Here is a 43,245-nt window from a genome sequence, read left to right as displayed (position 1 = left end):
ACGTTGGTGAAGGTGTCGCCTTCAGCGTCGCCCCCCTTGCCGGTGCCAGCGGTCAGATCGAGCGTCACTGCCGATGCCGAGCCCGAATAGTCGAGCGTATCGGTGCCCGCGTTGCCGTTGAAAGCGCTCGCATCGCTGCCGCTGATGAACGTGTCATCGCTGCGCGAGCCGAGGAAGCCCTCGATGCTGGAGAAGGTGTCGCCGGCCGCCTCGCCGGTGTGAACGCCGGTCTTGAGGTTGAGCGTCACCGCCGCCCCGCCGTCGTAGCTGGCGGTGTCCGTGCCAGCACCGCCGATCAGCGTATCGGCGCCAACGCCACCGAACAGGGTGTCGTTGTAGGCCCCGCCGGTGATGGTGTTGTTGCTGGCATTGCCGGTGGCGTTGAAGCCCGCGGTCGAGGTGCCGACAAAGGTCAGGTTCTCGACGTTCGCATAGCCGGCGATGCTCATGGTGGTGTAGGTGGTCCGCACTTCATCGATGCCGCCGTTGGCCGCCTCGACGATGGTCCGGGTGTTATAGTCGTTGATGACGTACACGTCGTTGAACGAGGTGCCGACGAAGCGCTCGACGTTGGTGAAGGTGTCGCCTTCAGCGTCGCCCCCCTTGCCGGTGCCAGCGGTCAGATCGAGCGTCACTGCCGATGCCGAGCCCGAATAGTCGAGCGTGTCGGTGCCAGCATCACCGTTGAAGGCGCTGGCGTCGCTGCCGCTGATGAACGTGTCGTCACCGCGCGAGCCGAGAAAAGCCTCGATGCTCGAGAAGGTGTCGCCGGCTGCATCGCCGGTGTGGACGCCGGTCTTGAGGTTAATCGTCACAGCCGCGCTGCCCGCGTAGCTTGCCGTGTCCACTCCAGCACCGCCAAGGAGCGTGTCTGCGCCCGCGCCGCCGATCAGCGTGTCGTCGCCCGCCCCACCATCAAGGGTGTCGCTACCAGCGAGCCCCGAGATCACATCACTCTGGTCGGTACCGGTCAGGGTGTCGTTCCCGGACGTGCCGCTGATCGTAGCCATAATTCACCCCTCCTAAAGGTCGTGCAGCTACTTACCGATAACCCTTAATAACTGGTTAATTCGCCTGTCAGCGCAGATTGTCTGCATCATTAGTTTCGCCCTCTTCAGGCTGGCGAGCGCGCCTCGACACGCATTTGAAGTTCGCCATGGCTCGTGAACTGGGATCACGCACAGCCTGCGCAGCGTCGCATGCGACGTGATTCCGCAACTCGCCGGGTTGCCGCCGTGCCTTTACCCAGTATGATGTGCTAGCAACGGTATGAGGGGTCCGCGAAGTGCGTAATCAGGGTATCGGTTATTACACCATCCGCGTACCTAGCAGTGACCTAGACAAGATTGCCGATTTCTACATCGGCATCGTGGGCCTTGAGAATGGCTCACGACCAGACTCGAACGTTGAGGGGAGATGGTTGTATGCGGGTGGTAAGGATGTGTTGCACATCGAGGCCGATAATGATCTAGTTTCCGCCGAAACCTCGATTGCGCACTCAATCAGTCACGTTTCTTTCCAGTGCACCGGGTTGGATGAGGCGGTCGAACACCTAAATAGTAGCCATGTAAGCTTTGACTTGGTTGGCACCAATGCTGTTGGTGTGGCGCAGGTATTCTTACGCGATCCAGAGGGTCGCGGAGTTGAGCTAAATTTCAATCCATAGGGGATGCAAACTGCCGCCTCCGATGAACTGGTTGTCTTTTTGAGGCGGTTCACTTCTGAGACGTGGCTCATCAACCGCTTAGAAGGATTGTGGTGGAGCGGCTATGGCTGTGAGCTTCTCCATCCGCATTACATGTAACAGCGAGAGATCGGGGCAAACGAAACGGTCGGATTCGAGCAAGGCACCCCTATGCTCTTCCAACTACGCTACGCGCGCTACGGCCGATGCACTTTAGGCATACCCTTAGCGAACCGAATGCCGCCCGCTGGCCGACCGCGAAGATGGCGCTCGTGTCCGAGTTTGGCAGGAAAGCGGACGCTAGAAGCCGAACCAGCTGACCGCTGCGACGCCGAGCGCGACCGTGCCGGCCGTAAGCGCAAGCAAGGCTAACATACCAGCAAGCCAGGCGGCGACACGCCCGAAGCGGTCGTCCACCCATTCGATGAAGTGCTCCGCCAATCCTGGAATAAGGGGGTCCATGCGCCGACGCTAGAATAGCCATGATGTCTGAGAATGGTCGTGCAGCAGACGGTCAGAAGCCGAGCTCGGATCGCTCCTCCACCTTTTTACCACTCCGCTGGTCGTAGCAAACGAGATAGCTTCCCGCTCCACTCGTCGCCCAAGCGCGAAGCTCCACGCAAGTCCGATCAGCCAGCCTCATGACGATCGGGAAGGTAGATCGCCGATGCCACTCCGCATCGTGGAAGATGTTGCGGGCATCTGACCTTGCCCTCTCCACGAGGGTAGCGTCCTCGGGATGCGTGAGGGGGCGGGTAGCAAGCGGGTAGAGCCACACGAGCAATGCCGTAGTCACCAGTGTGGTGAGCGTGAGCATGATCTCAATGGCTCGACGGGGAAGCCGCATCACCGCATCATGCCGCGCTGAATGAACGTCGGCTAGTGGGCGATAGCCGACGGCGCGCCGAACGACCGCGGCTGAGGCAAGCTCGGCCGCGACGAGCCGTAATCCGCTTTTCTCGTGCGTTCACTCATTGCGCCATCGAACCGGCTCGTCCGCCGCTGCCGGCAGCCGTCATCTGGACGACTGACCTCAGAGGAGGCCACCGCCGCCGCGATGGTTGGCTCATAGGGGTAAAACAGCGATCGGGCGGCTCCCTTTTGCCCGCCGAGGTGCAGCTGCCCTCTCGAACGGTCATCCATGGCGGCCTATCGACGCGCTGGAGCACCGAGTGCCATCGCAATGCCTTGCCCTTTTCCACCGATCTCACTCCAACTGCCTTCTTGTCGTGGTGAGGATTGACCTGCCCTAGCGCTCAACGTTGAACGATCTGCGATCACTTCGCCCTCGCCGACTTAAAGCATAAATCCGAGCGTTGTGGCGTAGAGCGCAGCATCTGGCGGTCGCTCAGGCCCGGCGGCGCTCGACGCATCGTGCCGTCCGGCCCCTGGCGCTCCGCCGCTCGTTACTTCGGCTCAGCAGGGTCTGCAGATTGGCGGCTCATCACCGCCTTCCTCAGCTCTTCGCGGTCCTGGCCTCCTCGAACGCGCGAACCGTCGGACGAAGCGTGTCCGGAAGGACATCCTGCGAAAGGGAGAGGCAGTAGCTGATCCGGTTGCAGAGCTTCGGATCATGCGTTACCAAGCGCCGGACGAGGTTCCCCTGCAGGAGGTCTGTGGCGTCCAGCAGGAGCTCGAAGACCGGCTTGGACGGCAACGCGGCCGTCACGCGCCACAAGAAGCGCGGCAGCGATGCGGTCAGCAGATCGAGCTTGGCGGCCGACGGCAGGCCTCCCGCCGACACGGCGTCGCGGAACGCCTCCAGGCCGATGAGCTGGATGTCCCACTCGAGCGGGTCTTTCAGGCCGACGACGCGGGCGATCGCCGCAAGCGCCCCGTCGAGCGCAACAGTCAGCCCCACCACTTGTCGCAGCGGGATGCGGATCTTGTGGTAGAGCGGTACGACGAGGTTAACCGGTTCGGCCAGACGGCGATCGACGTCCGGTGCGGAGAAGTCCTCCGCCGCCAGCATGTTGCCGTCCTCGAACATGAAGCGGGTGAACGGCCCCGTCTGGTCGTCGTGGACATAGAGACGATCCAGCCTTGCAGCCGCGAAACGCGTGCCGGAGGTACCGTAGCCCTGCGCCGGGTGATCTGCGAGCGAGAAGCCGGTTATGGCGACGGCGTGGTTGCCGCGCGTCATCAGCTCGCCGCCGACCTGGTCGGTGGTGCGTGCGAGCAGAGCGCAGGCGATGCCGGAGCGCATATAGGCGAGGACCGCGATCTTCAGCTCGAGCTGCATCTGCGCGGCCCGCTCCGCCTGGCTCTCCTGCCGATCCCGGTGCTCCCCGTCCCTATCGACCGGCGCCTCGGCTCCGGCGGGCCCGGCAGCGCCTTCGGGGGAAGGATCGACGGCTTCCGCGTAGTCGTCCTGCTGGATGGCGAGCCGCCGTATCGAAGTGACCCCGATCCCGAATGGCTCGAGCCCGACGCTCCGGATGGCATCGGCGATCTGCAGAGCGTTCAAGCCGCCGCCGTTCGGGAACGTCCGCCCGTCGACCCGGGCATGAGCCGTCGCCGCCTTCGTGATCTCGACGGGCGAGGGCATCGCGTGCTGGAAGAGCCGCGACGTGCTGTGGAGCATGGTCCACAGCGCGCTCGACGCGCAGGCCGCGACCTCCCGGTCCTGTTCCTGGAACGGCAGCGTCTCCACCTGGAGCTTCAGACCGTAGAGGTCGACCGCCTGCGGCTGCACCGTCGGGAAGACCCGTGGTCGGCTCTCCGTCGCTGGATAGGGCAGCAGGCAGGTTCGACCGATCACGGTCAAGGGAAGCGGCTTGATGACCAGAAAGCCGAGATAGTGCTCCTGCAGGGCCGCAGCGTCGTCGGCGACGATCGCCGCGCTGACCGCCTTCTCGTCAATCTCGCGCGCAACGAAATGCAGGCGCGTGCATACTCGGCTGTATTGCTCGAAGCAGCGCACGTAGTAGGCCGCGTAGTCCTCGAGGAAGTTGCGGTCGGTGTAGCCGCGCTCCACGATCATCGTGCGGCATCCGAGCTCCTTGAGGTAGCCGAAGAGGAAGCGCACCTGCGGCTTCTTCGCCACGGCCGCGTTCTGCCCGTGGCTGTGCGCCACAAGCGCCTTGTGCAGCGCCTTCTCCGAAAACGCCTCTACGTCAAATGGAAGTGCCACGCTTCCGCATTTCCCCTGGAGGGGCGTTCCGTCAGAAGGCGACTGGCTCGTACAGGGTTTCGGTGCGGACGCGCGTGGATCGCGCGAACTCGTCGCTGGTCCTCTGGGCGCGCGCCATCCTCGACTGGATCTCGACGACCCCGCCGTCTTCGAGCCAGAGCCGAAACTCGGTCTCGATGTCTTCCTGGCTGCGCTTCTTGCCCAATGTCAGCTCCTGCCGCCCCGTCCGTCGTCCCCGCGTTCGGCGTTGCGCGGGGGGATGATGCCTTTATGACGAGTCCCGGTCCACCGGTACTTTGTCGCGAACGTCCTAAAAAACCGTGGGCACCGCCGGTTCCACCGCTCGAGCCCGAAAACGCCGACCCGGGCGTGGCTCGTGACCATCCCTTGGATGGCCGACGGTCCGTCCCGCCTCCACCGGGTGCGGGATGGCCATCCCTAGCGACCCCGCCCTCGCGCCGTCAATGTCCGCTCTCGTGGACGAGGCCGCCGACCTGAACCGAAATGGCGCGAGCTGCTCTTGGTGCCAAAACAAAAACTGAATAACGTTCGCCATGCGTCCGCCACAGAGATGGGTCGGCGGGCCTTGGATGGCAATGGTTGCGTAGCGGGGAGCGGAATTGTCGATCGTGTTCGAGGACAAGTCCGTCGCGGGTCCAGCCACGCACGTCCTCATCGTCGGGGTCGGCGACTACCCTCACCTCCCCGGGGGCGCGTCCGAGGTGAAGGCCCGCTTCGACGACGGCATGAAGCAGCTGTCTTCGCCGCCCGCGTCCGCGCGCGCGTTCGCGGATTGGGTCATCAGCCATCTGTCGAGTCCGGTCCGGCCGCTCGCCACCGTGGAGCTGCTCCTGTCCGAGCCGAACCTCGCATACAGTCCACCCGCGCGGGGCGGACGAAAGGCTCCGGACGCCGTGGCCGGGCCCGCCGCGGTCCAGGCCATTTCGGACGCCGCCCTTAGATGGAAGGCGCGGGGCGACGCGGAACCCGGCAGCCTGCTCATCTTCTACTTCTGCGGACACGGGTTCTCCAAGGGAACAGACTTCGCGCTCGTCGCGTCCGACTTCGGCGGAAACGCTGGCCTGCCGATGCTAGGATTGATCGACCTGCCGCGCTTCCTCGCCGGCATGATCGACTGCGGATCGACCGATCAATGCTACTTCATCGACGCATGCCGCACTGCCACCGGCTCACTAATCGAGATGAACAACTATCAAGGCAACACGCTCGTGCAGAAGCTGGGAGCCGTGACACCGGGAGTGGCGCAGTGCGTCTACTACTCGACGCTCGGCGGCACGAGGGCCCACGGCAGGAAGGGGCGACCGAGCTTCTTCACGCAGGCGCTACTAAAGGCCCTCGCCGGCGTGGCGGCCTCCAACGACGACGGCGACTGGCGGGTGAAGACCGCACGCCTGTTCGAGGCTCTGGCGCACCTCATGCTCAACTTTCCCGCTCCGGGCCGTAAGGTGCAGTCGCCACAGAGCGGCTCCCAGGTTCAATTCGAGCTGCACCGCATCCAAGGCGATCCCGAACTGCCGTTCCTTGTCGGGTTCGCCGAGCATGCGGGACCACGGCCGCCGTCCGCCATTAGCTCCATCCTCTTCCGTCAGGCCGGAGCCGACGTCTCGGCCTATCCCGCGACCGTGCCGCCGCTTCCACGGCCGTGCGACTGGCGGCCCGACGTGTTCGAGACATGGCTCTCGGCCGGCGAGACCGAGATGGTGCTGAGCCGAGCGGACGGCGACGTGGCGATCGAGCGCCACAGCCTGCAGCCGCCCGGCAAGACGCTGAAGGGCAAGTGAGCGAAATGGCCACGCTCACGATCGAGATCCAGCAGCAGCCCCTGGGCGCGACGCGGGAAGGCGACAGCACGATGGCGGCGGCATACGTCGCCCGAGTGACGCGGATCGCGGAAGGAGGCTCCTCTCCGCCGCGCGGGAGCGATCATCGCGAGTTCGTCGTCGGCCTAGGCCGCAAGACGGCGACGGAGGTCGAGGCCGGCCTGTGGAGCGTCGAGCTCGCGCTGCCGTCCGGCGAGCTGCTCAACGAGCAGGTGCGTATCGCGGATGAGGACGAAATCCCCGTCAGCTTCCGGCTCGGGGATGCTCCGCACGAACGGCTCGCCTGGCAAGTCGCCGAGGGTTCGCTGCCGGAGCGCGACGTCTACGAAGCCCGTCGCGTGCCGATTGCGACCGCCGGCGTCCCGTCGCGGGCGGGAAGCCGGGCCGTACCCGCCAGAACCACCGAGAGGATGCGCAAAGCGCTCCCGTCACCGATCATCGTGACGGAGAGCTACGCCCGCGGCAGCGTCTACGACGCGATCCGCACCCGGACGCAGGTCACCGTCTTCCGCCGCGTTTCCAAGCCGGACCTTGAGGGTGCGAGCGCCGCCGAGAGGTTCGAGAGGTCGATGGAGACTTGGCGGGAGCTGGTCGCCGGCCTTCGCCTTGAGACGCCGATCCCGGAACTCGCCGGATTGGAGATCGACGAAGGCGCCGCGTTCGATCCTCGACCCGCCGATGACCGTCATGACGTATGGCGGCTCGGCGAGGTCTCGGACGGCGAACGCCGGTTCGCCGTGGTGGTGACGAACCGCTCGGTTGAGCTCGTCAGCCTGCCCCTTCCCTGGGTACCCAGAGGTGGCCTCGTCGACGGCGCTCTGCTGGAGCTCGTAATCGACAAGGACGAGGTCGCCGAACGATCGCGATCCAGCCTCACGCTTCGCGATCCGGACTTCTTCGGCGTGCTGTCATACCTGAAGAGCGGCTCGCTTGCGCTTGCGGGGAAGGTGGCCGGCATCGGGGGCGAAGGAGGCAACATGCTGGTCGGCGTGCTTGCCGCGAAGCGCCGCAATCCCCTCGCCGCGGCCGCCGCCGCCTATGCGCTTCTCGGATCGGTCGACCTCGCCGTGCCGCATCCCTGGCACCCATGGCTGGAGAATCTCAGCAGGTGGTATCCCTGGCTGCCGGATGGCGCCGTCCTGCACGGCCGCTGGCTCATGTTCAGCGGTTCCGACATCGACGGAAGGGCACGCGCCGCCTTCCTGCGGGCGTTCCGTCGCGGGCTTCCGTTCTATTCGCTGGGCCTCGCCTGGCTCCTCGAGGGACTGCGTCAGTTCGACGACGACGAGTGCGCCGAGGCGGCCCGTGTGGTGCGACAGGTCTCCCTTCGCTACGACGTTGGCCAGGTCTTCACCGTGCTCCGCCTGCACGCGCCCCCGGACCCGACGGAAACGTGAGAGGAATGATGTTTGAGGTCACGATGCTGCCTGCGAGCGAGGGCGACAGCCTGCTCATCCGGTACGGCGACCCCACAGCGCCGCGCCGCGTCCTAATCGACGCGGGACGCAAGGCCACCTTCAAGCAGCTGCTCGAGTTTCTGCCCGAGGAGGAGCGGCACCTGGAGCTGTTCGTGATAAGCCACGTAGACCGCGATCACATCGAGGGCGCGCTCGAAGCGCTCGATCCGGGGCGGTCCGACCTCACGTTCGACGACATCTGGTTCAACGCCTATCGGCATCTCCTCTGGCAACCGGACAGCGAGGAGTTCGGAGCCGTTCAGGGCGAGAAGCTGACGAAGCTGATCGTGGACCGCAAGCTGCCCTGGAACGAGGCCTTCGAGGGCGGCCCCGTGCGGCTCGAAGGAGACCTGCCCGTCGTCAGGACGCTCGCCGGCGGACTGAAGATCACTCTGCTGTCCCCCGATGCCGCGAAGCTGGCGCGGTTGGAGCCGCAGTGGGCCGAGGAGTGTCGGCGAGCGGGCCTCGATCCCGCCGCTTCGGCGACAGCCGAGCAGCCGCAGCCCGAGGACTACGGACCGAACGATGACATCGAGGACTTCGGCGGCTCGCTGGAGGACCTCGCCGCCGAGACGACGGTCGAGGATACGGCGCCGCCGAACGGTTCCAGCATCGCGTTCCTCGCCGAGTACGACGGGAGGACCGTCTTCTTCGGAGCCGACGCGCATCCGTCCATGCTCGTCGCCAGCCTGGATCAGCTAGGCCGCGAGCTCCCGCTGCGATGCGACCTGATCAAGATCCCGCACCATGGCAGCCAGGCCAACACGACCCGCGAGCTGCTGGAACGCCTGGACGGCGAGAGGTTCATGATCTCGACCAACGGAAGTTACTTCGGGCATCCCGACGAGATCGCGATCGCGCGGATCCTGACCCGGCCGTCCGATGGTCGCAAGACGCTCTACTTCAACTACGACCAGGACAGGACGCGGCCGTGGCGCGAGTCCGAGGCGCAGCGGAACCGCTACAGGTTCGACTGCGTCTACCCGAGCGCCGAGGGCGAGCCGGTCACCGTCACCCTCTAAAGACCGCGCGCAATCCCTGCCGGTCACGAATGGCGCGCTGCGGCTCGGACCGCCTACGGCGCGGCCTCTTTCGTCAAGGCGCGGCCTCCACACCCGCGCCGATGCGCCGGCATATCGCCCGCGCGGCACCGATCGAATGCCCGGGGACGGGCGGCCGTCGGCACCCGACGCCATCGGCAGTGCGAGGAGGCTAGCCGAGCGCCGTCAGGATCGCAGCGGACATCAGGCTGCCGAGTATGAACATGGGTGCGTTCACGGCCGCGTACAGGAAGGGACGCGGGAAGAGCGGGTTGATAGCGATGTTCACGGTCATCGCCCCCAAGTACCCGACCCCCACGAGCCCGCCGAGAGCAAGGGCCCCGCCGAGCGTGTCCAGCGCCAGCATGCGCATCAGGATGGCAGTGGTGCCGACGATGACCAGGCCGCAAACGAGCGGTCCCGCGAGGAAGATCGCGGACGGCTTGACCGCAGGTCGATCATCGATGCCCAGCGATCGAGCATACGCCTTGGCGAAGACGGCGCCGAACCAGACGCCGCCTAGGACGAAGTGCGCGATCGCAGCCACCAGCACGGCGAGCCAGTTCACCTGCGAGATCATCGAAGTCATTCGCTCATTTCCCTTTCGCATGGCCCTCAAAGGCCGGAGCAGCACTTCTATGCGCACCCTGCTGCCACCGTGCTGTCAGTAGCGGCTGCAGTTCGGACCGAGGCGGTCGACCAAATCGAGATTCGGCGGATCGACAGGACGATCCGTCCACGCCGCAGACGCATCTGCACCGATGAGCCCGCCGCGCGGGGACGATGCGTCTCCGCTCAGCCCATCTCACGAAGGCCGAGCGCATCGGCCAGCCTGTTCGCTATCCAGACCAATGCGATCGCCATCGCGGCGCCCCAGGCGACCTCGCCAGCGCGCGAGACAACCACCTGCTCGGGAGATCCAAGCCCCGGAACGAGCAGGATGATCGTGGCGGTGATCCCTGCGAGGCGCGCCGCTGTGGCGACGTCGATGATCCAGCATGCGACGATCGCGAAAGCGACGGCGAAGGCATAGCTCCAGATCGCGTTCCCGAAGACGAACGAGACCGCCACGGCCACGAGACCACCGATGAGGGCGCCTGCGAACTGGTCTCGGCCCGTGCTGCTGGCCGAGTTGAACTCGGACTGCGCGACGGCGATCGCGGTGATCGCGGCCCAGAACCCTTCGTGAAGCCCCAAGACGCGTGTCGGATAGAACGCCAGGACGGCGGCGGCGCCCGAAAGCAGAGCCTGCTCCAACCCCGACGCCAACCTACGACCAACGCTGCCTCGACGTGCGGACGCGCCTGCCGAAGACGTCCCGCGTGATCCGCTACGCGGCCCGAAGGGTTCAACATCCACCATGCGAGGGCAGGCTCACCAGGTCACTTGCCTGAGCTCGCGGCTTCGGAAATGAACGACAGCACCGCCCCGGCGAACTCCTCCGGCGCCTCCTCAGGCAGATAGTGCCCTACGCCGGCGAACACCCGACCCTCCAGGTGCTGCGTCCCCTTGCGTTCGAGGGCGTCGTGCACCGCTCCCCCCAGACTACCGGTCCCGCCGATCGCCAGCACGGGCATCGAAGGGGCGGAGCTCTGCTCGTTCTGCTCGGCGGTGACGTGCGCGGCGCGATAGTATGCGAAGCCCGCGCTCATGCGTCCCGGTGCGCTGTACGCCTCGACGTAGTGCTCGAGATCGGCCTGGCTGATCGCGTCGCGCACGGTGGTCTTCGTGTCGAACAGGTAGCGGAAGAACGCCTCCTCGCGCTCCTCCACCAGAAGCTCGGGCAGGTCCGGCGTGGCGCCTAAGAAGAACTGGAACACGCGCGGCGCGTTTCGAATGCCGAACGCCTCGGCAGGCGCGATCCCCGGAATGGCCGCCTCCGTTAGGCAGACGCGCTCGACCAGATCGGAATGGCGGGTCGCGATCGAGTAGCTTAGCCAGGTCCCGACGTCGTGACCGACGAGGAAGAAGCGGTCGACGCCGATCGATTTCAGTCCCTCGACGATCAAGTCGGCCATCGCGCCGCAGTCCGCCGGCGTTCCGGGAGGCAGAAGGTCCGAACGGCCGATGCCGGGCGGATCGAGCGCGATGACCCTGTAGCCTTCCGCCGCGAGGAGGGGCTGCACGAGCCGCCATGCGTACAGCGTCTCCGGCCAGCCTGCGATAAGGACGATGATCCCGCCCGAGCCCGGTCCAGCCTCGACCGCGCCGAGCCTTATCGAGCCGGCATCCAGGCTGATCGGGCGGCCAGCGTCCTGATGTGCCATGATATCGATCCTATCGTGAGCAAGGCCGCGGAGGATAGCAGCGGCGGAGCACCGCCCTCCTGCCGGAAACCTGAAGCCCCCCTTTCGTAGCTGGGCCTCGCCTCTAACACGCCCACCCCGTCGGGAGAGCAATGGCGCCTTCCGGAATCAGAGGGTTCAGCCCCTCAGGGAAAGGATGCAGGCTTCTCGTGGAGGAGAAGCGCGATGAAGGCGTATCTGATCTCGTTCGTCGTGGGAGGCGTGGTCGGCGTGCTCTACGCGGCCCTACACGTCCGCTCCCCGGCTCCCCCGCTCGTGGCTCTCGCGGGACTCCTGGGCATGGTTCTCGCGGAGAACGCCTGGCCCCACCTGATCACGTTCCTGCGCACGATGTCGCACTGAGCGGCGGCTGGCACCATGTTCTTCGCGCTCAACACCTTCATCTGGTCGCCCCGCCTGGAACTCGCTGACCTGCCGCTGCTGGAGCGCGCCAAGACGCTCGGCGCCGACCTCGTCGAGATTCAGCGCTCGGGCTTCGACGACTTTCCGGTCGACGCGGTCCGCAGGGAGCTCGAGCGCCTCGGCCTCGAATGCACGCTGAGCGCGTCCCCGACCAGTCCGGAGGCCTGCGTCGTAGCCGATCGGCCGGAGCATCGCCGGGCAGGAGTGACCTACCTCCGCGACGCCATAGCCGCCGCGCGCGATCTTGGCGCGCGTCTTCTCGTCGGTCCGCTCTACGCCCCCCCGTGGTGGTTCACCGGGATGCGGAGCACCGACGCGCAGTGGGAGTGGGCGGCGGAAGGCTTCGCGGCCGTGGCGACGGACCTCCATGCCTCCGGCGTCGAGATGGCCATAGAGCCGCTCAACCGCTTCGAGACGTTCTTCCTGAACACCGCCGAGCAGGGCGTGCGCCTATGCGAAGCCGTAGACGATCCGAACGTCGGCCTGCTGCTCGACACCGCGCACATGGTCGTCGAGGAGAAGGACATCGCTTCTGCGATCTGGCTCGCCGCTCCCTGGCTAAAGCACCTCCATCTGCCGGAGAACGATAGGGGGACGCCGGGTACCGGACTGATCGACTGGAACAGCCTCTTCGATGCCGTCGTGCGATCGGGCTACGCCGGCGGCTGCGCGATAGAGACCTTCCCCTTCCCGGCGCCGGAACTGGCGATGCGGACGCGAACCTGGCGCGACCTGGCGGACACCAGCGACGATCTGGCGCGATCGGGCCTGACCTTCCTGCGCCGCAGCTACGCCGAAGCCGTTGCGAGGAACCACGGATGAGGTTCGAAAGCGCCGTGCGCGCGACCCTCGCCACGACGACCATCGTCGCGGCCCAGGCGGCGTCCGCCCAGGTCGTCGTGCCGCTGCCGCCGGCCGACCTCGGCCAGACCAACATCCTTGACGGCGACGGAGGACCGGGCGCCCTCTTCGAGCTGATCGGGGCGGGCTACTTAGCAGACGAGATCGTGGACTCCGGAGGGCACTCGACACCCGGTCGCCAGCGCCAGCGCATAGCCGCCGTGGTGCTGCACCCCGTCTATACGGCGAAGGCATCGATCCTGGCCGCGCACCCAGGACTGGAGGTGCTCGTGCCCGTGTCCCGCGTGAGAAACGAGTTCGGCTCGCCGGGGTCGGGCACGGCCTCGGGCTTCGGCGACGTGACGATCGCTCCGTTCCTGCAATGGTCGTCCCGACCCGATCAAGCCGGTTCCATATCTGTCCGAGCCGCAGTGCAGGTGGTCGCGCCCACCGGTCGGCGCCGCGCCGACCGTCCCGTCAATCTCGGCTCCGGCGCCTGGCAGGTTTCGCCCTACGTCGCCACGACGATCCACCTGTCGAAGGCCTGGGATCTCAGCGGCCGCGCCATCTTCGACAGGAGCGGCACGTCCGATGGCGTCGACGGCGACGGCGTCGCTCTGCGCGCGCGGGCAGGAGACTTCCTCGTGATCAACGGATCGCTCGCAGCGCTGGCCGCTCCGGACTGGCGCGTGGGCGTCGGCGGCTACCTCCTGCAGCAGACCGGAAGGTCTCGGATCGACGGCGCGAAGGTCGGAGATCGTCAGCGCGCCATGGCGCTCGGACCGGTCTCGCGTTGGCAGATCGCCGGAATGAACCTGCTCGTGGCAGGCTACGCGGAGTTCGGCGTCCGCGACCGGCCCAGAGGCTTCATCTTCAACATGCGCATCCAACGCCCCATCCCATAAGCGCGGAGCAACGGTCATGGACAGAAGGCTTCTCATCAAGACGGGTCTGGCGACGATCGGCGCCGGAATGGTGCCGTCGGCGCTTCGAGCGCAGGGGCCGTTGCCGGGAGCTCCCACGCCCGGCCTCCAGCAGGCCACCATCGCGGATCCGGCTCCCGCGCCCGACGTTACCGGAAGAATCAGCCCGCAGGCGCACGGCAAGTCGCTGATGGTGGTGAACAAGCAGGCGCTGACGATCGGGTTCTACGATGCGGCGACCGGCCAGACGCAGAAGACGTTCTCGCTGCCGCCACGGCCGCACGAACTCCTGATCGCGCGGAACGGACGGACGGCGTACGTGTCCATCTACGGCGACGGCATCTACAGCGCGAACCCGCACCCGGGCAATCAGGTCGCGATCGTCGACCTCGCCGAACGCAGGTGCACCGGATTCCTTTCCACCGGCTCCGTCTGGGCGCCTCACGGCCTGGCCGAGGCGCCGGATGGAACGATCTGGGCCTCGTGCGACATCGGCAAGACGGTCGTGGGGTTCGATCCCGCATCCCAGCGTCAGGTCGGCGCGATCCCCGTGAACCATGCCGGCGGCCACTGGATCGTAGCCCACCCCACGAACGGGACTGCGTTCCTCAGCAACCGCGCCGGGTCGGGAATCGTCGTCGTCGACCTCGCCCAGCGACGCGTCGCCGGCACCATCGACACGCCCCACGCGATCACCGGCCTCGCGCTCTCACCGGACGGGGCGCGCCTCTTCGCGGCCGACGACCAGCGACCCGCGCTGCTCACCATCGACACCGCAGCGCGAACGATACTCGCCTCGACCGACCTGGAAGGACTGCCCTTCAGCACGGCCGCGCACGGCGACAGGGAAAGGCGTGTGAGGGTGTCGCCCGACGGCAGGTACGTCCTGGTCGCCGACTTTCCCTCGGCCGGTCTGGTCAGGGTCGACGCAGCGCGTCCTCAGCGCCAGAAGCTTCTGCTCATACAGCACGGACCCATGGGCATGGCCTTCTCGCCCGACGGAGCCACGCTGTGGGCCTGCAACCATGACGCCGGCACGATCACGATCGTCGACGTGGCGACGATGACTGCGCTTCGCGACTTTGCCGTCGAGCCGGGCGCCGAGACGGCGGCGCTTCTGGGATGAAAGCGCTCCTTCTAGACCGGCCGGACGCGCCCGCGAAGGTCGCGGACAGCCCCAAGCCGGCGGGCCGCGACGGCCTGCCTTCGTTCAGGGTGCGCGCCGCCGCTCTGACGAACCTCGACGTCATGATCGCCAGGGGAGCCCACTATCTCAGCCCCTCGCAATGGCCACGCGGCGTAGGCAGGGAGGCCGTCGCGGAGGATGCCGCAGGCCGGCGCTTCTATCTGACGGCTCCGGCAATCCCGACTCCGCTCGGTTCGATGGCGGAATGGACGCTTGCCGATCCGTCGCGCGCGCTTCCCGTACCGGAAGGCATCTCGGACGAGGTCGCCGCAGCCATCGGCAACCCAGGGCTTGCGGCATGGCTCGCGCTCTCGTGGCGCGGCCGGCTTCGAGTCGGCGAGTCGGTCCTGATCCTGGGCGCGACCGGCGCCTCAGGAAGGATCGCGGTGGCCGCGGCGTCCATTCTCGGAGCGGGCAGGATCGTGGCCGTCGGCCGCAATCAGGCCATGCTCGACCGCCTCGAAGGAGCCGACCTCACCTTCGCCCTCCAGCCGGACGAGACCGCGTTGACCAACTTCCTTCTCGGCGGCTTCGCGCAGGGGTTCGACGTCGTCATCGACTACCTGAACGGAAGCATCGCGGAGGCGGCACTGCCGTCGCTCGCTCTCGGCGGGCGCATGGTGCAGGTAGGCTCGGCGGCCGGCCCCTCGATGATCCTGCCAGCGCAGCCGATGCGGCGCCACTCGCTCGACGTGCTCGGATTCGCCTACTACCACGCGCCGATCGAGCTGCAGGCCGAAGCCTATACAGGACTGTGCGTCGCAGCCATGGGCGGCCTCATAGACCTGGACTACCGCAAGACCAGCCTCGGTCAGGCGCCACAGGCATGGGACTCTCAGACCCGCGGCGGCGGTCCCCGCTGGGTGGTGTGCCCGGGCCTGTGCCGCGAGTCAGCAGAGTGAGGGCAGCCGCTCGGCGAGAAGGTCGATGAACGCGCGGATCCTCGGAGGAACGTGCCGCCGGCTCATGTGGGTGGCGTAGAGACAGATCTCGTCGCACGCATGCGACGGCAGCAGCTCGACAAGCCTGCCCGTCTCCAGATCCTCCCGTACGTCCCAAAGCGCCTTCACCCCTATGCCGCTGCCGGCGAGGATCCACTGGTGGATCGTATCTGAGCTGTCGGCCACGAGAGATCCGCCGATCTGGTACTCGCGAGGCCCCTCCGGCCCCAGCAGCGTCCAGCTGTCGTAGATCTTGTCGCCGCGGCGCATCCGGATGCAGTCGTGGGCGACGAGGTCCTCGGGGGACTGCGGGGCTCCGTGCGCCTCGACGTACGCGGGAGAGGCGCACACCACGCGCCGGCTGTGCAGGAGGCGGCGATGTATGACCGAGCCGTCCGTCGGCCTCTTGGTGACGATCGCCACGTCGAGATCGCCCTCGAGAACGTCCGGACGCGCGTCGGTGAAGGAGAGATCGACCGTCACGTCGCGGTACGCGGCCGAGTACTCGCGACAGAGCGGCGCCACGAGCCGTCGACCAATCTGATGCGGAGCGCTCACGCGAAGCCGGCCCCTCGTGGTCTTGGACACGCTGTCGAGCTCGGCTAGCGTGGTCTCGAGATCGCTGACGATCACGCACGCGCGCTGGTAGAGGAAGCGGCCTTCTTCGGTGACGACGAACTTGCGCGAGGCGCGGTCGATGAGCCGTACCCGAAGCCGGTCCTCCATGAGCGAAAGCCGGCGGCTCACCGCGGTTAGCGACATGTTCTGCCTCCGGGCGGCCTCAGAGAGGCTTCCCGCCGCCACGATCCGAGTGAAGAGACGAAGATCCCCGAGGTCGTACATCGCCGTCAGCTCCGCTCCAGCGAACCCGCCGGATGGCGAATCCTCATCAAGCAGCAACATACGCGAAACCAACGTGGCGATCGGGGCCGAAACGTCACCTGAGTGACGAGGACGCGTCGCACTGATCAGAACTTCATTGGAAATTTACGTCGCGTATACTGACATTCGATCGTGCCGTCCAATGCTCAAGGCCGAGAGAACGACGCTTCCTGTGTTGCGGTAAGCGCAAGCATGCATTGCCGTCGCAGGTAGGTAGCAAGACGAACGATTGAGGCATTGTCGCGTGATCACGGATCAAGCGCTCCACTAGCCTTCAGTGCCGGGATCGCCAACTCGCGAGGCCACGATGACAACATCGAAGGAACTCGACGAACGACGTCGGACGCGGCGGCGCGGGCTGAGCGGCGCACCGACCCGACTCGCACGGCTGGCCGTCATGATCGCGAGCTCGGCCTTGACCGGCTGCACCGGCGTCATCGATCCGCAGGGCCCCGTGGGCCGCACGAACCTGGCGGTGCTGCTCATCGCGCTCGCCGTCATGCTTGTGGTCGTGCTCCCGACCATCTGCGCAGCCGTCTGGTTCGCCTGGTGGTACCGAGGCTCGAACCCCCGCGCGCGCCGCCGCCCCGACTTCGTCTACTCCGGTCGGATCGAGCTGGTGGTCTGGTCGATCCCGCTCCTGATCGTGCTCTTCCTCGGCGGCATCGCCTGGATCGGCAGCCACATCCTGGATCCGTATCGACCGCTCCGCAGTCCCAGGCGGCCGATCGAAGTGCAGGCCGTCGCACTCGATTGGAAGTGGCTCTTCATCTACCCCGAGGCCGGCGTGGCCAGCGTCAACGCGCTCGCCATCCCGGCGGGAACTCCGGTGAGATTCCGGATCACCTCCGCTTCGGTGATGAACACCTTCTTCGTCCCCCAGCTGGGATCGATGATCTACGCCATGAACGGCATGGCCACGCAGCTGAACCTGCAGGCCGATCGACCGGGCACATACAGGGGCATGTCGGCGCACTTCAGCGGAGACGGCTTCCCAGGGATGCACTTCCCGACGGTCGCCATGACCGACGCCGACTTCAGGGTATGGCTCGGCAAAGCCAAGAGCGGTGGCGGGACGCTGGACGCCGGGGGATACAAGGCGCTCTCGCTCCCGAGCAGCGACGTCGCCTCGCACACCTACGGCACCGTGGCGCCCGGCCTCTTCGACGCCATCGTGGACCTGCGGCTCGCTCCTGCGCCCGGCCCTCTGGCTCCCGCCGCCGCTCAGGCGACCTCATCACGAAAGGCGAGCTGACCGCATGCTTGGAAAGCTCTCCCTCAGCGCCATCCCGCTCAACGAGCCGCTTCCGATCGTGGCCTCCCTCGTCGTGATGCTGGTCATCGCCGGAACCCTCGTCCTCACGTTCGTCAAGGGCTGGTGGCCGTACCTGTGGTGCGAGTGGATCACATCCGTCGATCACAAGCGAATCGGCGTCATGTACTGCCTCCTCGCTCTCATCATGCTCCTCCGCGGCTTCTCCGACGCCATCATGATGCGGTCGCAGCAGGCGCTCGCGTACAAGGCGCCCGGCTTTCTTCCGCCCGAGCACTACGACCAGGTCTTCTCGGCCCACGGCACGATCATGATCTTCTTCGTGGCCATGACGTTCGTCGTCGGGCTCATGAACTACGTCGTGCCACTTCAGATCGGCGCGCGCGACGTCGCCTTCCCCACCTTGAACTCCGCCAGCTTCTGGCTGACCGCCACGGCGGTCCTGCTGGTGAACATCTCGCTCTTCGTCGGCGAGTTCTCCCGTACCGGTTGGCTGCCCTACCCGCCGCTGTCCGAAACCAGCTACTCGCCGGGCGTCGGCGTGGACTACTATCTGTGGTCGCTGCAGATATCAGGCATCGGCACCCTGATGTCGGGCATCAATCTCGTCACGACCATCCTCAAGCTTCGCGCGCCTGGAATGACGCTGATGCGCATGCCCGTGTTCTGCTGGACTTCGCTGGCGTCGAACCTGCTGATCGTCGCGGCCTTTCCCATCCTGACCGCGACCTTGGCGATGCTGATCCTGGACCGCTACCTCGGATTCCACTACTTCACCAACGACGGCGGCGGCAACATGATGATGTTCATGAACCTCATCTGGGCGTGGGGCCACCCCGAAGTCTACATCCTCATCCTTCCAGCGTTCGGCGTGTTCTCGGAGATCTTTTCGACGTTCTCCGGCAAGCCGCTATTCGGCTATCGATCCATGGTCCTTGCGACCATGTGCATCTGCGTCCTCTCCTTCATGGTCTGGCTGCACCACTTCTTCACGATGGGAGCGGGCGCCGACGTGAACTCCTTCTTCGGCATCATGACGATGATCATCGCCGTGCCGACGGGCGTGAAGGTCTTCAACTGGCTCTTCACCATGTACGGCGGCACTCTGCGGTACGCGACGCCGATGCTGTGGGCCATCGCCTTCGTCGTCACCTTCGTGATCGGCGGCATGACGGGCGTGCTAATGGCGGTACCGCCGGCAGACTTCGTGCTGCACAACTCCCTTTTCCTGGTCGCCCACTTCCACAACGTGGTGATCGGCGGCGTGCTCTTCGGCGCCTTCGCAGGCTACTCGTACTGGTTTCCGAAGGCCTTCGGCTTCCTGCTCGACGAGCGCTGGGGCAGGCGGGCGTGCTTCTGCTGGGTGGCGGGCTTCTATCTCGCGTTCATGCCCCTCTACGTCCTCGGGCTGCTCGGAATGACGCGCCGAATGCAGAGCTACGACGTCTCGGAATGGCACCCGTGGCTTCTGCTCGCGCTCTCCGGCGCGCTCCTGATCGCCTGCGGCATCGCGTGCCAGGTGGTCCAGCTCGTCGTCTCGATCAGGACGCGGGACGAGCGCAGGGACACGACCGGTGATCCCTGGGACGGGCGCACCCTCGAGTGGTCCACCTCGTCGCCGCCTCCCGCGTTCAACTTCGCCAAGGTGCCGCAGGTTGCCGGCCTCGAAGCTTACTGGACCGCCAAGGAGCGGGCCCTGAGCGAGCATCGCCTGCCGGAAGCCCCCTCCTACGAGGCCATCCCGATGCCGCTGCGGTCGCCTACCGGAGTCGTCGCTGCGTTCTTCGCGACCTGCGTAGGCTTCGCGCTGATCTGGCACATCTGGTGGCTGGCCGCCCTAGGGTTCGTCGGAGCCATCGCCACCGCGGTCGTCTTCGCCTGGCGGGAGCAGTCGGAGTTCTCGATCGCGGCCGGCGAGGTGGCGCGCATCGACGCGATCGACCGCGCCGCGCGGAGCAGCGCTCTGCGGAGCATGGAGCGTACGGCATGAGCGCGATCACCGCACCAACGGCAGCACGCGGCGGCGGATCGGAGGGCGGCCAGGACGGACCGCCTCCGCACGACAGCGGCGAGGGCGGAGCGCCCGACCGCACCGTCGTGGTGGGCTACGGCTTCTGGATCTTCATCCTGTCCGACATCATCATGTTCGCCGCCCTCTTTGCGGCGTTCAGCGTGCTCTCCGGCAGCACCGCGGGCGGTCCCGCGGCCAGGCAGCTGCTCAGCCTGACGTCGGCGAAGTACGAGACAGCGGTCCTCCTCACGTCATCCTTCACGTGCGGCCTCGCGGCGCTCGCGCTCGGCAGAGGGGCGACGGGTCAGATGCAGGTCTGGCTGGTGGCGACGCTGGTTCTGGGCGCGACCTTCCTCGTGCTCGAGCTGAGCGAATTCGGCGACCTGATCGCGGAGGGGACCGGCCCCGACCGCAACGCCTCGCTCTCCTCCTTCTTCGGCCTGGTCGGCTGCCACGGAGCCCACGTCGCCTTCGGGCTGCTCTGGCTCATTCTACTGATGGCCCACTTCGCGGCGAAGGGCTGCCGCCCGGAGCTCGTCCGGCGCCTCCTCTGCTTCAGCATCTTCTGGCACGCGCTCGACATCGTCTGGGTCGCAATACTCACGAACGTCTATCTGATGGGAGCAGGACGATGAGCGAAGCCAGACCCGGCGCGCGCAACGGTCGCGCGACGCTTTCCTCCTACGTCTGCGGCTACCTGCTGGCCATCGGCCTATCGGCGGCCTCGTTCGCGGTGGCCGAGAGCACATTGTGGGCGCCCGCCGTGCCGGTGGCGCTCGCGGTGCTCGCCGTGGCCCAGATGGGCGTGCACCTCGTCTTCTTCCTCCACATCACCACGGCCCCCGACAGCACCAACAACGTGCTGGCCCTGGCGTTCGGCGTCCTCATCGTCATCCTGGTGGTGGGCGGATCCCTCTGGATCATGAGCCACCTCGACTCGAACATGATGCCCGCCATGCGCATGAACGCGCAGGGCTTCTGACGCATGACCGCGCAGCCCCTCCGCCACCCGAAGCACCGTCGGCTCGGGCCCGTCGGAGCGGTTGCCCCGCTCGCAACCGGAGAGACGCGATGATCAGATGTGTACGCATTTGGACCGACGAGGCGGGAGACTCGACCTTCGAGGAGGGACGCATCGACCTGCCCAAGGGGGAACGCGGAGACGTCCTGGGAGACCGCATACCCTCAACCTCCGTCTCCTTCCGCGAGACGCAGCCGGGCGGCTCCTTCGAGTGGCACGACGCGCCGATCCGACAGCTGGTCATCACGCTCTCCGGCACGCTGGAGTTCCAGACCAGGACGAGAGGCAGCTTCGTCATCAGGCCCGGCGACGTGCTGCTGGCGGAGGACACCACGGGCAGCGGTCACAGCTGGCGGCTCACGGACGATGCGCCCTGGCGGCGCGCGTACGTCATCCTGTCGGAGGGCGCCGATCCGGGCTTCCTTGCCGACGCTCGTAGCTCGGGAGAGTGAACATGGCAGCGGTCGACCGCCACGTGGACGTGGCAATTGTGGGCGCCGGCATCATGGGCGCGACCGTAGGCACGCTCCTCAAGGAGCTCGATCCGTCGCTCTCCATCGCCGTGTTCGAGCGACTCGAGGACTGCGGGCTCGAGGACTCGCACGGGTGGAACAACGCGGGCACGGGCCACGCCGCGAACTGCGAGCTGAACTACACGCCCGAGAAGGCGGACGGCTCGATCGACATCGCCAAGGCGCTGGAGGTTAACGTCGAGTTCGACCTCTCGCGCCAGCTGTGGACCCACCTGGTCCGCAAGGGCGCGATCGCCGATCCGTCGGACTTCATCCGGTCATGCCCCCACATGAGCTTCGTCGTAGGAGACGAGGACCTGATCTTCCTGCGCAAGCGCCATGCCGCGATGTCCGCGCACCACTGCTTCGAAGGGATGGAGCACACCGAGCACGGCGACGAGATCGCAACTTGGGCTCCGCTCGTGATGGTGGGCCGATCGACCCACGAGCCGGTCGCGGCGACACGCATGATGAGCGGGGCCGATGTGGACTACGGCGCGCTGACGCACCTGCTGATTGCGCATCTCCAGCGCAACGACGACGTCTCGGTACGGTACTGCTGCGAGGTTTCGCACGTCGAGCGGCAGCCGGACGGCCTCTGGCGGCTGCGCGCGACGGACCGGAAGGGCGGCCCCGACGTCTCGGCGACGGCCGGCTTCGTGTTCATCGGCGCAGGCGGCAACGCCCTGTCGCTTCTGCAGAAGGCCGACGTTCCGGAGGCACACGGCTACGGGGGATTCCCGGTGAGCGGCGTCTGGCTACGCTGCGACAACCCGGAGATCGCGAGGCAGCACCACGTCAAGGTCTACGGCAAGGCGGCTCACGGCTCCCCTCCCATGTCGGTGCCGCACCTCGACATGCGGGTCGTCGGCGGACAGCACTCCATCCTCTTCGGCCCCTATGCCGGCTTCTCGAGCAAGTTCTCGAAGGAGGGCTCCTATGTCGATCTCTTCAAGTCGATCCGCATCGGCAACCTTGGGCCGCTGATCGACGTGGGCCTGCACAGCTTCAAGCTCGAGGAGTACCTGGTGGGCCAGGTCGTGCAGACCCCTCACGCGCGCTTCGACACCCTGAAGGCGTTCTTTCCAATGGCCGATCCGGACGACTGGAAGGAGGCGGTAGCCGGCCAGCGCGTCCAGATCATCCGGCCGGACGGTCACGGAGGCGGCACGCTGCAGTTCGGAACCGAGCTCGTCGGCTCCCGCGACAATTCCATCGTCGCGCTTCTCGGGGCGTCCCCCGGCGCCTCGACCGCTGCCTTCATCGCCATCTCGCTCGTGGAGAAGTGCTTCGCGGACAAGCTTACGGAAGACGGCTGGCTGCCGAAGATGAGGGAGGTGATCCCGACCTACGGCATCGACCTGAAGCGAGATGCCGAGGCGTGCCGCGCCACTCGCGCCGACACCGCCCCAGTGCTCGGGCTCCGCTACGTCCACGCCAACTGAGAAGGAGCCGACATGGCCCGCAAGGTCGCCGACCTCATCACCGAGACGCTGCATCGCGCTGGAGTCCGACGGATCTACGGCGTCGTCGGCGACAGCCTCAACGGCATAACCGAGTCGCTGCGGACGCGCGGCGACATCGACTGGGTGCACGTGCGGCACGAGGAGGTCGCCGCCTTCGCCGCGGGGGCCGAGGCGGCTCTCACCGGTGAGCTCGCCGTTTGCGCCGGATCGTGCGGGCCGGGCAACACCCACCTGATCAACGGCCTCTTCGACTGCCAGCGGACCCGCGTTCCCGTGCTGGCGATAGCCGCGCAGATCCCGTCCGCCGAGCTCGGACGGAACTACTTCCAGGAGACCAAGCCGGACAAGCTGTTCCGCGCGTGCAGCGACTATTGCGAGCTCGTAACCCATCCCGAACAGCTGCCAGGCGTCCTCGAGACCGCCATCCGCAGCGCCATCGGCCGTCGAAGCGTCTCCGTCGTCGTCATCCCCGGAGACGTGGCGCTCAAGACCTACAAGGCGACGATGTCCGAGCCGGCCGGGCTTCGCATCTCCGCACCCGTCCAGGTTCCGGATTCGGCCACACTCCACGACCTGGCTCATCGCCTCAACAACGGCCACCGGGTGACGCTGTTCTGCGGCCGCGGCTGCCAAGGCGCGCACGACCAGCTGATGCGGCTGGCCGAGGCGCTGCAGTCACCGATCGTGCATGCGCTGGGCGGCAAGGAGCACGTCGAGTGGGACAACCCCTTCGACGTGGGCATGACCGGCCTGATCGGGTTCAAGTCGGGCTACCAGGCGATGATGGACTGCGACACCCTGCTGATGCTGGGCACGGACTTCCCGTATCGCCAGTTCTTCCCCGAAAAGGCCCAGGTGCTCCAGGTCGACGTCCGACCCGAGAACCTCGGTCGGCGGGCGCCCTTGTCGCTCGGGGTGGTCGGAGACGTCGGCGCGACGATCGAAGCGCTTTTGCCGCTCCTCGATCTCAAGCTCGATCCGACCCACCTCAACCGCTCGAAGGAGAATTACCGGAAAGCGCGGGAGGGCCTCGACGATCTCGCGCAGCCCACACGCGGCGAGCCGATCCATCCGCAGTACCTCACGAAGGTTTTAAGCGACGCGGCATCCGACGACGCCGTCTTCACCTTCGACGTCGGGACGGTGACCGTGTGGGCCGCCCGCTATCTCGCCATGAACGGGCGGCGGCGCATGCTGGGCTCGCTTGCGCACGGCTCCATGGCGAACGCGCTTCCCCAAGCAATCGGCGCACAGGCCGCGTTCCCCGGACGGCAGGTCATCAGCCTGTCGGGAGACGGCGGGTTCTCGATGCTGATGGGGGACTTCCTGACGCTCGCGCAGCAGAGCCTGCCGGTCAAGGTGGTCGTCTACAACAACGGAGCCCTCGGCTTCGTCTCGCTCGAAATGAAGGGCGGCGGCTTCCTCGACTTCGGCACCGACCTGCACAACCCGGACTTCGCGCAGATGGCCGCATCGATGGGCATCCACGCCGCACGCGTGGACGATCCCGCCAAGCTGGAGGACGCCGTCCACGACTTCCTCTTCCATCCCGGCCCCGCGCTTCTCGACGTGGTGACGAACCGGCAGGAGCTCTCCATGCCTCCGGTCGTCACGACGGACGAGGTCGCCGGCTTCGGTCTGTGGGGGCTCCGCGCCGTCATGAACGGTCGGGGAGACGAGATCATCGACCTGCTCAAGGGTGGGAACGTGATCAAGGCGCTGCTCCGCTAGCCGCATGGCGTCGCTTCGCTTCACCCGGCCGAACTCGGCCAGCCGCCTAGCCGGCTCCTCAACAAACGGAGGCTTCCATGCCGCTGGTGCGAATAGACCTTCTTCGGGACCATCACTCCGGGCACTCGATCTCGGCCATGAGCGACGTCGTCTACGAGGCGCTGCTCGAGGCGGGAGCGCTCGCGAACGACCGCTTCCACGTCATAGCCGAACATGCGGACAACCGGCTAGTGTTCGACAGGAGCTACCTCGGCATCCAGCGCTCGGACTGCTTCGTCCTCGTCCAGATCACCATGAACGCGGGCCGCGAACTGCCGCAGAAGAAGGCGCTCTTCGAAGCCATCGCGCATGGCTTCGAGCTGCGGGCCGGCGTGCCTCGAGAGGACGTCCTCATCAACCTCGTCGAGGTGCCGAAGGAGAACTGGTCCTTCGGCAACGGCGTGGCCCAGTACGCGCCCTAGGCCCCTCCGACTCGCTCCCCTGCCTGCGGAAGCGCGTCGGGACGATCCGATGAGCCTGCCGCACACGATCCTGGCGTCGCTGGCGCCCATCTTCTTCGTCACCGCGCTCGGCTGGCTGGCGGGAAGGCGGAAGTGGGTGCCGGAGGACGCAAGCGCGACGCTCGCGGGTTTCGTCATCCGGTTCGCGCTGCCGCTGTCGCTCTTCCTGGCCGCCGCGTCCGCAGACAGGAGCGCCATCCTGAACGCGCCGTTCGTGCTGACGATCGCAATCGGCCTCATGGGTTCGCTCGGGGCGGGATACCTGTTCGGAAGACTGGCCTATCGGCGCCGGATCGGCGAGGCCGCCGTCCAGGGCGTCTCCACCGCGTTCGCCAACATGGCGTACTGCGGGCCACCGGTCATGCTCGCCGTAGTGGGACCGCAGGGCATGCTGAGCATCGTCATCGGCAACCTCGTCCTGTCGATGCTGATGCTGCCCACGGCGCTGTTCGCGCTCAGCCACGACGGCAGGGGCGAGAACGGCGGCGGCGTGGGAGCGACCCTGCTCGAGGCCGTGGCGCAGCCGCTGGTCGTGCTGCCGGCCGCCGGTCTGGCGCTCGCGGTCCTGGCCGTCCCGGTTCCCGCGATCGTCACGTCGAGCGTCGATCAGATCGGCAAGGCGGCGGGCGGCGTGGCGCTGTTCACGCTTGGTCTGATCCTGTCGAAGATCAAACCGGAGATCGATCTCGAGGTCGCCGGCAACGTCCTGATCAAGAACGTCCTCCAGCCCGCCATCCTGCTCGGCGCCGGACTGGCGCTCGGCCTCCAGGACGGCTGGCTGAAGCAGGCGTTCCTCCTCGGCGTGCTGCCTACGGCGACCGCCGTTCCGACCTTCGCGCTGGCGCACCATGCATACGAGCACGACTCCGCCGAGACGGTGCTCTGGAGCACGCTGGCCGCGATCCTTTCCATCAGCGGCGGCATCGCGATCGCACGCAACCTGTGACCGGTGGGGGCACCAAGCATCCCAGAAGGAGATAGCACATGCACGACACCACGAAGCCCGGGGGCATCAGCCTGCTCACCGACCCCATCCGAAACCGCGGCACCGGTTTCACGCAGGACGAGCGAGCGAGGTTCGGCCTCGAGGGGCTGCTGCCTACCGCCGTCGAGGATCTCCCGACCCAGGTGGAGCGAGTGATGGGCCATCTGGCGGCGAAGCCGACCGACCTCGAGCAGTACATCTACCTGCAGGACCTCTGCGATCGGAACGAGACCCTCTTCTATGCGGTCTTGATGAGCGACCCGGCAAGGTTCGTGCCCATCGTGTACGACCCGACGATCGCCGACGCCTGCCTCACCTACGGACAGATATACCGCCGCCCGCAGGGCATGTACCTAAACAAGGAGATGAAGGGGCGCCTGGCGGAGGTCCTGCGCCACTGGCCGACCCGTGACATACGCTTCATCTGCGTCTCCTCGGGCGGCCGCATCCTAGGCCTGGGGGACATCGGCCAGAACGGCGCTCCGATCCCCATCGGTAAGCTGCAGCTCTACACCGCCTGCGCGGCCGTTCCGCCGGACGGGCTGCTGCCGATCCACTTCGACATCGGCACCACCAACGCCACGCTTCGAGCGGACCCGCTCTACACCGGCCTGCGCGACGAGCCGCCGTCGGACGACGATCTCGACGCCCTCGTCGACGAGTTCATGGAGGCCGCCAACGAGGTCTTCCCGGGCGTGTGCGTCCACTTCGAGGACTGGAAGGGGACCGACGCCATCCGGCTGCTGGCGCGCTACAAGGACAAGTACCTCGTCCTCAACGACGACATCCAGGGCACCGCGAGCGTCACCATCGCGGGCCTGATTACCGCGCTGCAGATCAAGAACGAGAAGCTGGCGGACCAGAAGATCATGTTCGCGGGCGCCGGCTCGGCAGGCATCGGCATCGCGAACATGATCGTCGAGGCCATGCAGGACGAGGGGCTGAGCGAGGACGACGCGCGCTCGCGGATCGCCATGTTCGACGTCAAGGGGCTGCTGGACTCCAAGCGCGGAGATCTCAGTCCGTCCCAGAAGGTCTACGCCAAGGACCTCCCCGCCACGAAGGATCTCGCGGAGGCCGTCAAGTCGTTCAAGCCGACCACGCTCATCGGCGTGAGCACGACGCAGGGCCTGTTCACCGAGGACGTCGTGAAGGGCGTGGCGGCGAACACCGACCGGCCGATCATCTTCCCTTTGTCCAATCCGACGAACAAGGCCGAGTGCACACCGGACCAGGCGTACTCATGGACGGGCGGCAAGGCGCTGTTCGCCGCCGGCGTGCAGTTCCCCGACGTCACGTACGACGGCAAGACCTACCACCCCGGACAGGCGAACAACTTCTACATCTTTCCCGCGTTCGGCCTCGCGATCTTCGCGACTCGGCCCGAGCGCATCGACGACAAGATGTGGATCGCCGCCGCGCGCGGCTCCGCGGATCAGGTCGACCAGGCCGCCCGGGACAAGGGAATGCTCTTCCCGCCGCAGAGCAACATCCTCGAGACGGAGGTCACGACGGCGGTCCGCACGGCCGAGCACATCTTCGACCGGGGGCTCGCAACCGTGGACCGGCCGGACGACATCCGCGCCTGGCTCAAGGGCATGACCTACACGCCCTCCTACTGAGAGGTGCTGGCCGCCGGCCCGGCGCCGGCGGCCGTCGACGAAGATCAAGGAGCCGAAGATGAGCGACGGAGACAAGAAGGACCACCCCACCATCAAGGACGTGCCGATCAGCCTGGACGCAAAGGGCGAGCGGGAGGAATTCGACTCCATGGGGAAGGTCAAGGTGCCCGCCGACCGCTACTGGGGTGCGCAGACGCAGCGTTCGCTGCATCACTTCTCGATCGGCGACGACCACATGCCGAAGGCGGTCTACCACGCCTACGGCTACGTCAAGAAGGCGGCGGCGATGGTCAACGCCAAGGCGGGCCGCCTCGAGCAGTGGCGGGCCGACGCCATCGTGAAGGCGGCGGACGAGGTGATCGCGGGCGAGCTCGACGAGAACTTCCCGCTGTTCGTCTGGCAGACGGGATCCGGAACCCAGTCGAACATGAACGTGAACGAGGTCATCTCTAATCGAGCAATCCAGCTGCTCGGCGGAACCCTCGGCACACAGAAGCCCGTCCACCCGAACGATCACGTCAACATGGGCCAGTCGTCCAACGACAGCTTCCCGACCGCCATGCACATCGCGACGGTGCTGGCTCTGTCGGGCCATCTCCTGCCGGCCTTGGATCGCTTCGCCACCGCGATCGAGGCCAAGGCGAACGAGTGGATGGACGTAGTGAAGACCGGGCGCACCCACCTGCAGGACGCGGTGCCGCTCACGGTGGGCCAGGAATGGTCGGGCTATGCCGCGCAGGTGCGGGACGCGATGGAGAACGTCCGCGGCGCCTTGAGCGGGCTGTACCGTCTCGCGTGCGGCGGGACCGCCGTGGGCACCGGGCTCAATGCTCCCAAGGGCTTCTCCCGCGACATAGCGGAGACGATCGCCGACCTGACCGGACACCCTTTCGTGACCGCTCCCAACAAGTTCGCGGCACAGGGGTCGCTGGATCCGATGGTCGCGGCCATGTCGACGGTGCGAGGCGCGGCGGTCGCGCTGATGAAGATAGCCAACGACATGCGCTGGCTCGCCTCCGGACCGCGGTGCGGCCTGGGCGAGCTGCTCCTCCCGCAGAACGAACCCGGCAGTTCGATCATGCCGGGGAAGGTCAACCCGACGCAGTGCGAAGCCATGGTCATGGTCTGCATCCAGATCATCGGCGAGGACAACGCGGTCGCCTTCGCGGGAAGCCAAGGCAACTTCGAGCTGAACGCCATGCGGCCCATCATCATCAACAACGCGCTGCACTCGATCCGCATCCTGGGAGACATGTGCGACAAGATGCGCACCTTCTCCGTGGAAGGCACCGAGCTCAACCGCCAGAGGATCGACGCCACCGTGGGCCAGTCGCTGATGCTGGTGACCGCGCTCTCGCCGGTGATCGGCTACAACAACGCGGCCAGCATCGCCGAAGCCGCCAATGCCGACGGTTCGACGCTCAAGGAGGCCGCGCTCAAGTCGGGAAAGGTCGACGAGAAGACGTTCGACGACGTGGTCGATCCGCAGAAGCTGGTCGGGAGCGGCGTAGCCGGAGCCTGAACCAAGGTAACGCAGTCTGCGACGTCGTCGGAGGAAGCATCGACGCTCCGTGTTCCCATGGACCCGGAGCGTCGAGGTGCCCGACACTTAGCTCGAGCCGACCTTGCCCGTTCATGCGGGCCTAACGCCGAACCGCGCGAAGAACGTTCGACACGACCTGAATGGAGCCTACTCGACATGCAGTGGCGGATCAGATCTCGAGGATCACGGAAGGAGTGGCCTCATCAGCCGCTGCGATCCGATGATCCTCACAACACCAAGGCGAATGACGTCAAGAACGCCGTCGCCGTGCTGATGGCGCTCATCGTGCTCGCGTTCGTGGTGTTCGCATGGTTCTCCACGGCAAGCGAGGGCTGACCAGCCAGACCTCTCCCCGCTTTTCGAGGCAGAGGACAGCTTCGAGCGGGACTCTCGCAATCCGCTCTTTTCGCTGGCTGCGTGGTCCTCGATACGGGTGCAGGAAGCGGAACGGGCGAGACGAAGATCTCCTTTGCCCGGCCTTCCGCGACCATCGGAACTGACCGATAGATCAGCATCGTACTTCTTTTCGAACCAACACCGGAGGTGCACGCATGAACGTCGATCTCACCGGCAAGCTGGCCATCGTCACGGGCTCAACCGCGGGCATCGGCTTCGCCATCGCGGAAGGGCTGGCCGGCGCCGGCGCCACCGTCGTAATCAACGGTCGCACGCAGGCGAAGGTGGATGCCGCCGTCGCCCGCATCGGCGGCAGCGCTCGGGGAGTGGCGGCCGATCTCGGCGACCTCGACGGTCACGACCGGCTCGTCGCCGCCGAGCCTCGGGCTGACATCGTGGTCAGCAATCTTGGCGTGTTCGAGCCCGTCGACTTCTTCGCCGCCGACGATGCGATCTGGGATCGCCACTGGCAGGTCAACGTGATGGCCGGCGTACGACTCGCGAGAGCCTACCTGCCGGGGATGGAGGCGAACGGCTGGGGCCGCTTCCTGCTGCTCGGGTCGGAGTCGGCCTTCAACATACCAGCGGATATGATCCACTACGGAGTCAGCAAGACCGCCGACGTGGCTCTCGCGCGCGGCCTGGCCAAGCGCATGGCGGGAACAGGCGTCACGGTGAACTCGGTTCTGCCCGGTCCGACACTGTCCGAGGGAGTCGAGGTCATGCTGGAGGCCGAGCGCACCTCGACCGGCAAGCCCATCGAGGAGGTCGCCGCCGCCTTCGTGCGGGAGCACCGCTCGAGCTCGCTCATCCGCCGCGCCGCAACCGTGCAGGAGGTCGCGAACATGGTCGTCTATCTCGCCTCCCCACTCGCCTCGGCGACGACGGGCGCCGCGCTGCGGGTGGACGGGGGGGTCATCGACACCTTGATGTGAGCCCGCCTGGCGCAGCGCAGCGACCATGCGTCGCCTCGGAGGCAGTAATCTCCTCCACGCTATGCGACCGCCGCAGTTGAGCGAGCGATCGACCGTGCCCGTTGACGCCGAACGGGTTCGGGTCCGCGCCGAAGGGGGAGCCGGTTCGTGACAGGCCGCCGTCGCCACGGCGCCTGGTCGGCGACTCGCCGCCGCCGCATGCTTCCTGAACGCCGCTAAGCGTACACGGCCGCCGATCTCAGCTCCAACTGTCGCGGAGTTAACCATACGCCAACGAATGTCGGCACAAGGCCGCAGCGATCCCGTCCGGGGGACGAGGAGACCTGAGCGACTAGCGGAGAAGCAGCGTGTTGGAGCCGCAGGAAAGCGAACTGACGCGCCAATCGCATGTGCTGCGGGCGCTCGGGTCGCCGTTCGTCGCCGACGTGCTGGCCGCGGGTGCTCGGCAGCTCCATCATGCGCCTGCCACCGCCGGGATGCTGGCCGACTGGCCCGACGATCCATCGAGCGCAGCGGTGGCGATGCGCTTCAATGCCGCGCTCCACGCCCTCGCCCGCCGCGATACGCCGCCCGTCCTCGGCTCGCTCTATCGCGGCGACCATGGCGACGTCGATCAGGCATTGCGGGAGGCTCTTGCCGGTCACGACGAATTCATCGCGGGCTGGATGCGCGACCCCCCGCAGACCAACGAAGTGGGCCGCGCGGCCGCAATCATGGCCGCGCTCCTGGCAGTGCGCCGCCGATTTCCGCTGCCGGTGGAACTGCTCGAGCTGGGCTCAAGTGCGGGATTGAACCTGAACATGGCGCACTACGCCTATGACCTCGGAGGCGTGACGGCGGGCAAGCTGGACTCGGCGGTACGCATCGTGCCCGAATGGCGGGGAGCCGCTCCTCCGGCCGGTCCGGTCGACGTGCTTGCGGCGCGCGGCGCCGACCTGCAGCCGCTCGACCCGCGCGATCTGGAAACCTGCGAGAGGCTGATGGCCTACGTCTTCGTCGATCAGCCCGCGCGCGCGGCGCGCCTCTCGCAGGCGCTGGCACTCGCGCGGCGCCACCCGCCGGCGATCGCACGCGAGGACGCCGCGACATGGCTGGCCGGGGAACTGGCGGAGCCCGCGGCCGATGGACGCGTGCGCGTCGTCTTCCACTCGATGGTGATGCAGTATGTCGGTTCGGCGGATCGACGCCGCCTGGCGGAGTCCATCGCCGCCGCCGGCGCGATGGCGGACCGGAAGCGACCGCTGGCCTGGATCGGGTTCGAGTGGAACGCGGCGCGCACGAGGGTTGAGCTGCGGCTGACCTGCTGGCCGACCGGCGACGCTCGGCTGCTCGCCATCTGCCATCCCTATGGCGCGTGGGTCCACTGGCTGGCCGAAGACAACGAAGGGTCCAGCCGAACGGCTTAACCTGGGATTGACCCTTCGCAACTAGGTCCGCCCTGATCATCCCCTCGAACCCCCGCTATGCGGCTCCCGACCGAGCGAACGAAAGGCCTTCGATGTTCAAGACCCTGAGCATACCTAGGAAGCTGGGCCTCTCGTTCCTCGTCATCAACGCCTCGGCGGCGATCATGATGGTCGTCTTCTTCGCCAACCTCTGGATGATCCGCTCGGCGACAGCGCACAACAACCAGAGTCAGGAGATCCACGCCAAGGCATTGACGCTGGAGACCTCCGTCCTGCGCGAGAACAGCCAGCTGCGGGGCTACCTCGTCACCGCGGACGCGTCCTATCTGAAGTCGTACGACGAGGCGCGCAAGGAATACGATCGGACATCGGCCGAGCTGGAGGATCTGCTCTCCGAGCCGGCGAAGCGGGCGCTGGTGCTCACCTCGCGCGAGCAGACCGCGACATGGCGCGCGGCGTGGAGCGATCGTCTGGTCGCGATGGTCAAGGCGGGCCAGCGAGAGGCCGCCGAACAGGCCGTGCGCGATGCCGGCAAGAAGGTGCTGACGAGCGCGATCGTCCTGCCGCTGCGCGAGCTGCGCGACCAGGAAAACGCCGCCATGGAGGCGAATGCCGCCAATCAGTCACAAGCCCTGGCCACCGCGACGATCGCGCTGGTGCTGGGCGGCGTCGCCCTCATCGGCATCGCGGTTCTGCTGCAGGTGGCGCTGAGCCGCAGCATCGCACGCCCGATAAGCGCACTCACCAAACGCATGGCCGAACTGGCCGCCGGCAACAACGGCATCGACGTGCCCGATGCCACGCGCATCGACGAGCTGGGCGACATGGCTCGCGCAGTGCTGGTCTTCCGCGACGCCGCTCAGGCGAAGCTCGCCGCGGATCAGGAGCGTGAGCACGCCATGCGCGCGATCGGCGACGGCCTTCGTCGGCTTTCCGAGGCCGATCTTACGGTGCGGCTGACGGCGCTGCCGGGATCCTTTGCGGCGCTGTCGGAGGACTTCAACGGCGCGGTCGCCAAGCTGTCCGACCTGACCTGCAACGTGCGCCGCAGCGTGGACACGATCAAGCGGAACGCCGACGAGATCAGCCGCTCCGCGCGCGACCTGTCGGCACGCAGCGAACAGCACGCGTCGGCGCTGCGCGAGACGGCCGCCACCATGGACGAGATCACGGGCACGGTGCGCGACGGCGCCGCGAACATCGCCCACGCGAGCAAAGCCATGGTGGAGGCGCGCGACGTCGCGCAGCATGGCGGCGAGGTCGTCCGACAGTCGGTCGAAGCGATGGACGGCATCGACAAGGCCAGTCGCGAGATCGCCGACATCATCGGCGTGATCGACGGCATCGCCTTCCAGACCAATCTTCTCGCGCTCAACGCAGGGGTCGAGGCGGCTCGCGCGGGAGAGGCCGGCAAGGGCTTCGCCGTGGTCGCAAGCGAGGTGCGGGCGCTTGCGCTCCGGTCCGCGGAGGCAGCCTCGAACGTCAAGACGCGAATCCTGTCGGCGATCAGCCATGTGCAGTGTGGCGTCGACCTGGTGGACAGGACCGGGCAGGCGCTCGAGCAGATCATCGAGCGCGTCTCCAGCGTCACCGTCATCATGACGACGATCGCGCGCGCGTCGGACCATGAGGCGGAGAGCCTCCGCCAGGTGAACATCGCGGTCAACGAGATGGACGGAGTGACGCAGCATAACGCCGCGATGGTTGAGGAGACGACCGCTGCCGCCAACCTGCTGGCGCGCGAATCCGAGCAGCTGGCCGAAGCGGTGGCCATCTACGCGGTCGACGAGCCGGCCGGCGGCCTGGCGTCGACGCAAACGCCCGCCAGACGCGACAGAGCTCCGATGCGGCACACGTCGGTCCGCAGCGGGCACCGCGTTCCTCGGTCGGCCGGCAACGCCGCGTTGGCTACCAAGGAGGAAGACTGGTCGACGTTCTGACTGGCTGTGGGGTGGGCGACTCGCATGGCGTCGTCGCTCGAGAGACTCGTGGTCGCTGCCGAGACGGATCGGCCGGACGGCGTCAGCTCCGGTAGGAACGTGGCGCCCTCTCTGCCCGAGCCGGCCTAGTCGAAGGACGACGAAACTCGCGGCCTGATGAGGCTTGCGGCGAAATCGGCACCTGCTCTGCAGGCAAATGCCTGCGTTGCCAAAAGCAGGTTATCTCAGCGTGATGATTGAAGCTCTCACTTAAGACCTCTTTCGAGCAAATTCCATCTCTTCCGGCATCACTCCCGCGCTACGCGCCAGTTTGATAATTTTCCCAGAGGCAAGGTCAAAGTAACTTGTATTATCTTATCTGCGTCGCGTGCATAATAGCTTTAATCTCTTGCTAAGACTGTCAAGTATAAGCGTCCCCGCCGCAGTGCCACTCGGGCACAATCTAGGATTCGACATGCAATCCGCTGCCGCAGATTGAAGGGGAAAGAGTAGTGAAGCTGATGAATGCCGCATTCTTTACGCTGCACGCCGGGATTTCGGCGGCGGCCCTGGTAGCCGGGGTGGTCGCACCGGCCTACGCGCAGGAAGTCACGTCAACCTCGAGCAGCGACACCCCTGCGCTGGCCAAGGCGCCGGTAGCCGCCGAGCAGAACGCGCAGGCGCTGGCCCCTTCCGCTCCGCAGGCCGAGCCCACGCAGGGCGCCACGGTCGTCGTGACCGGCACGCTGTTCCGCGACTCGAACGCCACGTCCATCTCCCCGGTCACCGTTCTCAGCTCCGCAACCCTCGAGCGGGCCAACATCACCACGGCGCAGGACGCGATCCGCTCGGTGTCGGCAGACAGCGCCGGCTCGATCTCGACCGGCTTCCGCAACGGCTTCTCGGCGGGAGGCGCCGCCGTGTCGCTGCGCGGCCTCGGCGTGTCCTCGACGGTGGTGCTTATCGACGGGCTGCGCTCGGCCAACTTTCCGCTCAACGACGACGGCCACAACGCCTACGTCGACCTGAACTCGATCCCGTTCAGCACGGTCGATCGCATTGAGGTGCTGAAGGACGGCGCCTCGTCCACCTACGGTGCCGACGCGATCGGCGGCGTGGTCAATCTGATCAGCAAGAAGAACGTTCAAGGGATCCAGGGATCGGTCCAGGGCGGCACCACGGACCAAGCCGACGGCGCGCACTATCGCGCCACGCTGACGGCGGGCGTAGGCGACTACAAGGAGCAGGGCTTCAACTTCTACCTGAACGGCGAGTACACCTACGACGGCTACATCACCAATGCCTCGCGCGGGTACCCCTTCAACACGCTCGACCTACGCGCGAGCGGGCTGACCGATCGCAACCGCAACGACGACTCGCTCACTACGCCCAACCCCCAGGCCGTCGTCACGCGGGTGACGCAGAGCGACCTCAACAACCCTCTCGCCGGTCAGGTCGGCGCGCCGCTGACGAACCAGTATCAGCTGCTCAACCCGAACTCCTGTCCATACGGCACGTTCACGGTGACCAGCGGCTCCGCCCAGGGTACCGGCTGCGCCCACAACATTCCGGAAGAATACTTCATCATCCAGCCGCGCCAGCAGCGCTACTCAACCACCGGTCGCCTCACCGTGCGCCTGAGCGACAACTTCGAAGCGTTCGCCAGCGGCAGCTACTCGCATTCGGAAGTCGGCATCAGGGGCGCGCCGTCCGGCATCCGCCAGACGCAGCCCTTCGGCGGATCGGCAGCGCTCGCTTCGAGCAGCCCGGGCATCGTGCTGCCGGTCTACGTCTGCTCGGCCGGCATCAACTGCGCCACCGCGGCGGACCGCCGCTTGAACCCGAACAATCTGTATGCCGCCGCCAACGCCGCCACCCCGGCGCAGGGAGCCGCGCGCATCTACTATCTCTTTGGCGACATTCCCGCCGGCAGCGACCGCTACGTCGACGTGTTCCGGACCACCGCGGGCATCTCAGGCGATCTCGGCAACGGCTTCAAGTTTCGCCTGAACGGCGTCTATGCGCGCGACAACTTCAGCGTCACCCAGCGCGGCTTCATCAACATCCAAGGCCTGCTGAACGCGATCAACACGGGCGCGTACAACTTCGTCGATCCCAGCCAGAACAGTGCGGCGGTGCGCAACCAGATCTCGCCCGATCGCACCACGCCATCGTATTCGACGGTCGCAACCATCGGCGGGTCGCTCATCAAGTCGTTGATGGAGCTTCCCGGCGGCGATCTCAACATCGGCGCGGGATTCCAGATCCGTCGCGAGACGCTGATGAACCGCAACCAGAACGCGGATCTGAGCTACTATGCGCTCAACACGTCTTCGGCTCAGGGCCGCCAGACCGTGACGGCAGGCTTCTTCGAGATCGACGCGCCCTTCCTGGAGCAGCTCGACCTGAACGTGTCCGGCCGCTACGATCACTATTCGCAGGGATACGGCCACTTCTCGCCGAAGGTCGGGGTGAAGTTCACGCCGACGTCGGCGGTGTCGCTGCGCAGCACCTACTCGCAGGGCTTCCGTGCGCCCACCTTCGCCGAGTACAACCCCGCGAGCAGCTACTCGGGCTTCTCCTCGTTCACCCCGCCGGCGAGCTTCGTCGCCGCGCACCCGGGCAACCCCGCCTATACCGGCACCTACAACATCGGCAGCGGCGCGACGGGCAATCCCGACATCCTGCCCGAGGTTTCGCGCAGCTTCACCGCCGGCGCGATCCTGAAGCCGACGCGCTGGTTCCATCTCACCGCGGACTACTACAACATCAAGAAGTCGAACCTGATCGTCAGCGGTCCGCTGCGCGCGGCGGCCATCGACGCCTACTACAGCAAGGGCAACGCGGCGGATGGGTGCGCGGCTCTGGCGGCAGTCGGCCCGGGCTACCGGTGCAACGTGGTCGATGCGCCCGATCCCGCGAACCCGAATGCGCTCCCTCGCCTGCTCGTGTTCGACGTGCCCTACGTCAACGCCAACTATCAGGTCAGCTCCGGGATCGACGTACAGGCGACCGCCAACGTCCGGCTCGCCCAGGGCGTGCGCCTCATCAGCCGCGCCGACGTCACCCGCGTCCTTCGCCTCGACCTCGTGACCCCGGAAGGCGTGGTCCAGAAGTACGCGGGCACGCTCGGCCCGTACGAGCTGTCGTCAGGCGGAGGGACTCCGCGCATCCGCGGCAACTGGCAGAACACGCTGGAGGCGGGCAATCTCTCGATCACCGCGACGACCTACTATGTGGGTCGCATCAAGCAGGTGGCGGCCGATCGCATAACGCCCGTCAACGGCGAAATCGACTTGTCGTGCAAGAACACGCTCGCGCCGATCGCGGCGGGCAGCGATCCTGGCGATCATTGCTTCGTCCGGTCGTTCGTCTACACGGACCTCAACGTAGCCCTGCACGTGAACGACGCCTTCCGGTTCTTCTTCAACGTCCAGAACCTGACCAACGCGCACGCGCCGCTCGCTTCGGCAGCGTATACCAGCAACCCGAACTATCTCAGCAGCTGGCACTATGCCGGGCTGGTCGGCCGCAACTTCAGCGCGGGTGCGAGCTTCAACTTCTGACGCTCTGGCTCTTAGGCATCAAGGCAGTCTTCGGTTTCTCTTGATGTCTAGGAGCGATTACGGTGCATAATCGCCTGCCGTCCGCTCGCCGTTGTTTCGACGTCAGGCGGCACGGCCTGGCTGGAGCGATCATGCAGAAGCATCAGGTGGAGTGCCTTGGCAGCCTCCTGGTCGGCCGCCGGTCGACCAGGGTGCTCGCACCTCGAAAAACAAGTGACCAAGTCCAGAGCGCGAGGTCAAAGCGAGGCTGTAGTCCGTAGGGCGCCCCACGCCTCGATGTCGAACGTTCCAAGTGACAACGTCGCTGAAACACCTTCGATCGCGAACCGGGCGCCCTTTCAGATCGAGGGATAGGCATACCAACAGAAAAGCCGCGACAGCTCGATGATGAAGACCCTTGAAATCGCGGTCGCAGGCTGCGGCCCCGCCGGTCTCGCCAAGGCGCTGCTGCTTCACCGGGATGGGCACCGGGTGACGTTGTTCGAACGCTTCGATGCTCCCCGCCCCGTGGGATCGGGCCTGATGATCCAGCCGACCGGCTTCGCCGTCCTGCAGCAGCTTGGGCTTGCCGACACACTGCTTGCACTCGGGGCGCGGGTAGATCGGCTGCACGGCGAGGCGGGAAGTAGCGGGCGCATCGTCCTGGACGTTCGCTATCGGGCACTCGGGAAGAAAGCCGGCTTCGGCGTCGGCGTCCATCGAGCGACGCTGTTCACGATCCTGCTTGAAAGGGTCGTCGCCGCGGGGATCGCGATCGAGACCGGATGCCTTGTGACCGGGAGCGAGTCCTTGTCCGATGGGCGTCGCCGCCTCCTGATTGAGGGAGAGCGCAGCGTTGGCCCATTCGACCTAGTGGTCGACGCGCTGGGCACGCGCACTCAGCTCGCGCCCCCGTGCGGTCGCGAACTGGCCTATGGGGCATTGTGGGGCACGCTGGACTGGCCAGACGATGGAGGTTTCGATCGGGCGGCGCTCGAACAGAGATACCGCCAGGCAAGCGTCATGGCAGGCGTGCTCCCCCTCGGCCGTCTTCCGGGCGGCACGCGGGAACAGGCGGCCTTCTTCTGGTCCTTGCGGACCGATCGCCTCGAGGATCGGCGCGCTGCCGGCCTCGACGCCTGGAAGGCGCAAGTCGTCGACCTATGGCCAGCGATGCGGGCGCTGCTGGATGAGATCGTCTCGCCAGATCAGCTTACGTTCGCGCGCTACGCGCACCGCACGCTTCGGACACCCGCTAAGCGGGGTATGATCCACGTCGGCGACGCTTGGCACTCCGCGAGCCCACAGCTCGGCCAAGGCGGCAACATGGCGCTACTCGACGCTTACGCGCTCGCCATGGCCCTTCGCATGGCGCCTGACGTACCTTCCGCCTTGGCTCTCGCCGTCGGAATGCGGCAGCGGCATGTAGAGCTTTATCAATTCCTCACCGCGCTGTTCACTCCCGTCTACCAGTCGGACGGCCTTCTGCTTCCATTCATTCGAGATCGGTTGGTCGGCCCCATGTCGAAACTGTGGCCTGCCACGCGGATCCAGGCGGCTATGGTCAGCGGTCTCATCGGCAATCCCCTGAGGCCTCTCGGACTCGCAGAATCGACGATCAGTCATGAGCACTGACGTGCAAGCGCTCGCTCCGCTCCAGTGTCACCGATCCGTAATCGGACCGTAGCCATACGGCAGCATTCCTTCCCTAGCCGAGCCGCAACGCCCACTCGGGCGGCAAATCGGGGGATGGAACATGATCAAGGGCGCCATTCGCGTCGCGGCGTGCACATGCACGGCGGCCGCGGCGGTTGGTTGGGGCGCAGACGCGGCTGCGCAGGTTCCGCTGATCGGTGCTGCCGCCGAGCCACATCCTAGCGCTGGTTCTGGGCCGAGCATGGTCGGCGTCGCGGTTGATCCAGCGTCAGGGGGGGAGGCGAGCACCAAAGCCGTGATCGAAGGCCGCATCCTCAATGCCGTCACAGGCGAGTACGTTCGCAACGCGGATGTCCGTGTAGCCGGCACTTCGTTGATCGCCCGTTCAGACGACGACGGCCGTTTCCGCATAGCAGGCGTGCCTGCTGGCGATGTCGAAGTCGTCGTGAGTTATACCGGGCTGCAGGAGGCGCGAGCGGCCGTCCACGTCGCACCGGGCGGCGCGGCGGCTCAGGACTTTACGCTCACCGCACCATCGTTCGCCGTGTCCGACGCCGACGATGCGCAGGCAATCGTCGTGACCGCCCGCCGCGGTGGCCAGGCAGCTGCGATCATGGACCGCCGAGCCGCGATCAACGCTAAGACCGTCGTCTCCGCCGACAATTACGGCTTCCAGACCATGGGGGACGTGGGTGAGTTTCTGAAAAGCATGCCCGGCATTTCGCTCGACTATACCGAGGTCGATGCCACCGCGGTCCGCATCGGAGGACTCGATCCGAAGTACTCCACCTTCACGGTCGATGGATCTCGCCTGGCCACCGCAACGTCCAACAACAACAGCGGGCGCCAGAACTCGTTCGAGCAGATGTCGATCACAGGCATCGACACCATCGAGCTGAACAACACGCTGACCGCAAGCATGGATGCCGACTCTCCGGGCGGCAACATAAACCTCCGCAGCAAATACGCTTTCGAACGCAAGCGCCGACGCGTTTCGCTCCAGGTGGGCGCCGTCGGCACCTCCGACTCAGGCTTCTCACGTAGGTTCTTCCCGGACGACCGCACCCGCCGCACGATCTACCCTTCGGTGCAGCTCAGCTACGCAGACGTTTTTCTCGAGGGGCGGCTCGGGCTCGCCGTCAACGCCAGCCACTATGCGAACTATGTGCAGCAGGATCGCGAGCAGGTCGATTGGTCCTATCTCGCGAGCGGTCGTATTATCCCTTACCAGCTGATGTACCGGCCCGGTCCGAAGACCACCACCCGCGACGCGATCAACTTGGCGGTGGACTACAAGATCACAGATGATCTCGCGGTTTCACTCCGCGGCACCTACTCTAAGTACGGCGTCGAATATTTCAACCAGTACACCTACCTGATCTTCGGCACGACGGCCGTGTCACAGACCACCGCGGACTCCACGCCCACTCACATCGTGGTCAATCCGAACGGGACCAACACCCGATTGTCGACGCAATATTCCCACCGTTTTGCAGGCACGCCAGCCACGTTGATCGCGCCGAAGCTCGAATACCGTGGGGACGAGTGGGAGGCGGTGCTCCGAGGCAGCTACTCGACCTCTGCGTTCCACTTCCGCGACAACAGCAAGGGCTTCTTTCAGCGCGACGACAGCTGGCTCACTCGGATCGGCTTCACGCTCGATCGCGACTCCACGGAGTCGCAGGCCTGGACGCTCGCGCAGACCGCCGGCAGGCCCTGGAGCGATCCGGCAAGCTACAACCGTGACGACGACATCGGCAACAATGTGCGGTCAGCCGAGTCCGACGCCCGTGACAAGATGTACGGCGGCTTCCTCGACGTGAAGCGCATCCTGGCGGTGGACACGGCCGAGGTCACGCTCCTCGCGGGCGCTGGCATCCGCAAGAACGACTGGCGGACGAACGAGGGCTCCTATCAGCAATTCCAGTACGTCGGGCCGACCGGCGACCTGACGCAGAAGGCGCCCGAGGCCGTCATCCCCGCCACGCAGAACTACCAGTTCGAAATCATCGGGTTCGACGCGGGCAACCTGAACGAGCAGCGTTGGCGAGCCGACAACAACTCGAGGATGTACGCGATCTACCGCGATCATCCCGAGTACTTCGTCGCCGACGAGGTGGGCAACCTTAAGCGCAGGCTCGACAACGACAAGCGGATACGAGAGCAGATCAAGTCGGCCTACATAGAGGCTCAGACCCGCGTGGGAGCGGCCAAGTTCGATATCGGCCTGAGGTATGAGCAGACCGACACCGGGGCCAAGGTTGCGGACGTCCGCACGGCGCAGGAGGTCGCCGCCGCCGGGCTGTCGATCAGCACGCCGGCGGGCCTTCTCTATCAGTACAACGGCGGCACCTATTCGACCCGCCGCGGCAGCTACGACGACTGGTTCCTCAGCGGCGGCGTCAAATACGACTTCTCGAAGCGCCTCGTCGCGCAGTTCGCTTTCAGTCAGTCGCTTCTGCGTCCCGACTACGGGAACCTGGGCCGCGTGGTGTCGGTCAACGACGACACCCAGATCGTATCGGTGCCCAATCCGCTGCTGAAGCCTGAGCACTCAGTCAAGTACTTCGCCAGCGTGCAATACTACCTCGAGCCCTCGGGCATCATCGCCCTGTCCGGCTTCAAACTCGACGTGAAGGACATGCAGGTGACCGGAGTGACGGTCGACGCGTCCGCGGTCGGCTACGATCCCGACGAATATGCCGGCTACATCTTCCGCAGCACGCAGAACATGCCCGGCGTAAGCACCAACAAGGGCCTCACCGCGGAGTACGATCAGCAGCTGACGTTCCTGCCAGGCTTGCTGAAGGGCCTGGGGCTGCGCGCGTCTTACACCCGCGTCGATCCCGACAGCGTCCGCGTCAACCTTCCGAAGGACTCGGCGAATTGGGGCATACGGTACAGCTATGGGCCGGCAGACATTCAGCTGACCGGCAACTACCAGTCGACCTATCGCACGAGCGCGCTGAGCAACACGCCGACAACAGCGAACAACGGTGTTCTCTACCACGCCGACCGGACTCTCTGGAACGTAAGCGCAAGCTACAGGATACGCCCAGGCGTCGATTTCGTCGTTGCAGGTCGAAACATCTTCAACGCGCCTGACGTGATCTACTCGAACGTGAAGAGCCGCGTGCAGCAATACAGCATCTACGGCTCACTCTGGAACGCCAGCATTCGAGCGGTCTTCTGATGCTTCTGTCTCCGGCTTCAGCATAGGGGAGTTCCATGCTTTCCATCGATCGTCGCAGCCTCGTTATAGGTGGTGCATTCGGGCTTAGCGCGTTATCTCTGGGGAGTGGCCGTGCGCTCGCCCAAGGTCTCCTGAAGGCGTCGGGGTTTACCCACTCGGTAGCGAGCGGTGAGCCTGGGTCCGATACGATGCTGCTTTGGACCCGGTATGTGCCGATGAGCCGTGACGCCGTAGTGCGCCTGGACGCCGAGCTGTCGCTCGACCCCGACTTCACCAGGGTCATCGCGGGTGGCAGCGTACGGACCGGCTCGTATCGCGACTGGACGGCGAAGCTCACCGTGGATGGCCTGAGCCCCGGCACGGTCTACTGGTACCGCTTCGTCGGACCTGACGGCAGCAAGTCGCCGGTCGGCAGGACGAAGACGCTGCCGGTCGGCAGCGTCAGGCGCTTCAGGCTGGGCGTGTTCTCGTGCTCCAACCTGCCAGTCGGTTGGTTCAACGCCTACGGCCATGCTGCTGCAGACCGCGACCTCGATCTCTGGATGCACGTAGGCGACTACCTCTACGAGTATGGCGCCGATCACGGGCTGCTCGAGGGGCGCGTGCTCGAGCCCGAGCACGAGATGCTCGCGATCGCGGACTATCGACTGCGCTACGCCTGCTATCGTACGGATCCGGATCTGCAGCAGCTGCATAAAAACGCGCCGATGGTGGCCTTCTGGGACGATCACGAATCCGCCAACGACAGCTGGGAGGGCGGGGCGCAGAACCACCAGAGCAGCGAAGGCGACTGGAACATACGCAGGGCCGCCGCCATGCAGGTCTACCGCGAATGGATGCCCGTCTCGGACGAGCCATGGAAAGCCTACGCGATTGGGTCGCTGGCAACCCTCTAC

Annotated in this window: 36 protein-coding genes (1 of these 36 cut by a window edge); 28 read left to right on the top strand and 8 right to left on the bottom strand. The window is 66.2% G+C overall.

Features of this window, described 5'->3' with window-relative positions:
• On the bottom strand, positions 1 to 1,010 hold a 1,010-nt coding region (locus FHY05_RS19020), incomplete at its 3' end, for a calcium-binding protein (protein ID WP_183946011.1).
• 275 nt (positions 1,011 to 1,285) lie between these two features.
• Here FHY05_RS19020 and FHY05_RS19015 point away from each other — a divergent pair.
• Entirely contained in the window at positions 1,286 to 1,666 is a 381-nt protein-coding gene (locus FHY05_RS19015) for a VOC family protein (RefSeq protein WP_183946010.1), read from the top strand.
• A 318-nt stretch (positions 1,667 to 1,984) separates the two neighbouring features.
• Here the strand turns inward: FHY05_RS19015 and FHY05_RS19010 are convergent, their stop codons facing one another.
• The 3 genes from FHY05_RS19010 to FHY05_RS19000 form a co-directional block, all read right to left on the bottom strand.
• Entirely contained in the window at positions 1,985 to 2,146 is a 162-nt protein-coding gene (locus FHY05_RS19010) for a hypothetical protein (RefSeq protein WP_183946009.1), read from the bottom strand.
• A 994-nt stretch (positions 2,147 to 3,140) separates the two neighbouring features.
• Positions 3,141 to 4,817, bottom strand: coding sequence for a hypothetical protein (locus FHY05_RS19005; protein ID WP_183946008.1), 1,677 nt, complete (start codon positions 4,815 to 4,817; stop codon positions 3,141 to 3,143).
• A gap of 31 nt (positions 4,818 to 4,848) precedes the next feature.
• Positions 4,849 to 5,022, bottom strand: a complete 174-nt coding sequence (locus tag FHY05_RS19000) for a hypothetical protein (RefSeq protein WP_183946007.1) — start codon at positions 5,020 to 5,022, stop codon at positions 4,849 to 4,851.
• A gap of 424 nt (positions 5,023 to 5,446) precedes the next feature.
• Here FHY05_RS19000 and FHY05_RS18995 point away from each other — a divergent pair, with 424 nt between their 5' ends.
• Genes FHY05_RS18995 through FHY05_RS18985 form a run of 3 tightly spaced genes read left to right on the top strand, consistent with a single transcriptional unit; the run spans position 5,447 to position 9,137 of the window.
• Entirely contained in the window at positions 5,447 to 6,619 is a 1,173-nt protein-coding gene (locus FHY05_RS18995; protein ID WP_311732527.1) for a caspase family protein, read from the top strand.
• A 5-nt stretch (positions 6,620 to 6,624) separates the two neighbouring features.
• Positions 6,625 to 8,055, top strand: a complete 1,431-nt coding sequence (locus FHY05_RS18990) for a hypothetical protein (RefSeq protein WP_183946005.1) — start codon at positions 6,625 to 6,627, stop codon at positions 8,053 to 8,055.
• Positions 8,056 to 8,063: 8 nt separating this feature from the next.
• Complete coding sequence (locus tag FHY05_RS18985) at positions 8,064 to 9,137, top strand: ComEC/Rec2 family competence protein (RefSeq protein WP_183946004.1); 1,074 nt, start codon at positions 8,064 to 8,066, stop codon at positions 9,135 to 9,137.
• Between the two features lie 190 nt (positions 9,138 to 9,327).
• Here the strand turns inward: FHY05_RS18985 and FHY05_RS18980 are convergent, their stop codons facing one another.
• The 3 genes from FHY05_RS18980 to FHY05_RS18970 form a co-directional block, all read right to left on the bottom strand.
• The gene (locus FHY05_RS18980; protein WP_183946003.1) at positions 9,328 to 9,744 is read right to left on the bottom strand and encodes a DUF1761 domain-containing protein; all 417 of its coding nucleotides are present in this window, start codon (positions 9,742 to 9,744) and stop codon (positions 9,328 to 9,330) included.
• 206 nt (positions 9,745 to 9,950) lie between these two features.
• Positions 9,951 to 10,412 carry an aromatic acid exporter family protein gene (locus FHY05_RS18975; RefSeq protein WP_183946002.1) on the bottom strand — a complete coding sequence of 154 codons (462 nt, stop codon included), beginning with the start codon at positions 10,410 to 10,412 and terminating at the stop codon, positions 9,951 to 9,953.
• 125 nt (positions 10,413 to 10,537) lie between these two features.
• Complete coding sequence (locus FHY05_RS18970) at positions 10,538 to 11,422, bottom strand: alpha/beta fold hydrolase (protein ID WP_183946001.1); 885 nt, start codon at positions 11,420 to 11,422, stop codon at positions 10,538 to 10,540.
• Between the two features lie 204 nt (positions 11,423 to 11,626).
• On the opposite strand from FHY05_RS18970, the gene FHY05_RS18965 reads away from it, so the two are divergent.
• The 5 genes from FHY05_RS18965 to FHY05_RS18945 are packed head-to-tail and all read left to right on the top strand — an operon-like array spanning position 11,627 to position 15,714.
• Entirely contained in the window at positions 11,627 to 11,803 is a 177-nt protein-coding gene (locus FHY05_RS18965; protein WP_183946000.1) for a DUF1427 family protein, read from the top strand.
• A 15-nt stretch (positions 11,804 to 11,818) separates the two neighbouring features.
• Positions 11,819 to 12,685: a sugar phosphate isomerase/epimerase gene (locus tag FHY05_RS18960; protein WP_183945999.1), complete on the top strand. Its 867-nt coding sequence runs from the start codon at positions 11,819 to 11,821 to the stop codon at positions 12,683 to 12,685.
• Complete coding sequence (locus FHY05_RS18955; protein WP_183945998.1) at positions 12,682 to 13,608, top strand: transporter; 927 nt, start codon at positions 12,682 to 12,684, stop codon at positions 13,606 to 13,608. The genes FHY05_RS18960 and FHY05_RS18955 overlap by 4 nt, the downstream gene beginning before the upstream one ends.
• Before the next feature lie 16 nt (positions 13,609 to 13,624).
• On the top strand, positions 13,625 to 14,752 hold the full coding sequence (locus tag FHY05_RS18950) for a YncE family protein (RefSeq protein WP_183945997.1): 1,128 nt from the start codon (positions 13,625 to 13,627) through the stop codon (positions 14,750 to 14,752).
• Complete coding sequence (locus FHY05_RS18945) at positions 14,749 to 15,714, top strand: zinc-binding alcohol dehydrogenase family protein (RefSeq protein ID WP_183945996.1); 966 nt, start codon at positions 14,749 to 14,751, stop codon at positions 15,712 to 15,714. The genes FHY05_RS18950 and FHY05_RS18945 overlap by 4 nt, the downstream gene beginning before the upstream one ends.
• Here the strand turns inward: FHY05_RS18945 and FHY05_RS18940 are convergent.
• On the bottom strand, positions 15,703 to 16,656 hold the full coding sequence (locus FHY05_RS18940) for a LysR family transcriptional regulator (protein WP_221191314.1): 954 nt from the start codon (positions 16,654 to 16,656) through the stop codon (positions 15,703 to 15,705). The two genes, FHY05_RS18945 and FHY05_RS18940, sit on opposite strands and share 12 nt — an antisense overlap.
• 286 nt (positions 16,657 to 16,942) lie before the next feature.
• On the opposite strand from FHY05_RS18940, the gene cyoA reads away from it, so the two are divergent.
• From cyoA to FHY05_RS18845, 19 genes are all read left to right on the top strand, one after another.
• A complete protein-coding gene (cyoA, locus tag FHY05_RS18935) occupies positions 16,943 to 17,890 on the top strand; it encodes a ubiquinol oxidase subunit II (protein WP_183945995.1) in 948 nt (315 codons plus the stop codon).
• 4 nt (positions 17,891 to 17,894) lie between these two features.
• Entirely contained in the window at positions 17,895 to 19,898 is a 2,004-nt protein-coding gene (cyoB, locus tag FHY05_RS18930; RefSeq protein ID WP_183945994.1) for a cytochrome o ubiquinol oxidase subunit I, read from the top strand.
• Positions 19,895 to 20,554 carry a cytochrome (ubi)quinol oxidase subunit III gene (locus FHY05_RS18925; protein WP_183945993.1) on the top strand — a complete coding sequence of 220 codons (660 nt, stop codon included), beginning with the start codon at positions 19,895 to 19,897 and terminating at the stop codon, positions 20,552 to 20,554. The genes cyoB and FHY05_RS18925 overlap by 4 nt, the downstream gene beginning before the upstream one ends.
• Entirely contained in the window at positions 20,551 to 20,901 is a 351-nt protein-coding gene (gene cyoD, locus FHY05_RS18920; protein WP_183945992.1) for a cytochrome o ubiquinol oxidase subunit IV, read from the top strand. Before FHY05_RS18925 ends, cyoD begins: the two co-directional genes overlap by 4 nt.
• Positions 20,902 to 20,990: 89 nt before the next feature.
• Positions 20,991 to 21,392 carry a hypothetical protein gene (locus FHY05_RS18915; RefSeq protein ID WP_183945991.1) on the top strand — a complete coding sequence of 134 codons (402 nt, stop codon included), beginning with the start codon at positions 20,991 to 20,993 and terminating at the stop codon, positions 21,390 to 21,392.
• Between the two features lie 2 nt (positions 21,393 to 21,394).
• Entirely contained in the window at positions 21,395 to 22,897 is a 1,503-nt protein-coding gene (gene mqo / locus FHY05_RS18910) for a malate dehydrogenase (quinone) (RefSeq protein WP_183945990.1), read from the top strand.
• Positions 22,898 to 22,909: 12 nt separating this feature from the next.
• Entirely contained in the window at positions 22,910 to 24,649 is a 1,740-nt protein-coding gene (gene poxB / locus FHY05_RS18905; protein ID WP_183945989.1) for a ubiquinone-dependent pyruvate dehydrogenase, read from the top strand.
• A 137-nt stretch (positions 24,650 to 24,786) separates the two neighbouring features.
• Positions 24,787 to 25,110, top strand: a complete 324-nt coding sequence (locus FHY05_RS18900) for a tautomerase family protein (RefSeq protein WP_221191313.1) — start codon at positions 24,787 to 24,789, stop codon at positions 25,108 to 25,110.
• A 49-nt stretch (positions 25,111 to 25,159) separates the two neighbouring features.
• Entirely contained in the window at positions 25,160 to 26,095 is a 936-nt protein-coding gene (locus FHY05_RS18895; RefSeq protein WP_183945987.1) for an AEC family transporter, read from the top strand.
• Positions 26,096 to 26,133: 38 nt separating this feature from the next.
• Entirely contained in the window at positions 26,134 to 27,756 is a 1,623-nt protein-coding gene (locus tag FHY05_RS18890) for an NAD-dependent malic enzyme (RefSeq protein ID WP_183945986.1), read from the top strand.
• A gap of 58 nt (positions 27,757 to 27,814) precedes the next feature.
• Positions 27,815 to 29,278 carry a class II fumarate hydratase gene (fumC, locus tag FHY05_RS18885; RefSeq protein ID WP_183945985.1) on the top strand — a complete coding sequence of 488 codons (1,464 nt, stop codon included), beginning with the start codon at positions 27,815 to 27,817 and terminating at the stop codon, positions 29,276 to 29,278.
• Positions 29,279 to 29,455: 177 nt separating this feature from the next.
• The gene (locus tag FHY05_RS18880; protein WP_183945984.1) at positions 29,456 to 29,635 is read left to right on the top strand and encodes a hypothetical protein; all 180 of its coding nucleotides are present in this window, start codon (positions 29,456 to 29,458) and stop codon (positions 29,633 to 29,635) included.
• A 215-nt stretch (positions 29,636 to 29,850) separates the two neighbouring features.
• On the top strand, positions 29,851 to 30,630 hold the full coding sequence (locus tag FHY05_RS18875) for an SDR family NAD(P)-dependent oxidoreductase (protein WP_183945983.1): 780 nt from the start codon (positions 29,851 to 29,853) through the stop codon (positions 30,628 to 30,630).
• Positions 30,631 to 30,977: 347 nt separating this feature from the next.
• Complete coding sequence (locus tag FHY05_RS18870; protein WP_183945982.1) at positions 30,978 to 32,036, top strand: DUF2332 domain-containing protein; 1,059 nt, start codon at positions 30,978 to 30,980, stop codon at positions 32,034 to 32,036.
• Positions 32,037 to 32,128: 92 nt separating this feature from the next.
• Entirely contained in the window at positions 32,129 to 33,976 is a 1,848-nt protein-coding gene (locus tag FHY05_RS18865) for a methyl-accepting chemotaxis protein (protein ID WP_260181706.1), read from the top strand.
• 500 nt (positions 33,977 to 34,476) lie between these two features.
• Positions 34,477 to 37,521, top strand: a complete 3,045-nt coding sequence (locus FHY05_RS18860) for a TonB-dependent receptor domain-containing protein (protein ID WP_183945981.1) — start codon at positions 34,477 to 34,479, stop codon at positions 37,519 to 37,521.
• 387 nt (positions 37,522 to 37,908) lie between these two features.
• Positions 37,909 to 39,135: an NAD(P)/FAD-dependent oxidoreductase gene (locus FHY05_RS18855; RefSeq protein WP_183945980.1), complete on the top strand. Its 1,227-nt coding sequence runs from the start codon at positions 37,909 to 37,911 to the stop codon at positions 39,133 to 39,135.
• 121 nt (positions 39,136 to 39,256) lie between these two features.
• On the top strand, positions 39,257 to 42,349 hold the full coding sequence (locus tag FHY05_RS18850) for a TonB-dependent receptor (RefSeq protein WP_183945979.1): 3,093 nt from the start codon (positions 39,257 to 39,259) through the stop codon (positions 42,347 to 42,349).
• Positions 42,350 to 42,384: 35 nt separating this feature from the next.
• Positions 42,385 to 43,245, top strand: partial view of an alkaline phosphatase gene (locus tag FHY05_RS18845; protein WP_183945978.1) — the 5' portion only. Its footprint extends 753 nt past the window's final position; only the first 861 of its 1,614 coding nucleotides appear in the window; its start codon is at positions 42,385 to 42,387; its stop codon lies beyond the right edge, outside the window.

Source organism: Sphingomonas sp. BK580 (assembly GCF_014194975.1).
Lineage (GTDB): Bacteria > Pseudomonadota > Alphaproteobacteria > Sphingomonadales > Sphingomonadaceae > Sphingomonas.
Note: the sequence above shows the minus strand (reverse complement) of the source record. Positions and strands in the feature narration are given on the sequence as shown.

Bases quoted from the DNA above. Each gene is read 5' to 3' on its own strand.
- FHY05_RS19010 (WP_183946009.1), bottom strand. From the start codon at position 2,146: ATGGACCCCCTTATTCCAGGATTGGCGGAGCACTTCATCGAATGGGTG.
- fumC (WP_183945985.1), top strand. From the start codon at position 27,815: ATGAGCGACGGAGACAAGAAGGACCACCCCACCATCAAGGACGTGCCG.
- FHY05_RS18970 (WP_183946001.1), bottom strand. From the start codon at position 11,422: ATGGCACATCAGGACGCTGGCCGCCCGATCAGCCTGGATGCCGGCTCG.
- FHY05_RS18980 (WP_183946003.1), bottom strand. From the start codon at position 9,744: ATGACTTCGATGATCTCGCAGGTGAACTGGCTCGCCGTGCTGGTGGCT.
- FHY05_RS18940 (WP_221191314.1), bottom strand. From the start codon at position 16,656: ATGTTGCTGCTTGATGAGGATTCGCCATCCGGCGGGTTCGCTGGAGCG.
- FHY05_RS18900 (WP_221191313.1), top strand. From the start codon at position 24,787: ATGAGCGACGTCGTCTACGAGGCGCTGCTCGAGGCGGGAGCGCTCGCG.
- FHY05_RS18960 (WP_183945999.1), top strand. From the start codon at position 11,819: ATGTTCTTCGCGCTCAACACCTTCATCTGGTCGCCCCGCCTGGAACTC.
- FHY05_RS18860 (WP_183945981.1), top strand. From the start codon at position 34,477: ATGAATGCCGCATTCTTTACGCTGCACGCCGGGATTTCGGCGGCGGCC.
- FHY05_RS18890 (WP_183945986.1), top strand. From the start codon at position 26,134: ATGCACGACACCACGAAGCCCGGGGGCATCAGCCTGCTCACCGACCCC.
- cyoA (WP_183945995.1), top strand. From the start codon at position 16,943: ATGACAACATCGAAGGAACTCGACGAACGACGTCGGACGCGGCGGCGC.
- FHY05_RS18855 (WP_183945980.1), top strand. From the start codon at position 37,909: ATGAAGACCCTTGAAATCGCGGTCGCAGGCTGCGGCCCCGCCGGTCTC.
- FHY05_RS18990 (WP_183946005.1), top strand. From the start codon at position 6,625: ATGGCCACGCTCACGATCGAGATCCAGCAGCAGCCCCTGGGCGCGACG.
- poxB (WP_183945989.1), top strand. From the start codon at position 22,910: ATGGCCCGCAAGGTCGCCGACCTCATCACCGAGACGCTGCATCGCGCT.
- FHY05_RS18865 (WP_260181706.1), top strand. From the start codon at position 32,129: ATGTTCAAGACCCTGAGCATACCTAGGAAGCTGGGCCTCTCGTTCCTC.
- FHY05_RS18880 (WP_183945984.1), top strand. From the start codon at position 29,456: ATGCAGTGGCGGATCAGATCTCGAGGATCACGGAAGGAGTGGCCTCAT.
- mqo (WP_183945990.1), top strand. From the start codon at position 21,395: ATGGCAGCGGTCGACCGCCACGTGGACGTGGCAATTGTGGGCGCCGGC.
- FHY05_RS18925 (WP_183945993.1), top strand. From the start codon at position 19,895: ATGAGCGCGATCACCGCACCAACGGCAGCACGCGGCGGCGGATCGGAG.
- FHY05_RS18850 (WP_183945979.1), top strand. From the start codon at position 39,257: ATGATCAAGGGCGCCATTCGCGTCGCGGCGTGCACATGCACGGCGGCC.
- FHY05_RS18945 (WP_183945996.1), top strand. From the start codon at position 14,749: ATGAAAGCGCTCCTTCTAGACCGGCCGGACGCGCCCGCGAAGGTCGCG.
- FHY05_RS18965 (WP_183946000.1), top strand. From the start codon at position 11,627: ATGAAGGCGTATCTGATCTCGTTCGTCGTGGGAGGCGTGGTCGGCGTG.
- FHY05_RS18875 (WP_183945983.1), top strand. From the start codon at position 29,851: ATGAACGTCGATCTCACCGGCAAGCTGGCCATCGTCACGGGCTCAACC.
- FHY05_RS18895 (WP_183945987.1), top strand. From the start codon at position 25,160: ATGAGCCTGCCGCACACGATCCTGGCGTCGCTGGCGCCCATCTTCTTC.
- FHY05_RS18985 (WP_183946004.1), top strand. From the start codon at position 8,064: ATGTTTGAGGTCACGATGCTGCCTGCGAGCGAGGGCGACAGCCTGCTC.
- FHY05_RS18950 (WP_183945997.1), top strand. From the start codon at position 13,625: ATGGACAGAAGGCTTCTCATCAAGACGGGTCTGGCGACGATCGGCGCC.
- cyoD (WP_183945992.1), top strand. From the start codon at position 20,551: ATGAGCGAAGCCAGACCCGGCGCGCGCAACGGTCGCGCGACGCTTTCC.
- FHY05_RS18955 (WP_183945998.1), top strand. From the start codon at position 12,682: ATGAGGTTCGAAAGCGCCGTGCGCGCGACCCTCGCCACGACGACCATC.
- FHY05_RS18915 (WP_183945991.1), top strand. From the start codon at position 20,991: ATGATCAGATGTGTACGCATTTGGACCGACGAGGCGGGAGACTCGACC.
- cyoB (WP_183945994.1), top strand. From the start codon at position 17,895: ATGCTTGGAAAGCTCTCCCTCAGCGCCATCCCGCTCAACGAGCCGCTT.